General features: G+C 55.8%; 43 protein-coding genes (2 of these 43 running past the window's edge). 30 read left to right on the top strand and 13 right to left on the bottom strand.

The window, feature by feature from the left end; translation table 11 throughout:
* The 6 genes from BCV73_RS23115 to BCV73_RS23090 all read left to right on the top strand — a co-directional run.
* Positions 1 to 436: the 3' portion of a VOC family protein gene (locus BCV73_RS23115; protein ID WP_076175540.1), read on the top strand. It extends 17 nt beyond the left edge of the window; the window shows 436 of its 453 coding nt (coding positions 18-453); its start codon lies beyond the left edge, outside the window; its stop codon occupies positions 434 to 436.
* Between the two features lie 28 nt (positions 437 to 464).
* The gene (locus tag BCV73_RS23110; RefSeq protein ID WP_089548676.1) at positions 465 to 1166 is read left to right on the top strand and encodes an SDR family oxidoreductase; all 702 of its coding nucleotides are present in this window, start codon (positions 465 to 467) and stop codon (positions 1164 to 1166) included.
* A gap of 51 nt (positions 1167 to 1217) precedes the next feature.
* Positions 1218 to 1889 (top strand): ThuA domain-containing protein, encoded by a 672-nt coding sequence (locus BCV73_RS23105; RefSeq protein WP_089548675.1) that lies wholly within the window; start codon positions 1218 to 1220, stop codon positions 1887 to 1889.
* Positions 1890 to 2684: 795 nt separating this feature from the next.
* Positions 2685 to 4745, top strand: a complete 2061-nt coding sequence (locus tag BCV73_RS23100; protein WP_089548674.1) for an alpha-galactosidase — start codon at positions 2685 to 2687, stop codon at positions 4743 to 4745.
* A gap of 31 nt (positions 4746 to 4776) precedes the next feature.
* On the top strand, positions 4777 to 7380 hold the full coding sequence (locus BCV73_RS23095; RefSeq protein ID WP_089550370.1) for a carbohydrate-binding protein: 2604 nt from the start codon (positions 4777 to 4779) through the stop codon (positions 7378 to 7380).
* Between the two features lie 96 nt (positions 7381 to 7476).
* Positions 7477 to 8304 carry an aldo/keto reductase gene (locus BCV73_RS23090; RefSeq protein ID WP_089548673.1) on the top strand — a complete coding sequence of 276 codons (828 nt, stop codon included), beginning with the start codon at positions 7477 to 7479 and terminating at the stop codon, positions 8302 to 8304.
* A gap of 87 nt (positions 8305 to 8391) precedes the next feature.
* Here BCV73_RS23090 and BCV73_RS23085 read toward each other — a convergent pair whose 3' ends face one another.
* Positions 8392 to 9258 (bottom strand): helix-turn-helix domain-containing protein, encoded by an 867-nt coding sequence (locus BCV73_RS23085; protein WP_089548672.1) that lies wholly within the window; start codon positions 9256 to 9258, stop codon positions 8392 to 8394.
* 200 nt (positions 9259 to 9458) lie between these two features.
* Between BCV73_RS23085 and BCV73_RS23080 the strand changes: the two genes are divergently transcribed.
* The 8 genes from BCV73_RS23080 to BCV73_RS23045 all read left to right on the top strand — a co-directional run bounded on the left by BCV73_RS23080 (position 9459) and on the right by BCV73_RS23045 (position 22055).
* The gene (locus BCV73_RS23080) at positions 9459 to 11798 is read left to right on the top strand and encodes a glycoside hydrolase family 95 protein (protein ID WP_089548671.1); all 2340 of its coding nucleotides are present in this window, start codon (positions 9459 to 9461) and stop codon (positions 11796 to 11798) included.
* 275 nt (positions 11799 to 12073) lie between these two features.
* Positions 12074 to 14365 (top strand): helix-turn-helix domain-containing protein, encoded by a 2292-nt coding sequence (locus BCV73_RS23075; RefSeq protein ID WP_089548670.1) that lies wholly within the window; start codon positions 12074 to 12076, stop codon positions 14363 to 14365.
* 266 nt (positions 14366 to 14631) lie between these two features.
* A complete protein-coding gene (locus tag BCV73_RS23070) occupies positions 14632 to 15573 on the top strand; it encodes an ABC transporter permease (protein WP_244169437.1) in 942 nt (313 codons plus the stop codon).
* 15 nt (positions 15574 to 15588) lie between these two features.
* A complete protein-coding gene (locus BCV73_RS23065) occupies positions 15589 to 16497 on the top strand; it encodes a carbohydrate ABC transporter permease (RefSeq protein WP_076175564.1) in 909 nt (302 codons plus the stop codon).
* A gap of 125 nt (positions 16498 to 16622) precedes the next feature.
* Positions 16623 to 18290: an extracellular solute-binding protein gene (locus BCV73_RS23060; RefSeq protein ID WP_256992959.1), complete on the top strand. Its 1668-nt coding sequence runs from the start codon at positions 16623 to 16625 to the stop codon at positions 18288 to 18290.
* 162 nt (positions 18291 to 18452) lie between these two features.
* Positions 18453 to 20228: an alpha-1,3-galactosidase-related protein gene (locus tag BCV73_RS23055; protein WP_089548668.1), complete on the top strand. Its 1776-nt coding sequence runs from the start codon at positions 18453 to 18455 to the stop codon at positions 20226 to 20228.
* A gap of 17 nt (positions 20229 to 20245) precedes the next feature.
* Positions 20246 to 20899, top strand: coding sequence for an HAD family hydrolase (locus BCV73_RS23050; protein ID WP_089548667.1), 654 nt, complete (start codon positions 20246 to 20248; stop codon positions 20897 to 20899).
* On the top strand, positions 20886 to 22055 hold the full coding sequence (locus tag BCV73_RS23045; RefSeq protein ID WP_089548666.1) for an SGNH/GDSL hydrolase family protein: 1170 nt from the start codon (positions 20886 to 20888) through the stop codon (positions 22053 to 22055). Before BCV73_RS23050 ends, BCV73_RS23045 begins: the two co-directional genes overlap by 14 nt.
* Positions 22056 to 22201: 146 nt before the next feature.
* Here BCV73_RS23045 and BCV73_RS23040 read toward each other — a convergent pair whose 3' ends face one another.
* From BCV73_RS23040 to BCV73_RS23025, 4 genes are all read right to left on the bottom strand, one after another.
* A complete protein-coding gene (locus BCV73_RS23040) occupies positions 22202 to 23101 on the bottom strand; it encodes an aminoglycoside 6-adenylyltransferase (RefSeq protein ID WP_089548665.1) in 900 nt (299 codons plus the stop codon).
* Positions 23102 to 23807: 706 nt separating this feature from the next.
* Positions 23808 to 24254, bottom strand: a complete 447-nt coding sequence (locus BCV73_RS23035; protein ID WP_089548664.1) for an ATP-dependent metallopeptidase FtsH/Yme1/Tma family protein — start codon at positions 24252 to 24254, stop codon at positions 23808 to 23810.
* Positions 24255 to 24923: 669 nt separating this feature from the next.
* On the bottom strand, positions 24924 to 25817 hold the full coding sequence (locus BCV73_RS23030) for a carbohydrate ABC transporter permease (RefSeq protein ID WP_076175584.1): 894 nt from the start codon (positions 25815 to 25817) through the stop codon (positions 24924 to 24926).
* 21 nt (positions 25818 to 25838) lie between these two features.
* Positions 25839 to 26810, bottom strand: a complete 972-nt coding sequence (locus BCV73_RS23025; RefSeq protein WP_089548663.1) for an ABC transporter permease — start codon at positions 26808 to 26810, stop codon at positions 25839 to 25841.
* Between the two features lie 266 nt (positions 26811 to 27076).
* On the opposite strand from BCV73_RS23025, the gene BCV73_RS23020 reads away from it, so the two are divergent.
* The 4 genes from BCV73_RS23020 to BCV73_RS23005 all read left to right on the top strand — a co-directional run bounded on the left by BCV73_RS23020 (position 27077) and on the right by BCV73_RS23005 (position 34430).
* Complete coding sequence (locus tag BCV73_RS23020) at positions 27077 to 28624, top strand: response regulator (RefSeq protein ID WP_089548662.1); 1548 nt, start codon at positions 27077 to 27079, stop codon at positions 28622 to 28624.
* Complete coding sequence (locus BCV73_RS23015) at positions 28593 to 30407, top strand: cache domain-containing sensor histidine kinase (protein WP_089548661.1); 1815 nt, start codon at positions 28593 to 28595, stop codon at positions 30405 to 30407. Before BCV73_RS23020 ends, BCV73_RS23015 begins: the two co-directional genes overlap by 32 nt.
* A gap of 139 nt (positions 30408 to 30546) precedes the next feature.
* On the top strand, positions 30547 to 32172 hold the full coding sequence (locus BCV73_RS23010) for an ABC transporter substrate-binding protein (RefSeq protein ID WP_089548660.1): 1626 nt from the start codon (positions 30547 to 30549) through the stop codon (positions 32170 to 32172).
* Between the two features lie 131 nt (positions 32173 to 32303).
* On the top strand, positions 32304 to 34430 hold the full coding sequence (locus BCV73_RS23005) for an alpha-galactosidase (RefSeq protein ID WP_481855799.1): 2127 nt from the start codon (positions 32304 to 32306) through the stop codon (positions 34428 to 34430).
* A gap of 223 nt (positions 34431 to 34653) precedes the next feature.
* Here the strand turns inward: BCV73_RS23005 and BCV73_RS23000 are convergent, their stop codons facing one another.
* Together BCV73_RS23000 and BCV73_RS22990 are read right to left on the bottom strand one after the other, a co-directional pair.
* Complete coding sequence (locus tag BCV73_RS23000) at positions 34654 to 36165, bottom strand: alpha/beta hydrolase family protein (protein ID WP_089548659.1); 1512 nt, start codon at positions 36163 to 36165, stop codon at positions 34654 to 34656.
* Positions 36166 to 36406: 241 nt separating this feature from the next.
* Positions 36407 to 37540, bottom strand: coding sequence for an AraC family transcriptional regulator (locus BCV73_RS22990; protein ID WP_256992958.1), 1134 nt, complete (start codon positions 37538 to 37540; stop codon positions 36407 to 36409).
* Positions 37541 to 37766: 226 nt separating this feature from the next.
* On the opposite strand from BCV73_RS22990, the gene BCV73_RS22985 reads away from it, so the two are divergent.
* Both BCV73_RS22985 and BCV73_RS22980 read left to right on the top strand, forming a co-directional pair.
* Positions 37767 to 41105: a DUF5107 domain-containing protein gene (locus BCV73_RS22985; protein ID WP_089548657.1), complete on the top strand. Its 3339-nt coding sequence runs from the start codon at positions 37767 to 37769 to the stop codon at positions 41103 to 41105.
* A gap of 30 nt (positions 41106 to 41135) precedes the next feature.
* Positions 41136 to 42083 carry an aldose epimerase family protein gene (locus BCV73_RS22980; RefSeq protein ID WP_089548656.1) on the top strand — a complete coding sequence of 316 codons (948 nt, stop codon included), beginning with the start codon at positions 41136 to 41138 and terminating at the stop codon, positions 42081 to 42083.
* Between the two features lie 208 nt (positions 42084 to 42291).
* Here the strand turns inward: BCV73_RS22980 and BCV73_RS22975 are convergent, their stop codons facing one another.
* Positions 42292 to 43416 carry a cytochrome P450 gene (locus BCV73_RS22975; RefSeq protein WP_089548655.1) on the bottom strand — a complete coding sequence of 375 codons (1125 nt, stop codon included), beginning with the start codon at positions 43414 to 43416 and terminating at the stop codon, positions 42292 to 42294.
* A 281-nt stretch (positions 43417 to 43697) separates the two neighbouring features.
* Positions 43698 to 44276 carry a TetR/AcrR family transcriptional regulator gene (locus BCV73_RS22970; protein WP_089548654.1) on the bottom strand — a complete coding sequence of 193 codons (579 nt, stop codon included), beginning with the start codon at positions 44274 to 44276 and terminating at the stop codon, positions 43698 to 43700.
* A gap of 224 nt (positions 44277 to 44500) precedes the next feature.
* On the opposite strand from BCV73_RS22970, the gene BCV73_RS22965 reads away from it, so the two are divergent.
* Complete coding sequence (locus BCV73_RS22965) at positions 44501 to 44794, top strand: hypothetical protein (RefSeq protein ID WP_076175606.1); 294 nt, start codon at positions 44501 to 44503, stop codon at positions 44792 to 44794.
* Between the two features lie 187 nt (positions 44795 to 44981).
* Entirely contained in the window at positions 44982 to 46487 is a 1506-nt protein-coding gene (locus tag BCV73_RS22960) for a serine hydrolase domain-containing protein (protein ID WP_089548653.1), read from the top strand.
* Positions 46488 to 46530: 43 nt separating this feature from the next.
* On the opposite strand, the gene BCV73_RS22955 is transcribed toward BCV73_RS22960, so the two are convergent.
* Complete coding sequence (locus tag BCV73_RS22955; RefSeq protein ID WP_076175611.1) at positions 46531 to 46875, bottom strand: winged helix-turn-helix transcriptional regulator; 345 nt, start codon at positions 46873 to 46875, stop codon at positions 46531 to 46533.
* A gap of 146 nt (positions 46876 to 47021) precedes the next feature.
* Here BCV73_RS22955 and BCV73_RS22950 point away from each other — a divergent pair, with 146 nt between their 5' ends.
* Positions 47022 to 47960 carry an aldo/keto reductase family protein gene (locus tag BCV73_RS22950; RefSeq protein WP_089548652.1) on the top strand — a complete coding sequence of 313 codons (939 nt, stop codon included), beginning with the start codon at positions 47022 to 47024 and terminating at the stop codon, positions 47958 to 47960.
* Positions 47961 to 48017: 57 nt separating this feature from the next.
* Positions 48018 to 48872, top strand: a complete 855-nt coding sequence (locus BCV73_RS22945; RefSeq protein ID WP_089548651.1) for an NAD-dependent epimerase/dehydratase family protein — start codon at positions 48018 to 48020, stop codon at positions 48870 to 48872.
* A gap of 126 nt (positions 48873 to 48998) precedes the next feature.
* On the opposite strand, the gene BCV73_RS22940 is transcribed toward BCV73_RS22945, so the two are convergent.
* From BCV73_RS22940 to BCV73_RS22930, 3 genes are all read right to left on the bottom strand, one after another.
* A complete protein-coding gene (locus BCV73_RS22940) occupies positions 48999 to 49940 on the bottom strand; it encodes a TIGR03943 family putative permease subunit (RefSeq protein ID WP_089548650.1) in 942 nt (313 codons plus the stop codon).
* 108 nt (positions 49941 to 50048) lie between these two features.
* Positions 50049 to 51041: a permease gene (locus BCV73_RS22935; RefSeq protein WP_076175620.1), complete on the bottom strand. Its 993-nt coding sequence runs from the start codon at positions 51039 to 51041 to the stop codon at positions 50049 to 50051.
* Positions 51042 to 51076: 35 nt separating this feature from the next.
* Positions 51077 to 52210 carry a CobW family GTP-binding protein gene (locus BCV73_RS22930; RefSeq protein ID WP_089548649.1) on the bottom strand — a complete coding sequence of 378 codons (1134 nt, stop codon included), beginning with the start codon at positions 52208 to 52210 and terminating at the stop codon, positions 51077 to 51079.
* Positions 52211 to 52514: 304 nt separating this feature from the next.
* Between BCV73_RS22930 and BCV73_RS22925 the strand changes: the two genes are divergently transcribed.
* The 6 genes from BCV73_RS22925 to BCV73_RS22900 form a co-directional block, all read left to right on the top strand.
* Positions 52515 to 53522, top strand: coding sequence for an ROK family protein (locus BCV73_RS22925; RefSeq protein ID WP_089548648.1), 1008 nt, complete (start codon positions 52515 to 52517; stop codon positions 53520 to 53522).
* Complete coding sequence (locus BCV73_RS22920) at positions 53495 to 54169, top strand: hypothetical protein (protein ID WP_089548647.1); 675 nt, start codon at positions 53495 to 53497, stop codon at positions 54167 to 54169. Before BCV73_RS22925 ends, BCV73_RS22920 begins: the two co-directional genes overlap by 28 nt.
* Before the next feature lie 106 nt (positions 54170 to 54275).
* On the top strand, positions 54276 to 55115 hold the full coding sequence (locus tag BCV73_RS22915; RefSeq protein WP_076175630.1) for a metallophosphoesterase family protein: 840 nt from the start codon (positions 54276 to 54278) through the stop codon (positions 55113 to 55115).
* A gap of 44 nt (positions 55116 to 55159) precedes the next feature.
* Positions 55160 to 55756, top strand: a complete 597-nt coding sequence (locus tag BCV73_RS22910; protein WP_084204193.1) for a glycerol-3-phosphate responsive antiterminator — start codon at positions 55160 to 55162, stop codon at positions 55754 to 55756.
* A gap of 219 nt (positions 55757 to 55975) precedes the next feature.
* On the top strand, positions 55976 to 57292 hold the full coding sequence (locus BCV73_RS22905; protein WP_089548646.1) for an ABC transporter substrate-binding protein: 1317 nt from the start codon (positions 55976 to 55978) through the stop codon (positions 57290 to 57292).
* Positions 57293 to 57345: 53 nt separating this feature from the next.
* A protein-coding gene (locus BCV73_RS22900; protein WP_089548645.1) for an ABC transporter ATP-binding protein crosses the window boundary here: on the top strand, positions 57346 to 57671 show its start. The gene runs 757 nt beyond the window's last position; the window shows 326 of its 1083 coding nt (coding positions 1-326); it begins with the start codon at positions 57346 to 57348; its stop codon lies off the right edge, out of view.

The raw sequence follows: 57671 nt of genomic DNA, 5'->3' as shown, positions 1-57671 counted from the left end.
AGGAACTAAGCTGGTTACACAAATCGGGATTGTCGTGAAAGACATCGATACCGTTTCGCAGAGCTATGCGGATTTTCTGGGGGTGGAGCGGCCGAAATGGTCCTGGACCGACACCGTGGATGTCGCCCAGACGGAGTTTAACGGGCAGCCTTCGGAGGCGCGTGCGAAGCTGGCCTTTTTTGACTGCGGGCAGCTGCAGATCGAGCTGATCGAGCCGGATGAGCATCCGTCGACCTGGCGCGAATTTTTGGATGAGCATGGTGAAGGCGTGCATCATATCGCATTTGGGATTCAAGGAATGAAGGACAAGATCGCCGTACTGGAAGGCCGTCACATGCCGCTGATTCAAAAAGGCGAATACACTGGCGGGCGCTACGCATACATCGACAGCAGCAATGAACTGAAAGTTCTGATTGAGCTGCTGGAAAACGATTAATCCGATAACCAGGTGAGGTGCTGAAGCTATGAATATTTTGATTACGGGATCGGCCCGGGGGCTTGGCTTTGAAACGGTCAAAGCGGCGCTTGCGCTTGGGCATACCGTGTTTGCAGGCGTGCGGGATATGGAGCGGCATACCGAGCCGCTTCGTGCGCTGCGTGCAGTCCATCCGGACCGGCTCACGCTGATCGCAATGGATGTCACTGACGAAGAGAGCGTGAAAAACGCTAAATCGGCCGTGCTGGAGCATACGGATGTGCTCGATGCCTTGATTAACAACGCAGGCGTGCTGATCGGCCGCGAGCATAAGCTGGAGGAGCTGGATTTTGCCGATATGGAACGGTCCATGCTGGCGAACCTGTACGGACCGATGAAGGCCGTGAAGCATTTCCTTCCGCTGCTGTGCAGGAGCGCCCAGCCGTGCATCCTCAACATCAGCTCGGAGGCCGGAAGCTTTACCGGGGCCTACGGCGGGGATTATCCTTACGCGATATCCAAAAGCGGGCTGAACTACTTTACCGCCCAGCTCCGCAAGGAGCTGACTCCTCAGAATTTTGCGGTTTATGCGGTGCACCCCGGCTGGATCCGGACTCCAATGGGCGGCGACCAAGCGCCGGGCGACCCGGCGGATACCGCGCAGGGCTTGCTGCGCATCGTGGAACGAACCGTCATTCCTGACCCGAATGCCTGGATGGTGAATCATCGCGGGGAAGCGATGCCCTTTTAATGGTCGCTATTTGGACCACCGTATTGCATTCGACAATAAGGAGGATGCCACATGAAAACGATTTGGGCGGTTGTCGGTGACTTTTATCATGAAGCCGAGCCGGCGAAAAAGTCTCTTGAACAAGTTTTAGAGTCCTTCCTGGCGAATGGACAAATTGGGCTGCTGTACAAGGAAGTTTCCGATCTCGCCGCTGGGCAGCTTGGGCAGAAGCCGGACCTCGTTATTTTATTTGCAGAGAACCGCCTGGAGCCGCAAAGCGACCCGGAGGCAGCCTGGATGACCGAGGACATCGGCCGGCAGATCGAAGCTTACGTAAGTGACGGCGGTGCCTGGCTCGCATGGCATTCCGGGCTGGCGTCGTATCCCGAGGACGGCGCGTATGTGAACATGCTGCGGGGATATTTTTTATCCCATCCGAAGGAGCACAGTGAGGTGACCTATACACCGGTCGGCGGATCGGCCCTGGGTGAGCTTGGCGGTACGTTCCGGTTTAAGGACGAACACTACTTTGTCGCCTGCTCCGAGCAGGAGACCGAGGTGTTCCTGCGGTCCTCTTCGCGGGACGGCGAATCCATTGCCGGCTGGCTGCATCCTTACGGCGAGGGACGAGTGGCCTGCGTGACGCCAGCACATCTGCCTGAGGGATTGCTGAACGAAGGGTTCATCAGGCTGATGCAGCGGGTGATTGCATGGAGCCTGGAGCTCGAGCCGGTGGATGCGTAAGTAAGGAAGTCGCTTATGAGGAGCAGGCTTGGAGCTTGCACGGATAAAGGTTTATAGGGATTGTCATGCTGCCGGACACTGGGGTGTGAAATGCAGAAGAGGCAGGGAATAAGGCGTAAGTTTGGGCCAGTATTGTCAGGGATCAAGGCCGGAAGAGGCATGGATACCTGAGTGGTTGAGGATTCACATGCAAGAGGAATCTGACAAAGATGATGAGGTAAAGCAAGATGGATAAGCAGATGGAATGAATTCAGGAAAGGCAGACGGATGCGTCTGCCTTTTTTGCTTGACAATCGATTGGTATGGCGAGGTTTGCGAGCGATGCAATGCGCTATAGGAGCATGGTTAATAGCTGCTATGTCTGTTGGTGTTTTTGATATCGGATCCAGGTATTTCGATCGTTTAGCCCCGCACCGTATGCCCTCCCAGCACAACGCAGCGGAGGGGACGAAACAATTCCGGAGAAGCGGAGCGGTCGCCTTTGTCCCCGAATTTTATCCTTCTATCTAATCCGCGAAAATTCGGGGGCAACAGCGATCGAAGGAATGTTTCGTACACGGAGCGTCCATCGCAGCACAACGTTCAATATCGGCCACCACCATGCCGCATTTTAACAGCCCTCCCATCATCCAGAAGCGTTAATTCCCGCTATCAATCGGTAGATCGCTCTATAGCAAGCCGATAAAGCGCTTTCTATAATGAAATCATACGGCTTGGGCGGAAGCGGATGCCAAGCATTACTGACTTTTGCCCGTGCAGCCAGAGACTTGCAGAGACAGGAGGAAAATGAGGCGAATGATCACTAACAGCCAAACGGACGCGGTCCAGGTCCGGCAAACCGGCTCCCTGATCCGCGTATCCACGGATCGGATGACGCTGGAGATCGACCTGGAACAGGGCCATTACAGCGCTGCCGGCGGCACGCTGTGGGACTGGAAAGAAATCCGCAGCGCCATCCGGTGGAACGGGCGTGAATACCATACGGGCAGCTACGACCGCCACAGCATGAGTGGAGAGCTGGAGAGCATCGAGGATGCCTTCGGAACCGGCGTTCATTTAACGCTGGTGCATGAATCCGACATGCTCCCGACGCTGGAGCAGCATTTCTGGATTTATGAAGGTGCGCCGTTTTACCTGACGCAGCTGGTGGCCGTCCATAAGACGCGCATCCGGCTGAACCGGATGACGGTGCTCCGGTCCGGACAGCTGTCTTTTGGGCCGGCCGCGGACAAGGAAGACGAGCTTACGGTGCTCCGCGTTCCCTACGACAACGACAAGTGGGTGCGCTATGAGACACAGACGGCGCCGCTGCGCACCGAGAGCTACGAGGTTACGGCCTTGTTCCGGCCGCACAGCCGGCAAGGGATCGTTGCCGGTTCACTGAGTCATGACGTCTGGAAAACCGGCATCAAAATCCAGGGCGAACACCCGGGAACACTGGATGAGCTGGAGCTGTACGCCGGCGCTGCCGGGGAAATGACCCGGGATTTTCAGCCGCACGGTTACGTCCATGGGACGCGCGTGGCGTCGCCGGTCGTATTCGTCGGCGGGTACGACGATTACCGCCGCGGCCTGGAGGCTTACGGACGGGCTAATGCTGCCCTGTCGCCGGCGCTTCCATGGGAAGGCGGGGTCCCCGTTGGCTGGAACAGCTGGTCTGCCGCCATGAGTACGCTGGATTACGATCTGTACACATCGACGAGTGATTTTTTGAAGCGCGAAGTCCAGGCGGATGGTTTTCAAAATAACGACACGCTGTACATCAACTTCGACGCGTTCTGGGACCGTCTGACGGATGAAGAGATGGAGGATGCGCTGAACCGGGTGCGGCAAAACGGCCATAAGCCGGGGACGTACTGGACGCCGTTTGCCTTCTGGGGCAGTCCGTCCCAATTCGACAAGCCCGTGGAGGGAACGGATGGCGAGTTCACGTACAGCGACATTTTGCTGCGGGACGCTGAAGGCGAAATCCTGCCGGACATCGCCGGCGGCCTGGCGATCGATCCGACCCATCCGGGGGCGCTGAAGCGCATCGATTGGTTTACGGACAAAATCATCCGGGAGGGCTTCGAGTACATCAAGCTCGATTTTATGGCGCACGGTGCGCTGGAGGGGCAGCATTACCGCCCTGAAATCACGACAGGTATTGCTGCCTATCATTATGGGCTGTCTTATTTGGCGAAAAAGCTGTCTCCGGAAGCCGCCGGAAAGCCGATCTTCATCAACCTGTCGATCGCGCCGCTGTTCCCGTATGCCTTTGCACACAGCCGGAGAATTTCCTGCGACGTGTTCGGCATGATCGGGGATACCGAGTACCTGCTCAATTCGCTTACTTACGGCTGGTGGATGAACAATACGCTGTACCGGTTCAACGACCCCGACCACTCCGTGCTGTACAAGAGCTTTAACCAGGAGGCCACCACCCGTCATGAAGGGAGGAGCCGGCTGACGGCATCCGTGATCGCGGGGACGGTGCTGCTGCTCGGAGACGATTTCAGACAAGAAGAAGCAGCCTCCCGCGCCAAGGCTTGGCTGCGGAACGGCAGCATCATGGAGCTTGCACGTAAGGGCACAACGTTCGTTCCGGTGGAAAGCGCCCAGGGCGGCCGTGCGGCGGACGTCTTTATGCTGGCTGATCCGGACGAGGAGGGGACGGTCTACCTGGCTGTGTTCAACTTCGACGGCAAACAGGCGGCGGACAAGACAGTCCCTCTGGACCGCTTGGGACTCGACCCGCTCGCAGCTTACCGCGTAACCGACCTGTGGGAAGGGACCGAGAGCGAGGTCAGCGGGGAAGTCCGCTTAAGCCTTGAACCGGCGGAGTCCACCATTTTGAAGTTATGCATCCAACCCTAATTCAAATTTCAAGGAGGATTGAGGATTGCCGATGAGTACACGAACCCGGTTTATCCCGAAAATATTGCTGATGGTATGGGCGGGGCTGCTGGCCCTGTCCTGGCCCGGGGCTTCCTGGGCCGCAACTTCTGAAACGGCTGCCGGAACGGGAGCCAATGCAGCAGCAGCTTCGTACGAGGCGGAAGCTGGCGCCAACACGTTTACGGGTAATGCGGGTCCTGCGGACTGCGGAACCTGCTCGGGCGGCAAAAAAGCCGGCAACCTGTACGGCGGCTCCACCCTGCAGTTTAACGGCGTCACCGCGGACCAGGCCGGCGTCTATACGATGACGGTGCACTACATTTCCGGCGACCCCCGCGCCGCCGTCATTTCGGTCAACGGGGCGGAAGGGGAAAATTTCAACTTTCCCAAAACGGCGGACTGGAATACGGTCGGCACCTACGATATCCAGATCGACTTGAAGCAGGGCAGCAATACAATCCTCTTCGACGACGGCGGCGGATACTCGCCGGATATCGACCTGATTGAGCTGCGGCTGGCATCGGCCGGCGACGGCGTGCCGGACCATGACGGCAGCATTGGCGAACTGGGCAAACAGCTCTATGTCACGAAGTACGGCCCCATTACGCTGACTGAGTATCAGCGCGGATTTAGTGTGGCCAATCCGTCGTATGAACTGCTGTACAACACTTCAACCGGCCTGTCCCAGTACAACTGGAACCATAAGCCAGTGATCAAGGGTGCCTATAGCGAAATCCAGCTCGACAAAACCGTGTCGAGCAAGGATTACGGCAAGCATACGTTTAAAGCCAAGGACGGTGTGACTCCCTTCCGTGACGCCACGGGCGAAGGCATCAAGGTTACGGTCCGCAGCGAGCAAAAAGGACTGCCGGATCTGAGCCAGGTCTTTTACATTTATAACAATGGACCGTATGTGTTGGCGGAAGTGACGGCTTCCCAAGCCGCCGGGCTGACGACGAACCAAATTACGCCGCTGGCTGTGGAGGCCCGGGGCGGAATCGATATCGGCAGCTACGGCGACAACCGGGTGCTCGTGACGCCTTTTGATAACGACAGCTGGTCCCGGTATCAGGCGAAAAGTATCAATACGAGGTTAAATACGGATAACTATGTCAGTTCCGAACTAACAGCCATTTATGACAATACAAGCCGAAAAGGTCTGGTGGTCGGTTCCGTTACGCATGACACATGGAAAACGGGAATCCACTGGAGCGGCACAGACAATAAGCTGAACGAGCTGCGCGTGTACGGGGGCTTTACTTCCCAGGCTTCCACGCATGACAGCCTGCCGCACGGAAGCGTGTCCGGAAAGAGCGTGACTTCGCCGAAGGTGTTCATCGGTTTGTACGACGACTACCGCAAAGGCATGGAGGGTTACGGCCAGGTGAATGCCGCGATTGCGCCGCCGCTTGCTTTTGGCCAAAACATCCCTGAAGGCGTACCGGTCGGCTGGAACAGCTGGGGCGCTTATGCCGATCATCTCAGCTACGACAACGCGGCAGCCGTCTCCAATTATGTGAAGGAGCATCTGCAGAACAACTCTTTCGAGAACAACGGGAACGTGTATATTAACCTCGATTCGTATTGGGACAACATGACCGACCAGCAGCTGACCGATCTCGTGAAGCTGATTCACGGCAACGGCCAGAAGGCAGGCATCTACTACTCCCCGTTCGTTTATTGGGGGGACAACATGGACCAGGTAGTTGAAGGGACCGACGGCAAGTACAAATACGGGGATATCGTGCTGAGGGATGCATCCGGCAACGTTCTGCCGAAGCTGGACGGCGCTTATGCCGTGGACCCGACCCATCCGGCGGTGAAAGCCCGGATCGACTACTATATGAACCGTTTCAAAAAGGAAGGTTTTGAGTATATTAAGGTAGACTTCCTGTCCCATGGCTCTTTGGAAGGCCGGCATTATGATTCGAACGTGCAAACCGGCATTCAGGCGTACAATCAGGGAATGGCGTACCTCGATCAGGCTATCGGCGGTACGATGTTCATCAGCGAATCAATCGCTCCGCTGTTCCCGAGCCAATATGCGCACAGCCGCCGCATTTCCTGCGACGTGGACGGAAGCCTGGGCAGCACGGAATACCAGCTGAACAACTTGACTTACGGCTGGTGGCAGAACGGGACGATTTATCATTACACCGACCCGGACTATATGACGCTGGTGAAGGGCGGCTCGTATGAAGGAGCGCAGACCCGTGTCAATGCGGCGGCCATTTCGGGTACGGTCTTCCTGAACTCCGACGATGTGAACGACCCGGCGGCGCGCCAGTACATGGAGAGCCTGCTCACCAACCCGGAAGTGAACGCGCTGGCGGTGAAGGGCAAAGCCTTTAAGCCGGTGGAAGGAAATACCGGAACGAAAGCAGCGGACCTGTTTGTGCTTGAAGACCAAGGCACGTATTACTTGGCCGTATTCAATTACACGCAAAATCCGGAGCAGCGCCAGATCGACCTGAAGCGTGCCGGCATTCCTGTCCAAGATGGGGCTTCCGTTCAAGTGACCGATTTGTGGACCGGGGAAAAGGTAACGGCAGGTGCAACGCTGGACGTTACGCTGAAAAGCGCCGAATCCAAGCTGTACCAAATTAGTCCTTGAATTTGACTTTGCCCATAGGCTGGTTTATCTTGGGACAGGATGGGTGGTTTTCAGTCATCCACGACATTTACCTGATTCGAAGGAGGCGTCTTACTCATGAACAATCTGCAGTCCACCACAACCTTGTCCAGCGGATATGCCATGCCATGGCTCGGGCTGGGCGTCTACAAGGCACAGGAAGGCAATGAGGTCGTTAGCGCGGTGAAAGCGGCCATTGCGCACGGCTACCGCAGTATTGACACGGCTGCGCTGTACGGTAACGAAGAAGGTGTCGGCAAGGCGGTCCGGGAATCCGGCGTTCCGCGTGAGGAGCTGTTCATTACCACCAAAGTTTGGAATTCGGATCAAGGTTATGACTCTACCCTGAAGGCGTTTGAACAAAGTATAAGCAAGCTAGGCCTGGACTATGTGGATCTGTACTTGATTCACTGGCCGGTCAAAGGCAAATACAAGGATACATGGCGTGCGCTGGAAAAGCTGCAAAAGGACGGCAGGGTCCGTACGATCGGCGTATCCAACTTCCACGTTCATCATTTGGAAGATCTGATGCAGGATGCCGAGGTGAAACCGGCCGTCAATCAGGTGGAACTGCATCCGCTGCTCTCCCAAACGGAACTGCGCAGCTACTGCAAATCGCAGGGCATTCAGATCGAAGCCTGGTCGCCGCTGGCTGCGGGCCAGCTGCTGGACAATGAAGTGCTGGCAGGCATCGGCGCCAAATACGGTAAATCCACCGCGCAGGTCATCATCCGCTGGGATCTTCAGCACGAGATCGTGACGATTCCGAAATCGGTCAAGGAGCACCGGATCATCGAAAATGCCGATGTGTTCGACTTCGAATTGACGGCGGACGAAATGCAGCAGATCGACGGGTTGAACCGGAACCAACGGACCGGCGGGGACCCGGACAATTTTAATTTCTGAGCAGCATCTATCAGAGCAAGTATGACCAACCCAATCGCGTATTCCGGCTGACCAGCGGATGCGCGATTTTTTATTCCTTCCCCGGACTCATATCCGGTGCAGCGGATTCAGCCGGTACTGGCTGGGAGTCGTGCCGTGAAAGCTGCTGAAGTGCCGGGAAAACGGGTGGATGGACGGGTATCCCAGCTTTTCCGCAATCGCCGTAATACTCAGGTCGGTTTCGACGAGCATATGGGCCGCCCGCTTCATCACGAGCTGATGATGGTAGGCCTTCGGGGTCATCCCCGTTTCGCGCAGAAACAGTTCATGGAAATAAGTGCGTTTCAGACCGCAGAACCGGGACCAGGCTTCAACCGACTGTCCATGCTCCGGACGGCTGTTCAAATACTCCAGCAGGCGGACGATGCGGTAATCGCTCGGGTGCTGCACGTTCACGGCGTTGTGCCAGGACAGCATCCAGCCGTACAGAAAGCTGTTCACCGTTTCGCTGCGGTAAAACTTGGATTCGCTGTACATCCTGGCGATCATGGCGATTCCATCATACAAATGGGGATGGGCGCGCAGGGAGAAGACGCTCGGAAGGCGGTCCAGTTCATCGCAAGCCAGTTCGATAGACAATCGTTCAAAGACGAAAGGATCGGGCGCATGGATGAAAGACCGGCTCGGAGAGAGCGGGTTGGCGTCATCCCATAAATCGAAATACAGATTATACGAAGGCAGCGGATGGGACGGGCGGATGTGAAAAGCATGCGGCTGGCCCGGACGCAAAAAAATGAGCGTTCCCCGCTCGATCGGATATTTGACCCCTTCGACCTCCATTTCTCCAGGGCCTTCATTAAACAAGTGAAGGGCATACACGCTGCCTGCGCGCAGATGCTCGTTGCTGCTGCCGTCGTACAGATAACTCATGGAGTCGCCTACGAATGGAGTTATCTCGGATAAGCTTTTGTTCATATCATGTCTCCCCCGCATTTAGAAGGTGTATGTTTGCTGATTCCAAACGATAGAATGGCGGATGAATTGATAAATCAATGGATGCGTTAACAAAGACGGATTATACATCAAAATGATACGATAAAATCAACGGTACCGGAATAGAATTCAATAAGAAAAGCGGATGAATTCGCAAATAAATTTTTGGTGGAGGATATCGGATGAATGACTTGAAGCTCTGGTACGAAGGCCCTGCGGCAGGCTGGGCACAGGGGCTGCCGCTTGGGAACGGCAGAATGGGCGGCGTGATTATATCGGCTCCGCACAAGGAAGTTTGGAGCCTGACCGAGGTCACATATTGGTCGGGACAAGCGGAGCTCTGCCACGGCCGCTCCAATACGAAGCAGGATTTGGAACGGATGCGTGAGCGCTTTTTTGCGGGCGATTATGCCGCTGGCGACAAGCTGGCGAAGGAGCATTTGCAGCCGCCGAAGCGCAACTTCGGCACGAATTTGAGCCTGTGCGACATCATCCTGGAGTGGCCTGCGGCAGCCTCGGAAAGGGGAGCGGAAATGCTCAGGGAGCTGGATTTGCTGCAGGCGGAGGCACGCTCCGCCGGTACAATGAACGGATACCGGTTTGAACGGGAGACGTTCATTTCCCATGCGGACGATCTGATGGCGTCCCGGCTGTGGACCGAGGACCCGGCGGGGCTAACGTTCACGCTCCGGCTCGAGGGCCGCACGGAAGAGTTCAGCAGCGAAGCCCGAGAGCCGGACATGCTGGCCTTCGCTGGCAAAGCGGTCGAAACCGTGCACAGCGACGGAACATGCGGGGTGTCCTGCAGCGGAGCGGTACGTGTCCAGGCCCGCGGCGGCAGCGTGCTGGCCTCGTCCGGAACGATCCGGGTGGAGCAGGCGGAAGAAGTGTGGGTGTACACCGTCGTGCACACGGATTATCGCCAGCAGGACGATGCATGGAGGGAAGCGGGCTTCGGCCAGCTGGAGCAGGCGCTTGGCAAAGGCTATGACCGGCTCAAGGCGGACCATGCCGCCGATTACCGGCCGCTGCTGGAGCGGGTGCGGCTGGATCTCGGCACGTCAGCGGCGGCAAGCCTGCCGACCGATGAGCGGATGCGCCGATTCCGGGCGGGCCAGACGGATGATCCGGCGCTGTTCGCGCTCTTCTTCCAGTACGGCCGCTATCTGATGATTGCCGGATCACGCCAAGACTCACCGCTGCCGCTGCACCTGCAGGGCATCTGGAATGACGGTGAAGCGTGCCGGATGGGCTGGAGCTGCGACTATCATCTGGACATTAACACGCAGATGAACTATTTTCCGGCGGAAATTGCCAATCTTGGCGATTCCCACGAGCCGTTGATGCGCTACGTCCGGGAGCTGGCTCAGGCCGGACGGTCGGCCGCGCGGCATTATTACGGTGCAGAAGGATGGGTGGCCCATGTGTTCTCGAACGTCTGGGGCTTCTGTTCGCCCGGATGGGAGACGTCGTGGGGCCTGAACGTGACGGGCGGCCTCTGGCTCGCGACTCATATGATGGAGCACTACGAATACGGCATAGACGACAAGTTCCTGGCTGAAGAGGCGTACCCGGTGCTCAAAGCAGCCGCAGCCTTTTTCCTGGACTACATGACCGTGCATCCGGAATTCGGCTGGCTGGTGACCGGGCCTTCCAACTCGCCGGAGAACAGCTTCTATCCCGGGTCTCCGGAGGAAGGAGCGCAGCAGCTCTCCATGGGTCCGACGATGGACCAGGTATTGGTGCGGGATCTCTTCACGTTCTGCCTGAATGCAGCCCGAAAACTGGACGTGGACGGCGAGCTGCAGCGGAAGTGGGAGCACGCCATCTCACTGCTGCCTCCATTGCAGGTCGGCCGGCGCGGCCAGCTGCAGGAGTGGCTGAAGGACTACGGCGAAGCGCAGCCGGAGCACCGCCATTTGGCTCATCTGTTTGCCCTGTATCCCGGCAGCCAGATCACGCCGCATCATACGCCGGCATTGGCGGAGGCGGCGCGGGTAACACTGCAAAACCGCATGGAGCGCATCGACCTTGAGGACGTGGAATTTACCGCCGCCTTATTCGGTCTGTTCTTCGCCAGACTGCACGACGCGGACCGGGCTGAGCATCATATCGCCCATTTGATCGGCGAGCTGTGCCTGGACAACATGCTGACCTATTCCAAGTCGGGGATCGCCGGGGCGGAGACGAATATTTTCGTAATCGACGGCAACTTCGGCGGGACGGCTGCGATCGCGGAGATGCTGCTGCAGAGCCATGCTGGGGAAATTCATCTGCTGCCGGCGCTGCCGGACAGCTGGCCGGACGGGGAAGTTCGTGGGCTTCGGGCCAAAGGAAACATGGAAGTGGACTTGACATGGAAGCATGGCAAGCTTGTCCACGCCCGGATACAGGCCTTGTCGGGTGGAACCGTTCAGGTATATTGCGGGGATCGGAGCGTGACGCTGAATTTAACCGCCGGCGAGGTGCATACGCTGGACGGAGCGCTCGCCGCGAATACGGCTGCCGGACGAACAAGCTGAGCCGCGCCGAGCTTCGGTGAACTTTAGGCATAAAGGCAATTGCAGCCGTTCGGGCTGCGGTTGCCTTTTCTGTATCAACAAATCATGATTTACGGCCTCCTCAGTCCCGGTGATGCTGCATTCTAACCGCAAAACAAGGAAAAATGTACCTTTTGGCTGGAGTGTACCTATACAAATTTGCGATCAAGGCTTTATTATGGAATGTACGCTGCATGAGCAGGCAATACATCTTTCAACCCACAAAATGATAGCGCTATCAAAATAAGGGGGATATCATGCTGAAACGTTCCAGCGTTTTTCGAAATTTTCTGATTTCTTATATCGTCATTCTTCTGATCCCCTGTGTGGGCGGTTACATTTCTTACCTCACCTCGATATCCGTTACACAGTCCATCTCGATCGACAACAGCTTGATTCAGCTGGAAAAGAGCCAGGAGCTGCTGGAGCACCGGATGGCGGAGGTGGAAGGCATGACCCGGCAAATCGCCATCAGCCAGGAAGTGAATATGCTGATGAACGACCGCCATCAAGTGCAGGATGTGTATGGTTTGTGGAAGGCGATGCGGAACGTGCTGACCTTTGGACAAACCAACGATTTTCTTCAAAACTATTTCATTTATTTGGCCAATTACGATTTGATCCTGACTTCAGGCTCCACTTTCCGGCCGGAGCATTATTATGAATATTTTCATTATGACGATATGTCGTTTGACGAATGGAAGACCCAAGTGCTGCTAAAGACCCACCGCAGCGAAATCAAGCCGTTGACGGCCTATACGGAGAGGGGAATGGGTACTTCCGTCATTACGTTTATGCAGTCCTTGCCGCTCGACAGCTTCAACGATTCCTCGCCGGCGAGCGTGGTGGTCATGATTGACGAAAAAACTATTACCGGTTTGCTGTCAGGTTTGACCAAAGGATTTGGCGGATGGGTGCATATCTATGACAGTCAAGGAAATACGCTTGCGCTCCAAGGGAGCGTTCCGTCGTATGTGGACAGATTGAAGGATGACCCGGCTTTTGATGCCAATAAAACGAGCCAATTTTATAAGGATGACCTGGTCATCACAACCCGTTCGGACAAGAACGGTTGGGTGTACCAGGCCGGCATTCCGCGGACCACCCTCATGGAGAACGCCAACAAGATCAAGCGCGCAACCTTTATCCTTACCGGAGGGACGATGCTGATCGGTTTGCTGGTCGGGCTGCTGCTGGCGCGTCGTCACAGCGTTCCGATCCAAAGCATGATCGGCATTATCAAAGAACAGTTCGGCCGGGACGAGCTGGAGAAAAGGAATGCGTATGATTTTCTTAGCGGCAATATCGCCAATATGATCAAGACCAACAAACAGCTCGAAGGCGAGCTGACCCTTCAGCTTCCGCTGGTCCGCGACGCTTTCATTAAGCGCCTCATTGCAGGCGAATTCGAATCGCACGATGTCATCGTGGCGGCGGCCAAACAGGCCAACATTTCGCTCGACAAGGAGAGCGGTTATGCAGGCATTCTCTGCATTAACGGATACTCGGGTATGGACAGCGTGGAAATTTTGAATGAGCTCAGTGCCACACGCCTCCTTGTGAAACAAGCGCTGCTGGAAATCGCGGGTCCGCTGCCGGTATCCGACCTTGGATCCGATAAGCTTGTCGTCTTGTTTTTCTCGCACGAGAACCGGGAACCCGGGCAGGACGAGGAGGAGCGGATAACCGCGCTGATGGAAGAGCTGATCCAGCATCTGTTCCAGGAATACAAGGTTTCCATCCAGGCTGGTTTCGGCGAGGGCTTTGAGACGCTGATGGATGTGAGCCAATCGTTCGAGCAGGCCAAGCAGGCGCTGGAATATGCCGTGTTTGTGAACTCCAAGGGCATGCTGTGGAATCATGAAGCCCGCATCGAAAACACGACGTATTATTACCCGCTCGACGCGGAGCAGCGCCTCGCAAGTACGATCCGGGCCGGGGAAGAGGAGGAGGCCGGCAAGATCATCGACGGCATTTTCGAGCAAAATATCGCAAGGCGCGAGTTGTCTGTCGAGATGAGGCATCAGCTCGTCGGCGAGATCAAAGGAACTTTCCTCAAGCTGCTCGATCAGAAGGTTTTCCAGGAGTCGAACATGCTGGAAACTGTGAAGCGGAGGGTCATCGACATCGGCCCCGCCGAGCCGCTGGATTCCGTTCAGGCCGAAATCAAGAGCATTACCGCCACGCTGTGCAGTTATATCGCCAACAAGAAAAAGGACTCCCATGCCAAACTGGTTCAGCGAATGTACCAGTACACGGAGGAGATGTACGCCAATCCCGATTTGACCCTGTACCGGGTGGCCGAATATGTGGAACGTCCCGAAAAATACATTTCCCAGTTATTTAAAGAAGTGACCGGGGTCAATTACTCGGACCATCTGATTAAGGTGCGCATGGAGAAAGCTGCTGAACTGCTCAAAGAAAGCAATCATACGGTCGACGATATCGCCGCCCAGGTGGGGTACAACAGCTCCCATTCGTTCCGCCGGGCGTTCAAGCGATTGATCGGCGTGACGCCGAGCGTTTACAGGCAAACGCTCGACGAATAGCACCAGCTCTTGTAAGCCGCAGGATCCGTTTGAGGACGATGCGGCTTTTGTGCGTGCGGAAGCCGAAGCGGAAATATGTACAGCGCTTAGAGCGATGGACCCCCGAAAAAAGGGAAATTGGATGCAAAACGACCGAAGTGTACCTGTTCAAGCGCCCGTTTGATCCACTATGCTCAAGCAAGAAAGAAAACGCTGTCATTTCATCACGCATCCACGCTGATGGCATAGGGGGGATTATTATTCTGAACAAGCAAGCCGCAATTCCAATGAAGCGCAACAGCAGTACGCGCAAGGTCAGTTACTGGCAAATTGCCGGTAAAAGCATGAAGAAGCATTGGCAGCTCTATCTGCTCGTGATTCCTCCGCTGTTATTTTTCCTTATTTTCAAATACTACCCGATGCTTAACGCAGTCCTTGCATTCAAGGATTATAACGTCATTAAGGGGATTTGGGGCAGTCCATGGGTAGGCTTCAAGCATTTTGAGCTGTTCTTTAAAAATCCGCTGTTTTGGACATTGCTCAAAAACACGCTGCTGCTGAGCGGTTATTTAATCCTTGCCGGATTTCCGATTCCGATTATTCTGGCGCTGATGATTAACGAATTGCGCGGGAAGAGATTTAAGAAATTCGTGCAGATGGTCACTTTCGCTCCTTATTTTATTTCCACGGTGGTCATGGTATCGATCGTCATGCTGTTCCTGTCCCCAAGGCTGGGCTTCGCCAACGTCGTCCTAAATTATTTCGGGCTTGAATCGGTGAATTTTCTGGGCGACCCGGGCATGTTCCGCTCCATCTATGTCTGGTCCGATATTTGGCAGACGGCCGGCTACAGTGCGGTCATCTATTTAGCGGCCCTGGCGGGCATCGACCCGACCTTGTACGAAGCGGCCAAGGTGGACGGGGCTTCGCGGTTCCAGAAAATCTGGCACGTCGATTTGCCGGGCATCGTTCCGACCATCGTCATCATTCTGATTTTGAATGTCGGCAACGTCATGGCGATCGGTTTTGAAAAAGTATATCTTTTGCAAAATCCGCTGAATCAGGTGAATTCGGAAATTATCGCAACCTATGTGTACCGGATCGGATTGCTGAACGCAAACTACAGCTTTGCCACAGCCGTCGGCCTGTTCAATTCCGTCATCAATCTCATCCTGCTGCTGACCGTAAATGGATTGGCGAAGAGGCTGACGAACAACAGCATTTGGTAAGGAGGGAGCAAAGGTATGACCATACAACTCGCAGGAAGAAAAGCAATCAAGGAGTCGAAGGGCGACCGCCTGTTTTTAGGCATCGTCTACACCATTTTGATCTTGGTCGTCCTGGCGGTTCTGTATCCGCTCGTCTACATTTTAAGCAGCTCCATCAGCAGTCCGGCGGCGGTTACCTCCGGAAAGGTATGGCTGTGGCCGGTCGACATTTCGTTTGAGGGCTTCCGCGTGCTTTTCAGCAGGCAGGAAATTATGACGGGCTATTTAAACTCAATTATTTATACGGCGGCTGGCACCCTGATCAGCGTCACGCTGACGGTCATGATTGCCTACCCTTTGTCCCGGAGGTCCCTCTTTGGGCGCAACGTATTCATGATGATCATCACGTTTACGATGATTTTCAGCGGCGGGTTAATTCCCACCTATATGGTGGTGAAAGAGCTGCACTTGATCGACACAAGGTGGGCGCTGCTCATTCCTAACGCCATCTGGGTATGGCAGGTGATTATCGCCCGCTCCTTTTTTCAATCGTCGATTCCGGGGGAACTGCTGGAGGCCAGCGAAATCGACGGCTGCAGCGATATCCGGTTTATCCGCAGCGTCGTGCTGCCGCTGTCCAAGCCGATCATTGCCGTTCTGGTGCTGATGTACGCCGTTGGACAATGGAATGCCTATTTCGATGCGTTGATCTATCTGAGAAGCGCAGACCTGTTCCCGCTGCAGTTAGTCCTCCGGAGCATTATTATCCAGAACAACAGCTCGGGCGGAACGATGGACGCTATGGCGATGGTGCAGAAGCAGCAGCTGGCCGAATTGTTAAAATATGCGCTGATCGTGGTGGCGACCCTTCCGGTGCTTGTCATTTACCCGTTCGTGCAGCGCTATTTCGTGCAGGGGATGCTGGTCGGATCGGTCAAAGGATAACCTTGAGGTGCTGATTTCGGCACGCCATCCTGATAAATTCCATTTCAAATGGAGGTGGTGCCCTTTTTTGAGAAGAGGAAGGCATTACAAGCTTGCTGCAGAACTATTAAAAGGGAGCGATTCGATTGAAAAAGAGCCTAATACGAATGTTTATCCTGCTGATGGCCACCTTCATCGTCATCAGCGGCTGCTCCGGCAAAAAGACAGATAGCCCGGACAGCGCACAGGGAGGCGGTACCGCAGCCGATGGGGGAGCGTCGAAGCCTGTACAGGTCAGCGTGTTCGCTGTCCAGGAATCGGGAATCGACATTCCGACGAACAAGTTTACCAAATTCGTCGAGGACAAATTTAACATTCAGTTTAAATGGCAGATTAACCCTTCCGACGGAGCTAAGGAGAAACGCCAGATTTCGCTGGCAAGCGGCGATTACCCCGATGCTTATCTGCTGACAGCCTACATCGATGAATTTTCACAGGCCGACGTCCTGAAATACGGGCAGCAGGGGGTGCTGATTCCTCTGAACGATCTGATCGACCAGTATGGGCCCAACATCAAGAAGGCGATGGAAGAGAGTCCTGAAATGAAAGCTCTTGTCACGGCCCCTGACGGCAATATCTATGGGCTTGGAGCCTACACCGAATGCTTCCACTGTTCCTATCCGAACAAAATGTGGCTCAATACTGAATGGCTGAAAAAGCTCAATCTTCAAGAGCCGAAGACCACGGAGGAATTCAGAGAGGTTCTGAAGGCTTTTAAAACGAAGGATCCCAACGGCAACGGCAAAGCCGACGAAGTTCCGCTCAGCGGTTCGACAGAGGACTTCGGCGTCCGCATCATTCCTTATCTGATGAACAGCTTTATCTATGACGATGACCGGAACTATTTGACGATGAGCAGCGGCAAAGTGCAGTCCGCCGCCATTACGCCGGAGTGGAAGGAAGGATTGAAATACGTTAAGTCCCTCTATGATGAAGGACTGATCGACCCGGGCGCATTTACGCAAAATGCTGAGGCCTTCAAAAAAGTCGGCGAAAATGCCGGTGCTGAAATTCTTGGCGCAGGAGCAGGCATGCACCCGGCCATCTTTGTCAATATCGACCCGGGCAACACCCGTTCCGCACACTATAACCCGCTGCCGCCATTGACCGGTCCGAACGGCATCTCGTATGCCACGCATGATGCCGGGGGCGTCACTTCGGGAGCCAAATTCGTGATTACGAATAAAGCAAGCAAAGAAGCACAGATCGCATTAATCAAAATGGTGGATTATATGTTCACGCCCGAAGGGCAAACCAATGCCGGAACCGGTATGAAGGGCATCGATTGGACGGATCCGGAGCCGGGAGACAAAGCGCTTGGTGAAGGCGTCAAGCCGATGGTCAAAACGATTCCGACGAAGGAAGGCGAGCAGCCGCACAATGCGGGATGGAGCGGAATGGGGCATTTCTACATGCCGAAAGAATACCGCGACACCTGGGTACAGGGCACCGATATTTACGCTTCGGACGGCTATGAGCGCAGACTGTACAACGCTACGCTTCTGTACCAAGGACATGAGCCTAAAGAAATCTTCCCGATTTGGTCCGTCTGGATCGATCCAACCGAAATCGACGAAGCCAGCATGCTGCAGACCAACCTGAAAAATTACATTGAGCAAAATGAACTGCAGTTCGTGACCGGCAACAAAGACCTGGACAAAGACTGGGATGCTTATGTGAAAGGCTTGAAGGACCTGCAGCTGGACCGTTACCTGGAAATTTTGCAGACGGCTTATGATAAGTTAGCAAAATAATACGATATCACAAGGAACCGGCGGCCGGCAAAGCCTGCTGGTTCCTTTGCGGGATGCTGGTTCTATAACAGACTGGCATCTTCGGCTTTTTCCTTTATTTTTGCAACACGGGCTGCGATTGTAATATTCAAGGATGGAACAACGCATCGAAAGGAGCAAGGCATGACTGATTCTGGAAATCCGGGTCCGGCGCTGTTCAAATTGATATCATTGGCGGACTTTGGCGACGCTGAGGGCTTACAGGCCAATGCAGGGGCGGCCATGCGGCTTGCGCTAGAGGCAGCCGGTTCGCATGATGGCCCTGTCGTATTGGACATCCCACTTGGAACGTATCATTTTTATCCGGAGCATGCCGTCCGGACGGCTTATCATATTACCAATACGGCCAGCGAGGAGGAAAACCCGGACGTTACGAAAACGGTCGCACTGCTGCTGAAGGGCCTTCGCCGGCTGACGCTGGAGGGGAACGGTTCCCTTTTTGTGATCCACGGCAAGCAAACGATGCTGCTGCTGGACGGCTGCGCGGATATCGAAATCCGCAACCTGCGCTTCGACTATGCGGTGCCGACCGTGACCGAGATGACCGTGGAGCGGCGCGGAGAGCATGAGCTCGACGTTTGCGTGCATCCGGATTCACATTATGAACTGGAAGACGGACGTCTCACTTGGGCCGGTGAAGGATGGAGGTTCCGGGAAGGGCCGGTACAGCACTGCGACATGGCCCAAAACGCCACCTGGCGCGTGGAAGATTGGCCGTCACGGGCTGAACGCATTGAGGAAATCGGCAGCCGGCGGCTGCGGTTTCATTTTGGGGAGGAACCCGTTCCGCATGTTTCGCCTGGAATGACCGTACAAATGAGAGACGGTATTCGTGACCAGGTCGGCGTGCTGATCCTGGAATGCGAGAGGATCCGTCTGATCGGCATGGGGCTTCATTTTATGCATGGGCTGGGCATCGTCGGCCAGTTTAGCGCGGATTTGACCTTCGCCGATCTGGATGTGACGCCGCGCCCTGAGACGGGGAGAACGGTGGCGGGCTTCGCCGATTTTATCCATTGTTCAGGGTGCCGGGGCCGTGTCTCGATCACGGACAGCCGGTTTGCTGGAGCCCATGACGATGCGGTCAACGTTCACGGCACGTACCTCCGTATCGTCGGCCAGCCGGCGCCCGATCAAGTGCGGGTTCGATTCATGCATCCGCAAACGTATGGATTCCGCGCTTTCTTTCCGGGGGACGAAATAGCTTTTGTCGATGCCCGCGGTCTTGCGTCCTATGCTTTCGGGCGGATCGCCGCCGTGAAGATGCTCGATCCCCGCGAGCTGCTTCTGACATTGGAGCAGCCGGCCCCAGCATCGATAGGGGATTATGATGTCATCGAGAACGTGACGTGGACACCGGAGGTCGTGATTGCGAGGAACCATTTTGTCAGAATACCGACCCGGGGAATACTGGTGTCTTCGCCGCGGAAGACGGTCATAGAAGGCAACAGGTTTGAACGCATGAACATGAGTGCCGTTCTGGTTGCGGGCGACGCGAATTCCTGGTACGAATCAGGTGCAGTCGCGGATGTGCGCATTGCGGGCAACCAATTTATCGACTGCGGCGGAGAGGAGCATCCCGTGATCCGGATCGCTCCCGAGAATGAGCCTTCCGTGCCGGACGTGCCGGACTTACCAGTCCACCGCAACATCCGGATCGAGGATAACCGGTTCAGAACGGCTCATGCCATGCTGCTATCGGCGCGAAGCACGGAAGGGCTGGCCTTTTGCCGAAACGATATTTTGCTTGCAGTGAAGGCTGGCAGCAAAGATGGCCTGTATTCGGGCGGGGTCTTTCATAGGCAATACTCTGACGGACTTTTTAAGCTGGAACGCTGCAGCGGAGTTACAATGGCCGACAATTCGGTCGGATTCATGGTGGCTCCGACAGACGAATAGAACGAGGAATAAAGGAGATGGACGTCATCGACAAAAAAAGACTGATCGTATTTTTGGACAGCGGGGATACGCTCGTGGACGAGTCTACCGAGGTTCGTGACGAAGACGGAATCGTGGTCAGCGCCGACCTGATTCCGGGGGCCGCGGAGATGGTGAAGACGCTGCATTCGCTTGGCTTTACGCTTGCGCTCGTGGCCGACGGCGAAGCACAATCCTTCAAAAACGTGCTGAGTCAGCACCGCCTGCACGATTATTTCGATGCGCTCATCATTTCCGAGCTGATCAAGGTCACCAAGCCGAGCCCGCGGATGTTTAAGGCAGCGATCGGCGCGCTGAACGGGTCCGAAGCGGATTTTGCCCGCACCGTCATGGTCGGCAACAATTTGAGCAGGGATATTAAAGGCGCGAACGCCCTCGGCATCATCAGCGTTTTTCAATGCTGGACGCCAAGGTACCCCCATACGCCGGCAGACGAGTCCGAGCAGCCCGCTTATACGATCAGCGAACCGATGCAGCTCATTGAACTTGTCAACCGGCTGGAAATGGAGCTTGGGGCAGCGGAAACGGAAGGAGAAAGCTCCGAACCCCGGAAAGTACGGCAAGAGCGGCAGGAGCGGCAGGAGTGGCAGGAACGCCAAGCAAAGGGGGCCGGGGACCATGCCGCATTCTAAGCCGATTCATCCGCATGCGTATCCCCAGCCCATTATCCATACCTGGAGCGGTCTACCCGCATTTCAGGATAAGATACGTAAGGGACTGCCCGTAACCGTTGCCTTCCTTGGCGGGTCCATCACGGAGGGAGCGGGGGCTTCGGACGCAGATAAGACCAGCTGGCGGGGACTGACGCAGGCCTGGCTCGAGGATCGGCACGGCGCCGGCCGGGTTGCCTGCATCAACGCCGGTGTCGGCGGCACCGACTCGACCTTCGGCGCGCACCGGCTGCAGGAGCATGTCCTGGAGCACGGCCCGGTCGATCTTCTGTTCGTCGAATTCAGCGTCAACGACGGGACGGACCGCAGCGAGTCGATCCGCGGCATGGAGGGGATCGTCCGCGGCTGCAAGCGGCGCTCGCCGCAGACGGACCTTTGCTTTGTCTATACCGCAGCGGACAAAAATTTAGGACCGGGCGTCCCGTTCAACATCGCCGTACACGAGGAGGTCGCCGCGTATTATGGTATCCCTTCCGTCAACTACGCCTCCGCCATTCAGCAGGGCATCGATGAGGGGCGCTGGACATGGAGGGAACTCGCCCCGGATAGCGTCCATCCGAACGACGAGGGCCACGCGCTGTATGCCGGCTTTGCCCGGGAATTCCTGGAGCCTTTCTTTGAGACAGGACTGGATGCGATAGCTGAAACCAGTCATGTCACCAGCATGGGAAGGGATGTCCTTTCCCTCCCGCCTTTGGAAGCGGGGAATTACGAGTACGGACGGATGATCCGGGCGGACAGCATTTTAAGCCAAAGAGGATTTGACTACAACGGGCTTCAGCATAGGCCTGTTATGAACTGGCGGTACGATGACGGACACTTGGAGGCGCTGAACGAAGGAGCAAGCCTCAGTTATATCGTGACCGGCCGCGGAACGGGACTCTGCCTGTTCATGGGCCCCGACTCCGGCATTCTGGAATACGCCGTGAACGGAGGCCCTTTTCAAGAGGTGAACCTTTTCGACGATTGGTGCAAGCTGGCTTACAGACCCGTGATCATCATGTTGGCCAGTGGTTCCGAACCGGCCGAAATGCAGGTGGAGGTCAGAAACACCGGACGAAAAGACGTGGAGAGTCTGGGAACGCGACTGCAGGTGCTGCGAATCCTGAGCCATTAAAAGGTGGATAGCATGTCTCGCTCTGGACGGGACACGTACGCCTCAGCCATGCTCTAGAGAAAAACCAGCCAGGCCCCCGTCAGGGTTCCGGCTGGTTTTTGGTGTTATTCACGACCGTTACGGGAAAACGTTAGTATGTGCTGTACCTACGCTTCATTACCTGGCTCACGACCTGGCGGAAATATTTCGGCGGCCCCGGATTCCAGTGTTCGGACACGCTCCAAATATGCCATCACTCGGCGGTCATCTTGATTAGGATAGGCAAAGCCGAATTTCGCCGCCACTTCTTGCGCCGTGCTGCGAAATAGGTCGGTCATCGTAAACAGCGCGTTCCAAGCATCTTCGTATTGGCCTTTTGGATAGGTGGCCAAAAGCTGCTCCCAGCTCGATTCGGGAATGTAGCCCTTTAAGTACTTCCCGTTTTTGCCAGTGCTCACCGAGAACCCGGTAAGGACGCCGGCCTGCCATTCGAGCATCTTGACCAGCATCTCCCGGATGATGTTCAAATGGTCGAGCGCGTACAGGATCTCCTGTCTCCACAAGCCTTTGGCGACGTAAGGCGAGACCCACCAAAACTCGTTGCAGCAGTCGGCAAATAATTTAGCGGTCGGCTGCTGTACCCAATACCCCTGATCCGTAGGCTTTGCCAGCTGCGGCAGGCTCTGGTCTTTGTCCAGCAGCACCACGGCCAAGCGGTCACCGCCGTTCCAGTCATCCTTTTTATCGATCGGGCAAAGGGTCAGGTCAATCCGATTGCCATCCGTGAACAGCATAAGATACGGATAAAATCCCTCCATAGACGGAGGAACGAGCTTCATCTCCTCCGGTTTTTGCATGACGATCCGGTCGCCGAATACGTTAACCCAGTCGGGATCCTGGATAAAAGACCCGACGTCAGTCACGACATACACAATATCGTAATCCTGAAAAACATCCTTCGGCGCATTCGGATTCGTCCGCGAGCCGTTCATCCCAACGGCCCGGATACGCTCGTCGCTTTTGGCTACATTTAATATCAAATCCAACATTTCTCGTTCGCTTCTCATCCCGGGTACAGCCTCCCTGTTTTATATTCATTTGGAGTGGGGTCATGCTTACAAGAGGCGGTCCACGAATTCGGATACTCCAGCGAACGACGAGTTCACGTTACAAGTGGTCAAGCAGCTTCTTCATGATGATTGTCCTCCTTTTTAGTGGTGGGTGCATCATCTGCAGAACGGAATTGTAAGGATCATGACAGGCAGGCGGTATACCGCCCATACATAATTACTGACATCTTACCACAAGTTGGGGAAGGGCGGGAAAGCGTGCTGTTCAACTTAGGTGAATTTTCCTGATCGGTAACATTCCGATTGATGACCGGACCGTCGGGGTGGTCAACGGATGGTTCAAAAACCAATCTGGATTATACAGGGGATAGCTGGTGGTCTGTGATAAAGCGAGTTCACAGTTATTTTAGAGTGTCTACATATGATGAACAAATTCAGATCTTGTCTTTTAAATGGTGGACAGAAGTACATATCTTTTCCAAACTGTTGAGTTCTATATCTAGTAAGAAATGTGGGATTAGCACTAGATACAGGGATTTTGGAGCCGATCCGCCAACAGGACAATGAAGTGTATCGAGTCCTTCTTTTGTAAGACAAAGTTTGAAAATGTCCATTGAGGAAGGACGGATTTTATCCTCACTGAGGTGGCCAAAAGGCAAATGCTTTTCATCACAATAAAAGGGACCGGGCTTGCAAGCAACAGTTATTTAAATACATTTCGAATAGCTGCAGCATCGAAGTCGTTCGTAATTTTGTATGATTTAGATGCATTTTTAGGTGCTGCTGCATCGTATTCAAAGGTATGCATATAGTCGCTATCATAGAGAGTGATTCCGTACGCTCTCCCTTCGTCGTTTGTCTTCACAGTTATCCAGTAGGATTCGGTAAATTGAATGTCTGATGATCCGGACTTTTTTAAATTCGCCGCAGAAAGTGAGTTCAATATTTCATTGATTTCTTCCGAATCCGTTACATTTTTGGTGTGCTCACCTTGCTGATCGCGTTTGATGATTTCAATGGATGCAACATTGTTGGTATCGAGCTTATCCAGTACAGCTTCTTTGAAAGTAAAGTTTTTTGGTGAAAAGTAGAAAATCCCCAAGCCGATCACGATGAGGACGGCGGCCGCAAGGTATATTAGTCGTTTCATCACTTCATCCCCCTTCGTTCTGACCAATCATGTAAAGTATGCTGCGGATTTAAAAATTTACTTTTACTCCCAATTTTATAAATAATGAGAGGCATAAATCAAGCGATAATTTGTTTCTATTAAATCAGGTTGCTTACGGCAACATAAGAAATGACCAATCGAGTCAAGACGACATGATAACTTTCAAACTTTGCTCTATAGATGGATGCAATAAAACAATGGCTTTAAGCAAATCAAAGCAGCCTGGCCAAAGGCCAGGCGCTGATGCCTGAGGCGAGTTCACGGCCAAAGCCGTCCGGAACGAGCCTATTACTTCCCATCAAGAGATGGGGAAGGGCCTCACAAACGTGGAAGTCACCGGAAAAGTGGCACCAAGAGGAGGCGGGAATTGGGGTGGAAAGTCTACGTGCCGCCTTTGAGACCGGGTTCCAACCACCTTATCGATTCCAAGGAACCCGGTCTCAACAGCGGCTGAAACCCCAATCCCGCCCCTCCCACGCGCATACGTCTAGGTTTCCTCCAATCACCCCTCGCACTTACCCCACGCGCCAAACGTCTGGTTTCGCCAGTCATCTAGACAGCTTGGCCATAGCCAAGCCACTCACAAATACACGCTTCGTCGACACACCACATTCCGTTTTGCCATCCCCGCACACACCCAGTCCTTCCTCAGCTCTTGATCGCCCCCATCATGATCCCCTTCACAAAATACCGCTGCACAAAGGGATATACGAGAATGATCGGCAGTGTGGCGACCATGGTCACCGCCATCCGGATGCTCTCGCTCGATACCGGGATGCGCTTGGAGCTTTGGGCCAGCTGCTGGGCGTCGGACATCATGCTGGCCGTCTGGAACTGGTTCAGGATTTTGACCAGCACGGCCTGCAGCGTCTTCAGCTCGGGCTTGTAGGTGTACACGTAGGAATCGTACCACGAGTTCCAGTGGCCGATGGCCAGAAACAGGCCGATGGTGGCCAGCACGGGAACGCAGAGCGGCATGATGATGCGGAAAAAGATTTGCAGGTCGTTCGCACCGTCGATTTTGGAGGATTCCTCGATCTCGCCGGGGATTTGCTCGATAAAGGTCCGGACCAGAATCATGAGAAACACGCCGATCAGGCCGGGGAAAATATACACCCAAAACGAATCGATCAGCCCGACGGATTTGATGACCATATAGGTTGGAATCAGGCCGCCGCCGAAATACATCGTGAACACGAAAAAGAAGGAGAAGTACTTCCAGCCGATCAGGTTCCGTTTGCTGAGCGCGTAGGCCAGCATGGAGATGCAGAAGATGGACACGGCGGTGCCGACGACCGTTCGCAGCACGGTGATTTTAATGGCGCTCCAAATTTCCGGGTTACGGAAGATGGTCATGTAGCTCTCAAAGGTCGGCACGCGCGGCCAGAAATACAGCCCTCCTTTTAACGTGTCCGTCGCGTCGTTCAGGGAAATGACGAAGATGTTCCAGAACGGATAGAACGTCGCCAGGAAGATAATGGCCAAAAAGACGTACAGTGAGGCATCGAACAGATGCTCGGGGACCGTTTTGCTGTTTTTCATATCGTAAACCTCCCGGGTCGATTAGAATAAAGACTGGCCGTTGAGCCGCTTGGCGATGCCGTTGACGATGATGACGATGATAAAAGCGACGACGGAGCTGAACATACCGACGGCCGAGGCGTAAGAGAACATGCCGTTCTGAATACCGTAGCGGAACGAATAGGTCGACAGCACATCGGAGTAGTCGCGCGTCAAATCGTTGCCGAGCAGGAAGTGCTGGTCAAAGCCGGCATTTAGAATCCCGCCGAGGGCAAGGATCAGCAAAATGACGATCGTCGGCTTCAGGTGCGGCAGCGTGATGTAGCGGATCTGCTTGAAGCGGCTGGCACCGTCGACCTTGGCGGCTTCGTACAGCTCCTGGTTAATGGAGGAGATGGCGGCCAGATACATGATCGAATTGTAGCCCATGTCCTTCCACGTGTTGCCGATCGCGACGATCCACCAGAAGTAGGAGCCGTGCTGCAGGAATAAAACGCTCTCACGCGTAATATTCAGAAACTTCAATATACCGTTGATGGCGCCGTCCGAGGACAGCAGCGTCACGATAATATTGGCCGCGATAACCCAGGAAATAAAGTATGGCAGATACGATGCGGTCTGCACCGTCTTTTTAAAGCGAACACTCCGGATTTCGTTGATCGCGATGGCAATGAGGATCGGCATCGGAAACGAGAACAGCAGTGTAATTAAGGTTGACGCCAGCGTATTGCGCATGACGATGAGAAAGTCGCCGTTGTTGAAAAAGTACTGGAACCACTTGAATCCAACAAATTCACTGTGAAACAGCGTATGCCAGAAGCCGCCCAGCGTCGGCTGGTAATTGACAAAGGACATGTACAGCCCCACCATGGGCGTATAAGCGAAGATGAGCGCCCAGACGATCGCGGGCAGCATCATGAGGAACAGATACTTCTGTTGTTTGACGGTCACCCACAGCTTGCGCCGGGGGATCGGGAGCTCCGATCTTTTCTGTAAAGCCAGTTCGGTTTTCATAGGGGGCACCTCGCATCTTAAGTTAACTCAAATTATAAAACCCGCAAAAAATGAGTGTCGATACGCCATTGTAACGAAAGATGCTTGAAAATGACTTACATTTGTGAGGACCCTTAGTTAAGTAACGGGAAACCACTATAATATAGAATGAACTAAAGTTTTCTATCGTTATCGCTTGATTCACGGGGCATTTCCGTGTCAGAAAAGGACTTTCTTTAGTTCATTTCTATATAAACGTTAGCAAAAGGGGACTGGAGGGGTAGACCATGTACAGCATTTTTCTCGTGGACGACGAAGAGCTGGAGCTTGAGATGATGAGGGATTATATTCGCTGGGAAGAGATGGGGCTCTATGTCGCAGGCACGGCCGTCAATGGGCGGGATGCCGTGGAGAAGATCGAGGCGATCCAGCCCGACATCGTGCTGACCGACGTGCAAATGCCGCTTATGAACGGCCTGGACCTGGCGCGGCATATAAGGGAGCGTTATGACTGGATGCAGCTCGTGTTCCTGACGGGGCACGACGAATTTGATTACGTCAAATCGGCCTTGAACGTGGGGGCCGTCGGTTATTTGCTGAAACCGCTCGATCTCAGCGAAATTGTAAGCGTTATCGAAAAAGTAAAGCATCAGTGCGAGGAAGTGCGGATGAAGAACCGCTCGATCCGCGTGACCCGCTCCCATATTTTGAAGGAGCTCGTCCATGAATCCGATGCGGAGCGCACCGGAAATCTGGCCGCCAGCTTTCGCCGGCTGTCGCGCCACCCGGAGGGGCAGAAGTATGCGCTGGCCCTGCTGCAGCTGGACGTGATCAGCGCTGAGGCACAAAGCGTATCCGTGGAAGACGGACGCGACCAGGTGTCCGAGCTGATCGGGGAATGGCTGGCCGAGAAACGGCTAGACGCCGACATCGTCCTGTTCAAGGAAGGCGAGATGGGCCTTTTTATGGACGCTGCGGCCAAGCCGGGTGAATATGGCTGGAACGATCTGCTGGAGCGAATCCGGCAATCGCTGCATTTTACGGTAACGGTCGCCACGGCACCGCAGGAGGAATCGTTGACGGGAATTCAGGCGCTGTACCGGCAAACACGGGTCATATTAGCGGAGCTATTTTACACGGGAAAGGGAAAAGTCATCGGGCCGGAGGACGTTCAGCAGTCCAAGGGTGGTGAGGCGCCGGCGCTTGCGGAGAAGGAATGGATCGAAGCGCTGGACGGGCATGATCTGAAACGGGCGGGTGAGATTTTAAGTGAGCAAATCGCCAAGCTGGTGGCGCTGAGGGTTGCGAAAAACGAGGTGTGCGGCGCGGCCATCGGCTGGATCGAGCACCTGCTGGAGCACATTCACGAGCCGATTGCGGAAAGCCATAAACGTGCCGAGCTGTACCATACCGTGTACGGCTGTCAAACCATTTACGAGATTGAAGCGCTGGTGATGGACTACGCCAAGCAGGCGGCGGATTCGGTCCGGCAGCGGTTTGCGGACAAGAACGCCAAGCTGGTGCATCAGGTGCGGACGATGATCGACCAGAACTTCCATCAGCCGATTACGATTAACAGCCTGTCGGATCAGGTGTACCTGTCGCCGAACTACCTGCGGTCCATTTTTAAAGAGAAAACGGGGATGACGATTCACGACTACCTGACCCAAATCCGCCTCGACAAGGCCAAGGCTTACTTGGCTGACGAATCGCTGAAGGTGCAGGACATCGCCCAGATGGTGGGTTACGAGAGCACGTCCTACTTTATTTCCTTATTCGTGAAAAACCAAGGAGTCACGCCGAATGAATACCGAAAACATCTCCTTCTGGGATAAAATCGCCGCACGCATTCCGTTCACCCGGACAGGCAGGCTTGCCCGCCCGCGCCTGCGGCACAAATTTTTCTTCATCTTTCTGATCGTCATTATTCTGCCGTTCTCCATTCTGATCTACTATTCGTATACGTCGACCCGCAGCACGATTACGAAGCAGACGTATACCGCGCTTAATGTGACATTGGCCCAGATCAACACCAACGTGGAGAAGCGGCTGGATTACTATAACCAGCTGTCGAACATTTTGTACATGGATGCCCAGCTGCGCAATTATTTATCGACGGATTACGAGCAGGCGTTTTATTATTTGGACGCTTTTCAATACATCAACCGCACGCTGCCCTCGCTGATGACGCTGAATTCCAACATTCAGAACATCACGATCTTTACCGGCAACAAAACGCTGTACTCCGACGGCCAGTACGTGAAATATATGGAGGAGCTGCCCGCCGAAATCAAGGGAAAGGCGCTGAAAGCCGCCGGAAGCACCGTCTATACCCATACGGACGACTACACGGCGCCGGATGCGCATTTTACGCTGGCCCGTTCGCTGAGCTATTTCAGCCTCCAGCATCCCTACGGGATTTTAACATTGGATATTAGCGACAACGAGCTGTATTCCCTCATTAAGATGGAAAACAACAACAAAAGCGTCTACATTATCGACGAAAACGGAAGGATCATCAGCACGGGGGATCAGAACCTGGCTTCCAGCCTGCTGTACGACCTCTATCCCATTCAAAAGGAGCTGAGCGGGAAATCGGGTCATTTTGACTTGAAAATGAACGGGCAGGAGCGCTTTTTCACCTATAACAAGCTGAGCAACGGCTGGAGTACGGTCATTACCGTGCCGTATGACGAGCTGCTGTCCAACACGAACAAGGCTACGGGAAAAATCATCTGGTTCTCCGCGATCACGATCAGCATCGCCATTCTGCTGCTGTATTTCACCACCAAGGTGCTGACCAAACGGATCGAGGTGCTGCTGCAGCAGATCCGCAAGGTGGAACGGGGCGACTTCCGCCTCTCCATCAAACCGATGGGGCATGACGAGATCGGCCAGCTGTCTTTTGCCTTCAATAAAATGGCCTCAACGATCCAGAATCTGATTCAGGATGTGTACGTGAAGGAAATCGCCATGAAGGAATCGGAGCTGAATACGCTGCAGGCGCAGATCAATCCGCATTTTCTGTATAACACGCTTTCGTCGATTTCTTCGCTGGCCTTAAAAGAGGGGGCGGGGCAGGTCTACCGCATGGTCAACTATTTGGCCAAGTACTACCGGGTGTCGCTGAACAAAGGAAAGCGGATCATTCTGGTGGAGCAGGAAATCAATCTCGTCAAAAATTACGTGGCGATTCAGGACATCCGCTTCCGGGACAAGCTGCATATGCACTACGACCTCGATGAAGAGCTGTTCCAGCGGACGACGATCAAGCTGATTTTGCAGCCTTTTATCGAGAACTGCATCAACCACGCGATGTGGGACGAGTCGGGCGTTAACATTAACGTCAAGCTGAAGCGGGACGGGCATGACATGCTGCTCCAAGTCATTGACGATGGCGCCGGTATGACGGCGGAGCAGCTGGACCAGGCGATGCAGAAGAGCGACAGTCCTTCCGGAGCTTCCGGATATGGTATCAAAAACGTGGATGACCGCATCAAGCTCACTTATGGCGGGGAATACGGAGTGTCCATGTTCAGCAAACCGGGCATCGGCACCGCCGTCACGATCCGGATACCGCTCGATCCGCCTCCATCTGCCGCAAAAGCACCAGGATGAGGAGCTGCCTTGAAACGATGAAAGACGTTTTCCATTATGAATTGTAATATTGCGTTATAGCTAATTGAACTCCCCGTTTTTACAATTAGACATGTATTCGGGAACAAGAATATGACGACTTCAGAAAGGGGTTCAGGCAATGAAAACGATCAAAGGGATTCTCGCGGCAGCCCTCGTTATGACAGCGCTTACTGGCTGTGGCGGCGGAGGAGGCGGGAAAGCGGCATCCGGCGATGACAAGGGCGCGGCCGCGGACAGCAATGCGCCGATCACGCTGACGTGGTTCGATAAAAATACGGGGGATGCGTTCAACAACCCGGTGGCCAAAGCGATTACGGAAAAGACCGGGGTCACGGTCGAAATTCAGCAGCCGACCGGCAACCCGGTGGAGAAGCTGAACCTGATGCTGGCGAGCGGCGACTTGCCGGACGTCGTCATGCTGGACCGCGGCAGCGACATCATGAACAAATATATTTCATCGGGCGCGATTATCCCGCTGAACGATCTGATCGACAAGTACGGTCCGCATATTAAAGAAATGTACGGCGACACCCTGGCCAAAACGAAAAACGATGACGGCAAAAACTATTATTTTGCCAACTGGTACGGTCTGGAGAAATACCCGGTCTTCGGCTTTATGATGCGCATGGACATTATGAAGGAGCTCGGCGTCGGGGACAAAGTGAACAACGGTGAGCCGTTTACGGCGGAAGAGTTCGAGAACCTCCTGGTGAAGTTCAAGGAGAAGTATCCGACGATCGACGGCAAGGAATCGATCCCGATGACGCTGAACGGTGAAAATATCGGCAGTGTATCCGGCACCTTCAAAGGCATGTTTGGCATGATGCCGTATTATGAAACGAACGGCGAGCTGAAGAAGGACATCCGCGATCCGCGTTACCTGGAGATGGTGAAATTCCTGAACTCCTTGTACCGTAAAGGACTGCTCGACAAGGAATGGGCGACGATGAAAACGAAGCAGTTCGAGCAGAAGCTGGCGGGCGGCAACGTGTTCGCTACAGCCGAAGCGCTGTGGAACGTGGGCAACCCCAACTCGCTGCTGAAATCGGAAGCGCCCGATCCGGCCAAAGCCGACGAGCGCCAGTTCTATCAATATAAAGTGCTGGCTCCGGGCGTGAGCGCCGACCAGACGACGTACGGTCCGAAAAGCTCCCTGGGCTGGGACGGCGTAGCGATCACCCGCTCGAACAAGGATCCGGAGCGTACGATGAAGCTGCTGGACTTCCTGGCCAGCGAGGAGGGACAGTACCTCCTGATGTGGGGCGTGGAAGGCAAGGACTGGGACATGAAGGACGGCAAGCATGTGCCGCGTCCGGAAGTGCTCGATGCGTTCAAGAAAAACTGGGATGAGGCATCCCGGACGACGGGCATCCGCAAATGGACGTGGATGATCAAGAACGGACCGGGCTCCGACGGCACGCCTTACGACCTGATCGGCCGCTTCCAGTCCGATCCGGTGACCGATCTGGCGATTAAAAACCTGGCCGATACCTCTTTTGACACAGCCCCATACGATAATTTGGGACCTGCGGGCGGTACGCCGGAAGCGATCATGGATACGAAGGTCAACGATACGATCAACAAATATTTCCTGAAGATGGCCTTGGCTCCGACCGAAGAACAGGTGACCGAACAGTACAACCAAATGATGAAGGAAGTCGAGGCGGCTGGCCTCTCCAAACTGGAGAAAATCTACACCGAAAACTATAAGAAGCGCCAGCAGCTGTGGACGGAGTCTAAATAACGGAAGCGGGGGAGGAAAAGACGGCCTTTGTCTTTGGCCTCCCTTTTTTGCCGGGGCGCAGGCCGTGATGGCTTGCACGCCCGAAGTTAGCGGGAAACGATCCATTTTCAAACGGTAAAGGATGAGGGACGATGGGGAATGTAGACATGCAGTTTGAGTTTGAGGAAAAAAGCCGGATCTTTGCGATTCATACGCAGCGCAGCTCCTACGTGTTCGGGATCAATGAACGGGACCGGCTGCAGCATCTGTATTGGGGCGAGCCTGTCACGATCGACGACTGCGCGCCGCTGCTGCGAGGGCGGTCGCACAGCTCCTTTGACGCCGAAGTGGATATGGAGGCCGAAGAGTACAGCTTCTGGGGCGGGGTCAACTATGACGAGCCTTCCCTGAAGGTGCGCATGCCGGACGGCGTCCGGGACCTTTTGGCCGGCTATGTGCGTCATGAAATTCGCGAGGAGGACGGCCGGCAGACGCTGGTCATTGTGCTGAAGGACCGGGTTTACCCGCTGGAAGCCCATCTGCTGTATCGGGTCATCCCGGAATATGACCTGATTGAGCGTTCCGCACGCATCGTCAATACCGGCGGGGATGACATCGTCCTCGAGAGCGTCCAGTCGGCCGCCTGGAGCCTGCCGGACCTGCGGGATTACCGGCTGACGCATGTGACCGGCAAATGGTCGGGCGAATTCCAGCTCCGCCGCAACGTGCTGAGCGAGGGGAAAAAGGTGCTGGAGTCGCGCAGAGGCTTTACCGACAGCCACGCCAACCCGTGGTTTGCCGTCGATGAAGGCCAGGCGACGGAAACGGACGGCCGCGTCTGGTTCGGGGCGCTCGCCTGGAGCGGCAACTGGAAGTTTACCGCGGAGAAAACGGTGTTCAATCATGTCCGGGTGACCGGCGGGATCAACGATTTCGACAGCGAGTGGGTGCTGGGAGCCGGCGAGTCGTTCGATGCGCCGTGGTTTGTCGGCGGGTACACGGCCGGCGGCTTCGGAGGCATGAGCCGGAATCTGCATCAGTACCAGCACGCGTACGTGCTGCCAAGCTCTGAGCCGCGCAAGGTGCTGTACAACTCCTGGGAGGCGACATATTTCAACGTGAACGCCGCAGACCAGATGGCTCTGGCCGAGCGGGCGGCGCGGATGGGCGTCGAGCTGTTTGTCGTCGACGACGGCTGGTTCGGCCAGCGGAACAACGACCGGGCCGGACTGGGCGACTGGTACGTGAATAAGGAGAAGTTTCCGAACGGTTTGGGCGAGCTGATCGGCAAGGTTCACGAGCTTGGCATGGAGTTCGGCATCTGGGTCGAGCCGGAGGCGGTCAATCCGGACAGTGACTTGTACCGGGCCCACCCGGATTGGGTGTACCATTTTGAGACGCGGCCGCGTACGGAGCTGCGCAACCAGCTGCTGCTGAACATTTCGAAGCCGGAGGTTAAGGCGTACATCCTTCAGTTCATGACCGAGCTGCTGCAGAACCACCGCATCAAGTTCATCAAGTGGGACATGAACCGCACGGTCACCGAGCCGGGGATGAAGGACCATCCGCTGCACCGGCAGAAGGAGCTGTGGATCCGCCATGTCCACAGCCTGTACGAGATTTGGGCGGAGCTGCGGCGCCGGTTCCCGCATGTAGAATTCGAGACATGCGCGGGCGGCGGCGCGCGGATCGACCTCGGCATCTTCCGGTATGCCGACCAGTCCTGGCCGAGCGACAACACCGACGCGTTCGACCGCTTAAGCATCCAGGAGGGCTTCTCGTACACGTATGCGCCGCGGATGATGACCTGCTGGGTGACAGAATCGCCGACAGGCATGAACAAGCGGAATGTGTCGCTGAAGTACCGGTTCCACAGCGCGATGATGGGCACGCTCGGCATCGGCTCCAACCTGAACGAGTGGAGCGACGAGCTGATCGAGCAGTCCGGCGAATTCATCCGCCAGTACAAGGCGATCCGCCCGCTTGTGCAGTTCGGCCGCCAGTACCGGCTGGCCGATCTCCAGCACAAGGGCGTCACCGCCGTGCAGTACGTCGATGAAGCCGGCACGGACAGCGCCGTGTTCGCCTTCCTGCATTCGCAGCGCCTCGGCGAACCGCTGCCGCGGCTGCGTCTGCAGGGGCTGCAGGCGGACCGGACGTACGCCATCGAAGGGCTGCCCGGCAGCTGGAGCGGACGCGCGCTGATGAACATCGGGATTGAGCTGCCGCTGCGGGGCGATTTTGACAGCCTGCTGTACCGGGTGACGGCGGTGGAGTAAGCGGGTGGTGGCTGGTGGCCGATAGCTGGCCGGCAGGCTGTAGGCCCGCTGATGGATACTATAACGACAACCGTTTCCCGGGCCGGTTAGCAGTCACAAGGCCGCTGGCCATCAGCCGTACAGAATGAAGCGAGTAAACGGAAGGACGCCTCCAGGCCGAAATGGCCGAGGCGTCCTTTACTGTTGGAGGAGGTGTAGTGAGCCGGGGAACGCGTCGCTGCTGTCACATCAGCTTGACCTTATGCAATTTCGGATATTGGCGAAGCACGGACTCGAGCGAATCTCCGGTTTCATGCTTCAAATGCTGGTTGAAAAAAGCCAATGTCACAGATTCCGTGATTGCCAGACATTCTGTCGCTGAAGTGCTGCCTTGAATACCTATGAAGCGGTGGAATCCGGCACCCATAAATAGTCCGATATCCGTAAATTTCATATGGGCGCTGCCTTCGATTGAATATAAGCTGTCCGATGCTTTCAACGTTTCGGCGAGTCCAGCGGCCGCTTGTTCTTGCTTCTTATAAATATCGATATAGGATTCTTTGCTTCCATATGCTGACGCCACGGCTTCCTGCTCTTCAGCAGGCATATCCTCCCATTTTTTCATCGAGGCTTCATGCTTCTGGATCATCTGGACGCCAGTTTCATCATTGGCAAGCATTAAGAAAGGGGCGATGCGATTTTTGTCCTTAGGGACAGTATAAACTGAGCCATCCAGGTTAACAACGGCTTTGATTCTGCTATCGTTCAATGCCAGATCATATGCCGCCGCGCCGCCCAGCGAATGGCCGATGACACCGATTTGATCCAGATTGAGCTTCCCTGCAAAGATTGAATCCGTTGTTCCGGTGTTCATTTCACCCAGCTTATCGATCACGGAACCGACATCGTCAGCCATAATGTTGGCGACAATTTCCCGAGGGTCGCCTTGGTCAAAATTTACGGTCGCGTCCCGGTCCGTGACGATTCCGCCGGGAAGCTCGGTTGCCGATGATACGTAGGTATGGTTAATGGCAACGACGATGTAGCCATGACTGGCCAAATCCTCGCACTGCGAAGTATGCACTTCCATGTTCGTACCGGCGCCATGGGAGAAAAAAATAACGGGATAGCGCGCCTGTTTATCGGATACGGGCAGACCTTCTTGCGTATGGGTTTGAACAAGCCGCAGATGGCTGAACATAAAATCAGGCATTCCGTAGGCTGCGGTGAACGTCTTTATCAATTCAGGTGAATCGTGAAAATAAGCAGCATACGGCTTGGCTTTATCCTTTGCCGCAGGATAATATATTTTAACGGCCAATTCCCGCTTTTTGGCCGATCCCTGTAAAAAGGGCTCGAGACGCTTTTCATCCGTCAAATCAACATATTGAACCCCTACATCATAGCTGCCTGTGGGCTGGGGGAGCGTAAAGACGGGAAGAGCATATGCCAAGAGGCTCGTTATGGCGAGGAATATCAGGGACAAGACTATCGCAAACCCCTTCACAATTTTCAGGATTTTGGACTCCGGGAACTTGAATGCAGCTCTCGCTAGAGCGTAAATCGTAAAAAGAACAACAACAATGTAAGAGAACATCATCTGATAACGGAATCCCTCAATGGCACCGTGAAGGGCAAGCGCGATCAAATTAAGGCCTGTCAGTCCTAACAAAATGGTCTTAGACGATTTATTTCTCGTGCCTAAAATCAAGGCAATCAAATTCACAATAATCAACGCTAATTCACATACTCTCATTTGGCTTCCTCCTTCTGAAGCCCAATATACAGATGAATCCTAACGTACCTTTATCGTAATTCTAACAAAGTTCTTAAATTTCATATGTTATCGATTTCGCTGTCTTTGGCCGACAAAAATAATCACGGGAACGGTTCCCTTCGCTAGAATTTGGCGCAAGACCTCCTGACCCTCGATTTGCGGGAGCATCAGATCCAAAATAACCAGCTGGTATTCATGGTTCAGAAACTCCCTTCCCAACTTACCCCTTCCGCATCCCCCGGTACTCGGAGGGCGACTTGCCCATAATTTTTTTGAACAGGCGCGAGAAGTAATACGGGTCCTGGAACCCGAGCCGGTGGCTGATTTCCTTCACACTTTGCTGGGTGAGGTCCAGGTGCCTGCAGGCCAGCTGGATTTTCAGCCGCAGGTAGTAGTCGATCGGCGAATAGCCGGTCGCCTCCTTGAAGCGCTGGGTAAAATGCGGAACCGACACGCGCGCCTGAGCCGCAATCTGCTTCAGTGTGACGGTGCCCTCCAGGCGGTCCATCATATACCGCACCGTTTGCGTGATATCGTGCTGGCTGTGGCGGAAAATCCCATCCTGCGGCTGCAGCCGGCACAGTCTCAAAATCGCCGCGAGGTGATGCGCCAGCTGCGACACATAAATGATATGGTTCAGCGTATAGCCCTGCTCCAGCAGCGCATATCCTTCCTGGAACAGCTCGGTCAGCTGGCGCGCTTTGTCCGGAGGCAGGGTGACGGGAAGGGATGCGGCGGCGGTTTTAACCGGACGGGAAGGCGGCTCTGTGAGGTCCCCGCTGTCCGAGGCTCCCGGTGCACCCAAACCTAGAGCAGTCTTAACGCCTGATAGACCTCCTGCTGTGCCCGCACCCGCACCGATATTATTCCATTCATCGGACCCGCTAACATCCGTACTGGCTTCCTCGGCCTCTGGCCCGTGCCCTGACTCGTGTCCTGGCTCATGCCCTGACTCGTGCCCTGGACCGGGTCCCAGACCAAATCCCTCAAAAAACGCCTCTGTCTGCTCCCCCTTGAAATGCCACCAGTAAATGCTCCACGGATGCTCCTCTGACGAGCCATAGGCGTGGGGAGTCCGCGCGGGAATCACGATGGCCTGGCCCTGGCCGACCGGCTGCGTCCGGCCGCTTCCCAAGCGGTACCATCCTTCTCCTTCCATGCAAAATATGACGATGACCGCTTCGCTGCCTTCGGGCCGCTCCCGGTAATGATGCAGCGCGCGCGGGAAGTATCCGGTATCGGTCACGTAGAGGGGACGGACCAGCGGATGCGAAGACGCCTCCATCAGAATATGATCCGGCAGGACGATGAGTTTCTCGGATTTGAATCCATCGGGTTTTCGTATCTTTTCCATAGTATTTACTATGGTTTGGGCCGTGTCCTTTGTCAATGGAAACTTCCGTCTCAACAATCCCTATCAACAATAAAAATCATAATATAATCCATCATTCCCATGAGATCGTGAATGGAGGGCGTCGCCGCTTCCTTTTAAGATGAGGATAGAGTTTTGAAAGGTTCCGAATGCAGACATCGCCATTGCCAATGATACAAGCGGCAAGCGAAAGAAAGGATGAGTCAGCATGGCCAAAGCGCCTGAAGAAGTAAAGGTATGGGAGGAGCGGGTGGAAATCCCGACTTACGAGGCAGGCAAGCCCGATCCGAACCCGATGTTTTTGGAGAAGCGCGTGTACCAAGGAAGCTCGGGACGGGTCTATCCGCTGCCGGTCATCGATAAAATTGACGACGAAAAAGTTTCAAAATCGTACCGTATCATCTTTTTGGAAAATGAATACGTGCAAATCCAGGTCATGCCGGAGATCGGCGGACGGATTTACCGGGCGGTCGACAAGACGAACGGGTACGACTTTGTCTACCATAACCAGGTGATCAAGCCGGCGCTGGTAGGCCTGGCCGGACCGTGGATTTCCGGGGGGATCGAGTTCAACTGGCCGCAGCATCACCGCCCGAACACGTTCGGCGAGGTGGAGCATACGCTCGAACATAATCCGGACGGGAGCGCGACGGTATGGGTCGGGGAAATCGACCGCATGTACGGCACCAAGGTGACGACCGGCTTCACCCTGCATCCGGGCAAGGCCTACCTCGAAATTCAGGCCCAGCTGTACAACCGGACAGCAGCGCCGCAGACGTTTCTGTGGTGGGCCAACCCGGCGGTCGCGGTCAACGACCACACACAGTCTGTGTTTCCGCCGGACGTGCATGCGGTGTTCGACCACGGCAAGCGCGACGTGTCCAAGTTTCCGATCGCCACGGGCACGTATTATAAAATGGACTACTCCGCCGGCGTAGACATTTCCAAATACAGCAACATTCCTGTGCCCACCTCCTACATGGCCTATCACTCGGACTATAATTTTGTCGGCGGTTACGACCACGGTGTCGGCGCAGGGCTGCTGCATGTTGCGAACAGGCATGTGTCGCCAGGGAAAAAGCAGTGGACTTGGGGACACGGGGAGTTCGGCCAGGCATGGGACCGCAATCTGACGGACGAGGACGGTCCGTACATCGAGCTTATGACCGGCGTCTACACCGACAACCAGCCGGATTTCAGCTGGCTCGCGCCGTACGAGGAGAAGAGCTTTAAGCAGTATTTTATGCCGTATAAAAAGATCGGTCTGGTGAAGAACGCCTCCATCGACGCGGCCGTAAACCTGGAGACGGCGTACGGGCAGGCATTAATTCAGGTCTACGCCACCTCGGTGTTTGAACAAGCGCGCGTGCTGCTGAAGAGCGCCGGACAGATCGTTCTGGACAAAACGGTGAGGCTGTCGCCGAGCGACGTGTTCCAGGCGGAGGTGAACATTGGCGCCGAAGTCCGGGAAGAGGAGCTGCGGGTCATCGTACTGGACGCGGAGGGAAGGGAGCTGGTCTCCTACCGGCCGATGCCGAAGAAAATCGAGCAGGTTCCCGACCCGGCCAAAGCCATCGAGGCGCCGGAGCTGCTGCCAAACACCGAAGCGCTATATTTGGCGGGACTGCATCTGGAGCAGTACCGGCACGCAACCCGTGAGCCGGAAGCTTATTATTTGGAGGGACTGAAGCGGGATCCCGGCGACATCCGGCTGAACAACGCTTACGGACTGCTGCTGCGGAGGGGATGCTTTGAGGAGAGCGAAGTGTATTTCCGAAAAGCGATCGACACCCTGACGCGCCACAACGCAAGGCCGTATGACAGCGAGCCGTTCTATCATCTCGGCCAAACGCTCAAATGGCAGGGCCGGCTCGAAGAGGCATACGCCGCCTTCTACAAGAGCGTGTGGACGGGAGCGTGGCAGGCGGCGGGATACTTTGCCCTCGCGCAGATCGCCTGCGGGCAGGGGCAGTACGACGAGGCGCTCGAGCTGGTGGACCGTTCCCTGAACGTCCAATACCGCCATTACAAGGCCCGTCACCTCAAAAGCGTCATCCTGCGGAGACTGGGCCGCGCCGCGGAGGCCGAGACGCTCGTACGGGAGACGATCCGCATCGATCCGGTGGAATTCGCGGCCCGTAACGAGCTGATCGCCGTCTACCGCGATACCGGCCGGACGGCTGAGGCGCAGGAGGCGCTGGACAGCCTGGCGGGCCTCATGCGCGGCGATGCGCACAATTACATCGCCTTGGCTCAGGATTACGCCGAAGCCGGCCAATACGCGGACGCGCTGGAGGTCCTGGGCCGCATCGCAGCACCGGAACAGCCGAACGTCTATCCGATGGTCCGCTATTACCAGGCGAGTTGGAGCCGGAAGAACGGACAGGATGAGCAGGCTGCCGCTTATGATAGACTGGCTGCGGCGGCGGACCCGGCGTACTGCTTCCCGAACACGCTGCACGATTACGCCGTGCTCCAAGAAGCGGCGGCGCTGCACCCAGAAGACGCTAAGGCAAGGTACTACTTGGGCAACCTGCTCTATGACAAAAAGCGTCATGCCGAGGCGGCCGCGTGCTGGGAAGCTTCGGTGGCGCTGGACGGCAGCTTTGCGACGCCTTACCGCAACTTGGCGCTCGCCTACTACAACAAGCTGAACCGCCCGGACGACGCGCAAGCGGCGCTGGAGACGGCGTTCCGGTTGAACCCGGCGGACGCACGCGTCTTTTACGAGCTGGACCAGCTGTACAAAAAAACCGGCCGCTCGCCTGAACAACGGCTGCAGGCATTGAAAGCGCACCGTGAGCTGGTAGAGTTTCGGGATGACCTGTACCTCGAATACTTAACGCTGCACAATACATTGAACCGCCATGAGGAGGCGCTCAGCCTTATTCTCGCCCGCAGCTTCCATCCATGGGAAGGCGGGGAAGGCAAAGTGCCGGCACAATACGTGACCGCCCGTGTCGAAATCGCCAAAAGGCTGCTGAACGAAGGCCAGGCGGAGGAGGCCGCCGAGCAGCTGCTGCTCGCGAAGCAGTACCCGCTGAACATCGGCGAGGGCAAGCTGGAAGGCGCCCAGGAGAACAACATTGACTATTACCTCGGCGTTGCGTACGGCCTGCTCGGCCGGCAGGAGGAAGCGCAAAATGCGCTGCTTCAGGCATCGCAAGGGCTGGAGGAGCCGGCCAGCGCCATGTACTACAACGACCAGCCGCCGCACATGATTTTCTACCAGGGCGCGGCCCTGCGCAAGCTGGGGCGGGAAGCGGAAGCGCGGAGCCGCTTCAACAAGCTGGTCGACTACGGGGAAAAGCATCTGTTCGACCGGCCGCAAATCGATTATTTCGCCGTGTCGCTTCCCGACTTCCTTGTGTTTGAGGACGATCTGCACAAGCGCAACGAAATCCACTGCCATTACATGATGGGACTTGGGCAGCTGGGTCTGGGCCGAATCCGGGAAGCTGAGGAGCATTTCCGGCAGGCGCTGGCGCTGGAGCCGCATCATCAGGGGGCCGCGCAGCATCTTGAATTATGCCGGACGGGAATATGATATCTCAGGCCGGGGAGAAGGGGGCGAAAGATGAGCTGGACACCGCACCAAATCAACGGCTTTAACGCCTGGATGGGAAGGACCTCCGCCATGGAGGTCACGTTGCTGCCGGAGCTCGGCAGCAAAATGGTCTCCCTCTGCAACCGTCTGACCGGCCGGGAATGGCTCGCGCCGGCGGACGGACCGCTGGGGAACGGGGGCTACGCCAGTTCCTTCGGGGACAGCGACGGAAGCGGCTGGGATGAAATGTTCCCGACCATCAACGTATGCCGATATCCGGAGCATCCCTGGAGAGGGACGGAGCTTCCGGATCACGGTGAGGTCTGGTCCATTCCCTGGAAGGCCGAGGGTCATGGAGATCGCCTTTCGTGCAGCGTGCACGGCGTGAGGATGCCATACCCGCTCGAGAAGACGTATTCTTTTGCCGCAGAGGACCGGCTCCGGATCGACTATCAGGTGACCAATCTCAGCCCGTTCCCGTTTGCGTTCCTGTGGGCGGCCCATCCGCTGCTGCGGGTCGAGGAAGGGATGCAGATCATCGTGCCGGAAAGGTTGAGCGAGATTGCAATCTCCTATTCGGAACGTGACAGGCTTGGGAAAAGGGGGGATCTGCGGGCGTGGCCGCAGCCCTTTCCTGATCGCCCGGAATGCCGCCTGGACCGCACAGGACGCCGTGAGGAGCGGACGGCTGAGAAATTTTACTTTACGGGTGAGCTGCCGGAAGGAAAGGCTTCCGTTTATGATCCGGTCAAGCAGGAAGGAATCACCTTTACCTTTCCGAAGGAGAAGGTGCCTTACCTGTCGGTGTGGGCGAATTACGGCGGCTACCAGGGGCAGTATCATCTGGCACTGGAGCCGGCCACGGGTTTCCTGGACGACTTGGCGCATGCCATGAACCAGGATGCCGCTGCTGTCGTGGAGGGCTTCCGAACGTATACGTGGCATTTGGAAGTGAGCTGGATGGAAGCCAATCGGTGAGATGAAACGAAACCGGGTGGCTGAACGACAAGCCGATCGAAATCCGGACCATTGCGGCAGGGGGTTCGATTGACGGAAGCCCTGTACCGGAGGGGCAGCAGGAGTTCAGTCGATAGCTGCGAATTCCCGATCCGCGAGTCCATTGCATCATCTGACAAAAATCCTGCACCCTCTCCAGGGATGCAGGATTTTTTTTATGCCCCAAAGTCTATGTCAAAAGTATCGGCAGTTCCTTCAGCGCGAACATCATCATGCTGTCCATTCGCGCCAGCTCAGCGGAACGGTCGCGGCGGTATTCGGGAAAACGGGCAAGCAGCGTTTCGATCGCGATTTTGGACTCAAGGCGGGCAAGCTGGGAGCCGAGGCAGTAATGGATGCCGCTGCCCAGTCCCAGGTGCGGGTTCGGATTGCGGTGGATATTAAATTCCTCCGGACGTTCGAACACCTTCTCGTCATGGTTGGCCGACGCCATCCAGATATGGACGAATTGACCTACTTTCATCTCCTGGCCGCCAAGGACGGTATCCTGCTTCACGCGGCGGAACATGACCTGCACCGGCGAGAAATAGCGGAACACTTCCTCCAGCGCGCCGGGAATGAGGCTGCGGTCGGCAAGCAGCTGCGCACGGACGTCCGGCAGGGTGTCGATGCCGAGCATCGCCGAGGAGATCAGGTTGGTCGTCGTTTCGTTGCCAGCCACGAGGAGCAGGATGCAGAAGCCGATGATCTCGAGGTCCGTCAGATGCTCATTGTCGATTCGAGCCTCGACCAGCTTGGTGACCAGATCGTCCTGCGGATGGCGTCTGCGGTCCTCGGCAATTTCGGAGAAGTATTCGCTCATCTCGCGCTGGCACTGATAGAAATCTTCGCCGCTGTCTCCGACCAGGGCGTCGGACCAGGCTTTGAATTGTTCGCGGTGGTCCAGCGACACGCCCAGCATCTCGGCGATGACGACGATCGGCAGCGGGCTGGCAAAGTCAGCGATGGCGTCCATCCGCCCCTTTTTCTCCGCTTCGTCCAATAGCGAGGTGGTGATCGACTGGATTTTGGGAGCCAGCGACTCGATGACGCGCGGCGTGAACGCCTGGGTCACCAGCCGGCGCAGCTGCCGGTGCTTGGGCGGATCCTGCCGCAGAATGCTGTGCTCGAGCGGGTCCTCGGAGTCAGGGAAGGCCGACGAGGAAAAAATGTCGTGATTCGTAAATACCGTCTTTACATCGTCATATCCGTATACGTCCCAAACTTGCCCGTCGTTGGACTGGACAACGGGGGAGTCCCGGCGCATCTTTTTATACCATTCCAAAGGCAGCAGTCCATTTGCATTCCATTCCATGAAGCAACACCGTCGCTTTCTTTTTTAGATGAGAACAACCTGAATTTTGGGCAAAGCCGGCTTATCGATCATTACGCTGGAGAACTTCCGATCCATGAGGTCTGTCTACAAGTAAACGAGGTTTGTCTGCTAGAGCTGATCTTTTTCTAGATGGGATGAATTTCTGAAAATAGGTTCTGTGTCTAGGTCTCTCTCTGTTTCCTAATAAAGTTCTTCTGTTTAACACGCTGCAATCTTTTGAACTGACTGGTCAGTTTGATGTGGGCAAAAAAAGGTCCTGCTTAATCAAGCGACTTAAACAGACCTTCGGCGACGACCGTGAATACGAAGCTTTCCAAGTCCTCGCGGCTGTACTCCTCCTGGTGGCTCAAATAATAATTGCATGTGCTTTCCAGCATGCCGATCGTACTGGCTGCAGCCAGGTCCGCGTCAACGTCGCGCATAATGCCGCCCTCGCATTGGGCTTCTCTAAGAATGCCGGCCAGAAAGCTTAAATGCTCGCGCCGGAGCTGCTTCAGTTCATCCAGCACATCGGGCTCAATGCCGTTGGAAATTTCGTTGAACACGATATGGGCAAAATGGCGGGAGTCGAGGAACAAGTCCAGATGATGGCGGAGAACCCGCAGAATCTGCTCTTTGATCGGAAGCGCGGAGCTAAGGTCGGTTTTCGTCCGCTCCATGATGTCCTCGAATCCGGCTTTTACCACGGCTTTGAACAGCTGGGATTTTCCCGGAAAGTTGTAGTACAACGTGCCTTTGGCGACCTGCGCCTGCTGGGCGATCTCATCCATGCTGGCCCGGTGGTAGCCGTATTCGGAGAAGACACGGGTGGCTGCGTGCAGAATCTTTTCTTTGCTCACGGTGGTGTATCGGTCCTTTCCATCTCATTCGTCGGTTGGACGGGATTAATCTGACTGGTCAGTTCAAAACCAACATAACATGCTGGGAATATTTAGTCAACCGGACCCGCATCGATGGGTGGGGAAACGCCCGATTTTTAAAGGTATGAGATAGAATGAAACCTGATATGTTATACTGAGCACAAATTCAATTTAGGAGTGATCTTCTGAGAAAGAATAAATCCATGTCCTTTGACGATCTGCTGATGGAATTGAAAGGCCAAAAGTCGGCGCAGGAAGAATCCGGCCGCATTGCCCTCGACAAGCTTTTAAACGGCTCGTTTATGCGCAAGCATTCGTCGTTTGCCAGCTTTCAGGATTTTTTGGAAAATGGCAATTTTCAAGCGGAAACCCAAGAAGAGTTGAATAAAATACCGGATGAGCTGCTGGATCGGCATGTGTCCCGGCAGACCGACTTTAAGGATTGGAAAACCATGCTGGAACAAGCGAATGCGGATTATGCCGCGAATAACGGGTAGCCTATCCTGCGTTCGCGTGGATAGATCAAGAGAGGATCAAGCCTTGCGCTTGCTCCTCTTTTTTGTGGGCATTCCAGCATGCAGCTTCGTCGTGTTCAACTTAACTCTTTCTTAAGGATTGTCTTTAACTTCTCTTTCGTTTTGGCTCCTATACTGGGCTTACGATACAAGAGGAGGAATTCAATTCATGATGAAGAGTAAAGAAAAGCGGAGGTCCATAGCCTCCATATCCCGAAAAATGATACTCGTGCTGCTCCTGGCAGCCGTCTTCTCAGGAGCTTACACCAGCTTGGCGTCAGCGGCTCCCAAGCTTGAGACAGGCCGGGAGGATCAGATCGACCGGTTCATCGAGACCCGCATGCATCAGAACCGGATTCCCGGATTGTCTGTCGCGATTGTCCACGACGGCGAAATTGTATATTCAAAAGGGTACGGGGAAACCGGAAGCGGAGCAGCCGTCACGCCGGACACGCCGCTTCCGGTCGCTTCCCTGAGCAAGTCGATCACGGCGCTGGCCGTCATGCAGCTGGTTGAAGCGGGGAAGATCCGGCTGGAAGACAAGGCGGTGGACCTTCTCCCATCCTTTCGGATGGACGATCCGAGGGGGAAGGAGATCACGGTGCGGCAGCTGCTGAACCAGACTAGCGGTCTGGCCGATACCGTGTTTCCGGAAATGGCGTTTTCGGCGCAGCCCGCTTCGCTCGGCGAGTCGATCGCCCGGTTGAAGGGGGTCAAGCTCGCCAGCGACCCGGGAACGGCGTTTCATTACCATAACACCAATTATCAGCTGCTCGCGCTGATCGTGGAGACGGTGAGCAAGGAGCCTTTTCCGGACTATTTGCAAAAGCACATCTTTGCTCCGCTGCACATGGACCGTACGACGGACGCCGCGTTGACCAGTTCCTTTAAAGAACCGGGCCACATGCTGCTCTATGGCCAGCCGGTCGCTTTGAAGGAACCGGATTGGTTCGTGGAGGGAGCGGCAGGGAATGTCTCGACCGCAAACGATATGGCGCGGTGGCTGATGCTGCAGCTTGGCGGGGGGACTTATGGGGGAACACGCCTGCTCAGCCCGGAGGGTATTGCGGCAATGCGCGAGGTTCCCGCGGGTGTGGAGAGCCGTTACGGTATGGGATGGACAGTGGACGGTGCAAGGTTGAGTCATAACGGTATTTTGTGGACGTATCAGGCGGATCAGCTGCTGATGCCGGAGAGCGGCTACGGGATCGTCATCCTGTTTGGCAGCGGGTTGAATGCGCTGGTTAACTATGGCACCTTTGCTTCAGGCATTGCCGACATTTTGAACGGGGAGGAGCCGCCAAAGTCAGCGATCTCCGTAGGCATGATCGAAGCGGGGATCGCGCTGCTGACGCTGCTGACCGTCCTGCTGTGGGTGCGTGGATTCTTTTTCCGCTGGAATCGGTGGGAACACAAGGCCCGGCAGCGCCGCGTTTGGCTGATTTCGCTGCGGATGCTCGCCACCTTGATCCCGCTTGCGATTTTCATCAGCCTGCCGCAGATCCTGACCTTCGTTGGCGGCGGGAGAGTGCTGAAATGGGAGCAAATTTTCCTGCTGATGCCGAGCGTCGTGATTTGGCTGGCACTTCTGTCGGCGTTTGGCGCGATCAGCTTCGTCCGCAAGGCCCTCTGCATGGTTGCGATATTACGGGAACACCAAAAAGCCCAGGCCTAGTGCCTGAGCTTTTTTTTGATGACATTTCCGGATCGTGAGCTGCTTAAGTCCAGCGGGCCGCCCACAGCTTCATTTCATGGCAGATGACATGCAGGTCCTGTCCCTTAGGCGTGAGCGAGTATTCCACCGTCACCGGTACGGTAGGGAATACTTCCCGCTCCAGCACGCCCTGCTCCTCCAAATGGCGCAGCGTACTGGTCAGGGCACGGGGGCTTACGCTGGGGATACGGCGCTGCAGCTCACCAAAGCGAAGAGTGCCGCAGAACAGCTCGCGGATGACGAGAAAGGCCCATTTTCCGCCCAGCACATCCAGTGTTTTCTCAATGTTGCATTCGATATGCGTCGGGTTTTTCGGAATGTAACTGCTCGCTTTTTTGACTGTTTCCATAGACTCTCCTCCTTATATGTATATAACTATACTCTATATAGTATCTACCCTTGATATAATTAAGTGAAAAACATTTCACTTCTTTAAATCATATATGAACTTTTATAGAATGAAAAGGGTAACAGGACAACAAGGAGGTAGATGGAATGAAATACCGGAGACTGGGAAGAAGCGGGCTTAAAGTCAGCGAAATCAGCTTGGGCAGCTGGCTTACATATGGCGGTTACGTAGAACGCGAAAATGCGGTGAATTCGATCAAAACGGCATACGATTTGGGCATTAACTTTTTCGATACGGCGAATGTCTATGAAAAAGGCGCGGCGGAAGAGCTTGTCGGCAAAGCGCTGAAAGCGTATCCGCGCGAATCCTACGTGCTGGCGACCAAGGCGTTCTGGCCGATGGGCGAAGGCCCGAATGACCGCGGCTTGTCGCGCAAGCATATTACGGAGCAGGCGAATGCCAGCCTGAAGCGGCTAGGACATGACTATGTGGACATTTTCTACTGCCATCGCCATGATCCGGAGACGCCGCTGGAAGAAACGCTGCGTGCGATCGACGACCTGGTTCGCCAGGGCAAAGTGCTGTACGTCGGCGTGAGCGAATGGCAGGCATCGCAGATCGCCGAAGCGATCGGCGTGGCCGACCGTTATCTGCTGGACCGCATTGTGGTCAACCAGCCGATTTACAACATGTTTGAGCGCTACATCGAGAAGGAAGTCATGCCGCTCAGTGAACGCGTAGGGATCGGACAAGTGGTGTTCTCCCCGCTGGCTCAAGGCCTGCTGACAGGCAAATACACGTCGGCTTCCGACATTCCACAGGACAGCCGCGCGGCGAAGCTCGATTGGATGCGTAAAGGCATCACCGAAGAAAAGATCGCCAAAGTGCAGCAGCTTGAAGGTGTCGCCAAAGAGCTCGGCATTTCCGTCGGCAACCTGGCCCTTGCGTGGATTCTGCGCAAAGACAACGTGGCCAGCGCGCTGGTCGGCGCCAGCCGTCCGGAGCAGGTGACGGAGAATGCCAAGGCTTCGGGCATCGTCCTGAGCGAAGACGTGCAGGAGCGGATCGAAGACATTCTGAAATAATCGGACCGGCCAAGGGTTCGGCCAGGTTTGAACCGAAGCGAAGAGGAGGCGTTACTTGTGGCCAAAGTCGTCATTACAGGCGGAAGCGGCATGCTTGGACAGTGGGTCGTGCGTCATTTTATCGAGCAGGGGTATGAGGTGCTGAACGTGGACTTCCGGCGTCCCGACGAGAACCTCTGCCCTACGCTGATTGCGAATCTTGAGGATTTGGGAGAGACCTACGGCGCGCTGGCCGGGGCTGATGCCGTCGTTCATTTGGCGGCGATCCCGGCGGCGCATATCCGCACGCCGGAAGTTACGTTCCGGAACAACGTCATGTCGACGTACAACGTGCTGGAGGCCGCCGCAGGCCTCGGAATCCGCAAAGCAGTGATCGCGTCCAGCGAATCGTCCTACGGCATCGTATTTGCAGTCAGTCCCTTAAGCCCGCAATACGTGCCCGTGGACGAGGCGCATCCGCAGCTGCCCGAGGACAGCTACGGACTGTCCAAGGTGGTCAATGAAATGACCGCCGACATGTTCCACCGGCGCACCGGCATGCAGGTCGTCTCCATTCGCCTCGGGAATGTCATCCCTCCGGAATGGTATGAGCGTTTTCCCTCATTCATCGACAAGCCCGAAGAACGGGACCGCATTCTGTGGAGCTACATCGACACCCGCGACGCTGCTTCGGCCATCCGGCTGGCCGTCGAGGCGGACGGGCTCGGTGCGGTGGCCCTTAACGTGGCCGCCGACGACTCCAGCATGGCGGTTCCGAGCCGCGAACTGCTGGCCGCCAGGTATCCCGGCGTGACGGACATCCGCGCACCGCTGGCGGGGCATGAGACCCTGCTCAGCAACGAGAAGGCGAAGCGCCTTCTCGGCTGGCAGCCGCAGCACCGCTGGCGCGACGAGGTTGCAAAGCTTCGCTGAACGCAGCTGGGAGTACCCGACAAGAAGCATGGACCTTAGAAAGAGATACTCCTATGCAAACTCCAAACCAAGAAGACCCGGGCATCGTTCCGGAGTCTTCTTGGTTTTTTTGTCGGTCATTTCCTGCTATTTTGCCTTGGCGGCGTCCTTCTGCAGCTCTTTCCAGGCGGCGACCGAGTCGGCGCTCGTATAGATGTAAGGGGTCTGGGGCTGGGCAATCGGCGTGATTTGCGAAGCCTCGATCTCGATCAAATTGTTGCCCCCTTGAGACACGATCTTCAGTTTGCCCTGTACCTTGACCCAGGAATCGGCCGGCAGGGCCAGCTTCTGCTGCGGATCGACCATAATGCCGAAAGGGGTGGCGTCCGCCGTGCAGCACTGCACCAGAAAGCGGCTGACCGCGAAAGGGCCGCTCGCTCCGCCCGTCTGATCGCGATAGACGAAGCCGGATACGGCGATTTCCTTGCCTTCAAACTGCTCCTTGAACATCTCGATCGCCCCGAACGTTTCGGAGTAAATCGCCGGGTAGACCGGGATGACAGGCTGGGCGTACAGCAGTTTGGCGAGCTCGGCGAATTCCTTGGCATACGGATCGGAGGTCTTGAAGGTGACGGCGGTATCCGGATCTGAGGGAGCGCGGGTAATTGACTTGTTCGGGACTGTGGATGCGCTGGGAATAGCCTTCTCCGGCTCCATCGCCGAATAGGAGAGGGAAATGCCCTTCTTGGCGGCGGCGATGCTGCCGAGGGCCTTATCCGGAAGGAGGAACCCGAGCAGCAGCGGGAGCACGAACAAGCCGTACAGGCCGGTGCTTTTCAAGAAGCCGGCAGGCAGGCGGTGATCGCAGTTGCACAGCACCTGGCTGCGTCCGAGCAGTGCCTGGATCACCAGGCTGAGCGCCATCAGGCCCAGCGGAACCGGGCACAGCCGGATCCATCTCGCCAGGGCGGGCGCGACGTAATAATGCAGCGCGTCCTGCTGCATCAGGTGCAGAACATAGAGGGCGAAAGCCGCCAGCACGGCCGCCCGGAACAGGTAATGCAGCCGGATGCTGCGGGAGTCGTTCACTTGGCTCTACCTCCAGTCGGATTATGTATTGGGTTCTCGCATCTTGCGCGGGCGTGTTCCTGGCATGGGCGTTCACAGCCAGATCGAATGTTACATCCGCCAAAAAGTTTACAGCCAGACCGAAATCAGAACCGAACCGACAAAGACGCAGGCGGCGATCAGGAAGAACAGATAGAGGGCGAACTTGGTTTTGAACAGCGCCATCAGCATCATGGCGTTTTTGAAATCCAGCATCGGACCCAAGACCATGAACGCGATCAGCGAACCGGCGGGAAAGGTGTGCAGGAAGGTGGATGCGACAAAAGCGTCCGACGTGGAGCACAGGGAGAGCGCAAAGGCGAGCCCCATCATGAACAGATACGAGCCCAGCGGATGGCCGCCGATGGCGGAGAGGCTTTCCCGGACCATAAACGTCTGAATGCCCGCCGTCAGCAGGCAGCCGATGATCAAATATTTGCCCATGTCGAAAAACTCGTCCGACGTATGGACGAATACCGAAGCCAGCCGGCCGCCGCGTGCGGCATGGAGATGAGCATTCCCGCCGGTTTCCCGCTCCATCGACCATCTCACCGGCGATTTTTTTACCGTAACGTAGACGATGAGCCCGATCAGGAAAGCGACGGCGAAGGCCAGTCCCATCCGGGCGTATGCGAGATCGGGATGGCTGCGGAACGCCATGAAGGTGGCTCCGTAGACGACCGGATTGATGATCGGTCCGGACAAAATGAACACGATCGCGACATACACGGGCATGCCCTTATGAATGAGCCGGCGGACGAGCGGGATCATGCCGCACTCGCACACCGGGAAGATCACGCCGAGGAGACAGGCGAACAGGATGGCCGGAACCGGCTTCTTCGGAATCCAGCGCGACAGAACCTCGTCGGGCACAAACACCTGCAGCAGCGATGAGAGCAGCGCCCCGGCCAGCACGAACGGCAGCGCCTCCAGCAGAATGCCGACAAAGCTGGTTTTGAACGTGTCCATATAGACGTTATCCAGCAGCTCGATGCGCTCCGGCAGCCACAGGACGAGCAGGATGATCAGAAAGGCGGCGGGAAGAAGCAGCGGGACGATTTTAAAAGGGGAGAGGGTGGTCATGGCGGGATCAGCTCCTTCCACAGGAATGATGATGCTTAACGAAACAGTTCGGACCAGCGTTCCTTCAGCCGCGCCTCGTTCAAATTCAGGCCGATCATGACGAGGTACGGTGCACCGGGGTAGCGGGAGGTTTCCCAGAACGTGCGTGTCCCGGCATACTGGACGAGCTGGACCGGTTCATGGCGGGAGAGCGCCACATGCCCCTTGGCGCGAAGAAGCGCGTCTCCGCAATCATGGAAGAACGCCTCCAGCCGCTCCCTGGACAGGGAAGCCGGGCTTTGCTCCGCCGGGGGAAAGGTCAGCGTGACGGTGCTGACTTTGGAAAAAGAGACCGCCTCGTCAAGATGTTCATGCCCGCCGTGGCCGCCATGTCCTTCATGCACGTGGGCAGTGGCCGTAGATCCCGCACCGTGACCGTTATGGGCAAGGTGGTGAGCATGCGAAGCGGCTGGGTCAACAGCTCCACCGAACCTGTGCTGCGCCTGGCTGCTCAGCGCCTCCTGCGCCGGGGTCTGTGCACCAGCCCGGACAGCAGCAGCCTTGGACCCTTGGCGGCGGTTAACCCCGTCCAGCAGTCTGGACAGGTCAATCCGGCTATATTCTGTGTATACGATCGCAGCCCCGGGATTATGCTTACGGATCATGCTTTCGATCTTGCCGATCGTGCCCGGGGCGGCCAGATCCTGCTTGTTGATCGCGACCAGATCGGCGCTTTCGATCTGCTTGCGCAGCGTGCGGACCAGCTCTTTGTCGGCGGAGAAGCGGCTGTTGAACTCCAGCACGTTCTCGGCGTCGAGCATCGTCACCGTATAATGGTGCCGTACCCGGCCGGCAAGCCCCGGCTCCTGAAGGGTGCGGCGGATTTCTTCCGGATCGGCGACGCCGGTGAGCTCGATGACGATGACGTCGGGCGACCGCTCCAGAAGGGTGGATAGACCTTGCGGCAGCTCGCTTTTCCGGCTGCAGCAGACGCACCCGTCCAGCAGCTTCTGCACCTGAACCCCCGCTTGTTCCTCCAGAATCGTTCCATCCACATCCCGTTTGCCCAGCTCGTTCATCAGGATGCCGGGGGTCAGCCCCCGGGCCGAGCACTCCTTGAGCACGGACAGCAGCAGCGTCGTTTTTCCGCTTCCCAAAAATCCGCTTAATATGATGACTGGCGTTTTCATACGCGATTCATCTCCTTTATCCTCGTTGTCGAATATAGAGCAGGCCCAGCGATACGGCCTGTACCAAGCGTGAATTTTTCTCCCATTTTATCTATACGTAAAGATTACGATTTAATGCCTATGAATATGGCGGTCCGGAAGGTGCTGATAGATTCAGAACCGCGGCGATTGATGCCATTACCGGGCAGCCTGCTGAGGAGAAATCTGGAAAAGAATGCTACAGATCCATTCATATCCGGAGCGAAGTCGTTTATGATAGGTTTATGTCAGCGACCAAGGATTTCCGGAGGAGGAAAAGGAAGGCATGAGCAAATTTGTCATTGGCATGGACCTCGGCGGAACCCGGATCAAATCGGCGGTATTTGACGCGGATGCCGGTTGGAGGATTGCCGCGGAAAGAATGGACACCACCGAAGCAAACAAGGGACCGGAGCATGTGCTGAACCGGATGAAGCGGATCGTTCATGAACTGATGAAGGAAGCGGGGATCGGGCCGATGGACGTGAGCTGCATGGGGATGGGCATTCCGGGGCTCCTGGATCCGCGGGAAGGGCTGTCGATTCTGTCTCCCAACTTTCCGGAATGGGAAAATATCCACGTCGTAAACCGGATGCGGGAGGAGTTCGCTTTTCCGGTTTTCATCGATAATGATGTGCGCGTCAACATGTACGGAGAGTGGCGGTTTGGCGCCGGCAGGGGCTGCAGGAACCTGATGCTCATTACTCTGGGAACCGGACTGGGCTCGGGAATGATTTATGAGGGGAAGGTTATCTACGGCACGTCTTCGAGCGCAGGCGAGATCGGCCACATGAACATGTACAGGGAAGGGCGGCCGTGCCGCTGCGGCAGCTCGGGCTGCCTCGGCCGCTACGTGTCCGCGGTGGGTATGGTCCGAACATTTTCGGAAAAGCTGGCGGAAGGACGGAGGAGCGTCATTCAGGAGTGGACGGGCAACGACTCCTCGCAAATGACGGCACAGCTCATTTCGGACGCCTATGACCTGCAGGACGCGCTCGCTATTGAAGTCATGCACGAGACGGGAGAGCTTCTCGGGTATGGACTAGCGAACGCGATCAATCTGTTGAATCCCGAGCTGATCATTGTAGGCGGCGGCATGGCCGCGGCCGGGGAGCGGCTCTTGCGCCCGGTGCGCGAGACGGTAGCCCGCCATGCGCTGCAGCTGTCCGCCGGGGTCTGCCGCATCGTACAGGCCGAGCTTGGGGACAGGGCCGGGATGCTGGGCGCCGCTGTGTACGCAGACGCACGCTTGAAAGGAGGGAATTCATGGTCAGACAATGGGCTAACAGGCTGATTATGCTGCTGGTGCTGGCTGCGGTCATCCTGGTCGTTATTTACGCTTTCGAGGGAAAGTTGTTCGGCCTTCAAGATAAGAAAGCGGAAGGGAGCCCGACGGTGGTGGAGGCGATTGAAAAGATCCGGGGCGAGGAGTACGTGTCCTATATGATCGATGAGCGTCCGGTTGCTGACGGGGAGGTGGCATTTTTCCTGCGGAAGACACCCAGCGGTGGGTACACCATCGCTGCAGAATATGTAAGGAAATTCGAAAAAGGCTGGAAGTGGGGCTATGGGGGAAGCTTCGGGGCCTCCAACTATCACCCCGGACTTTCCGACGCCGAAGCTCGGAAGGAGGGCTTCTATGCCGTGTACTTACCCGGGACGGAGGGTACGGAATTCGGCAGCTCTCCCTTTCCCATGTATTATGGCATCGCTCTGCATCCCGACATCAGCCGCATCGTGGTCAAGGACCCTACCGGCTATGAGAAGCAGGCGCAGATCATTCCCATCGAGCAAAACTTCAAATTGTTTTACGTGTTTTTGGATGCGTCACAGGGTACGAAGTTCGAAATTACGGGCTACGACCAGAGCGGAAACATCATCCAGCAGGTGACTCAGGACGAGGCTAACCCCAACAACACGGGGACGACACGAATCGATTAACCGTAATTTTACATAATCAGCCTTCCCAATTAACGGATCGGAAACAATCCATCGATAAGATGAAGGAGGAAAAATCCAATTCGAACAAGCCGGGAGGAGAGAAATAATGAGATTGGCGCTGTTGGGTGATTTGCATTACCACGAAATCGACGAGTCGGTACCGGGGCTGAAGGAAGCACGGCGTGCATTCTATCAAACGGTGCTGGAGCAGTTTTTGGAGCAGGAAGCGGACCTGTATATTTCGCTGGGGGATCTCACCAACTTCGGCACGGCCTCCGAGCTTCGCGAAGTGTACGACCTGCTTCGCCGCCAGGACAAGACGTTTATACACGTGCTGGGCAATCATGACTTGTATGCGCAGCGCAGAGCCGAGGTGCTGGAGATGACGGGCCAGGAGAGGTACCATGCCATCGACACGGATCAAGCGATGCTCGTGTTTCTCGACACGGCCAAGGAAATGGATTTTAAGGACTGGGGCGGCTGGCTCGATCCCGAACAGTTGGGCTGGCTTGAGGAGCAGGTAGGACTGTCAGGCGACAAGCCGCTCCTCGTCTTCGGCCATCACCCCGTGTACAATACGACGGCGGGTTCGGAGAAGGATAAGGGTTCGATTCATCCCATCATCGACATGTGGAGCATTTTGAACCAAAAGCAGGGCATTGGCATCTATTTCAACGGCCATACGCATATGGACTCGATCGCGCACCGGCAGGACTGGTCGTTCGTGCAGCTGTCGGCCTGCCTGGATCAGCCGGGCTTCCGGATCGTCGATATCGCGGAGGACGCGATCCGCATCACACCGGTCGAAGTGATGGACCCGACGCTGCCGGATCACATGGCGCTCCTTCACCAGCATATGAAGCATTTCAGCCCGAATCCGGATGCCAGAGGGATGGAGGACGACCGGGCTCTCCTCGTTCCGCTGCCGATTGCGCCGCAAATCTGAATATAGAGTAATCACGACCTTCGTGAAAGGGAGGCTGTACACGCATGAATGACGTTATGACCCGGGAGCATTTTTTCAAAGGTCTCGCCAAGCATAAACGGATTGCCTCCATCAAAGACCCCCGCCATATTGAAATCGCCTTGAAGCACCGGGATGAGCTGAGCGGCGTCTTTCTCTTGATGGGCCATATCGGTGTCGCCAAAGGCTATGTGAACGTATTCCGGGAGCACGGTCTGCCGGTGTTCATGCATTTGGAAAAAATCGGCGGGCTTAGCACGGACCATTACGGCCTGGATTATTTGGCCAAGAGCATCCGCCCGGTCGGCATCATTTCGACCAAAACCAGCGTCATCAAAACCGCCAAAAAAATGGGGCTGCTCACGGTGCAGCGTTTCTTTCTCGTCGACAGCGAAGGGCTGGAGAACATCGCGAAGAGCCTGTCCCAGGCCGAGCCGGACATCATCGAGCTGATGCCTGCCCGCATTCCGGACATGATCCGCAGGGTGAAGAGTTTTACGGAACTCCCGATCATCACCGGCGGCCTGCTGTATGAGCACAGCCACGCACAGGAGTGCCTGGACCAGGGAGCGACCGCCATTTCCGCTTCCCGTCCTGAGCTGTGGAGAAGAAAGATCATTTGATGTCCCGTTAATATTCCGCATAAACCGCGTTAATAGTTGTCCCTTATGATGAAATCGACAAGTAAATAGAACGGTTGGAGTTATGGAGAAACCTGATCTGTCGAGAGAGCGCTAAGCCAGCGTTCCTGCTCGGCGGTATTCGGGTTTCTTTATTTTTTTGGCTGCAGCCGTCGTTGTACAGCAGACATAAACCAAATTCAAGGGTGGAGGAATCAATCGATGTTCAAGAAAAAGATCGCACTGCTTACACTGTCCGCGGTAATGACGGGCATGCTGGCCGGATGCGGCGGCGGAGCCGAGAAGGCGGCCGGCAGCGAGACAGCGGAGGCGGCAGCGGCCAAGCCGGATAAAAAAATCGTCATCAAGTACTGGTACGCCTTCGGCGACAAGATCGAGGAAGCCAAGCAGCATATGGTCCAAACGTTCAATGAGTCTCAGGACAAGATCGAGGTGGTCGCCGAGCATCAGGGGAATTACGATGATCTTCATGCGAAGGTCCAGGCGGCTTTTGCGGCTGGGGACGCCCCGGCGGTCACGGATCTGGAAATTGCCTCCACGGGCGTGTTCGCCCATTCCGGCATGCTCGAAGACCTGACCTCATACGCCGAGAAGGACAAGGATCAGCTGAAGCTGGACGATTTTATCCCCGGACTGATGGGGAACGCCTACGTGGACGACAAGCTGTACGGGCTGCCTTTTATGCGCAGTACTCCGATTATGTACAAGAACGTGACGATGCTGAAGGATGCCGGGCTGGATCCGTCCGGGCCCAAAACGTGGGATGAGTTCGAGCAGTACTCCAAAGTGCTCAAGGGGAAAGGCAAGCTCGGCATGACCGTGCCGGTCGATATTTGGTTCTACGAGGCGCTGGTGGCCCAAAGCGGCGGCACGATGCTGAGCGAGGACGGCAAAAAGGCAACCTTCAACAACGCGGCCGGCGTGGCGCCGGTGGACTTCTGGAAGCGGCTGGTGAACGAAGGCCTGATCAAAATGCCGGTCGGCGACGAAGCCGGGGATACGGCGGACAAGGATTGGGCGAACCAAATTTCCGCGTTTAAGTTCGCCTCAACCGCCGGCGTATCGCAAAGCCTGGAAATCGCCAAGGGCAACGGCTTTGAGCTGGAGACGGCCTTCATGCCGGCCAACAAGGATTACGGCGTGCCGACAGGCGGATGCCAGCTTGTCATGACGTCGAAGAGCAGCGCCGAGGAGAAGGCGGCGGCCTGGGAATTCATGAAATGGATGACCTCCCAGGAAAACACGATTTACCAGCATAAGCATGTCGGATACCTGCCGACCCGCACGTCGGCGGTGGAAAGCGAAGAGCTCAAGGAGCATTTTACCCAGTATCCGCAGTATAAAGTCGCCGTCGACCAGCTGAAATACGCGAGACCGCGCCCGATGGAGAACGGATATCCGGAAGTCGCCAAGATCGTCCGCGATGCGATCCAGAAGGCGATTATCGATCCGAAGACGACGCCGCAGCAGGCGCTGGACGAAGCCGCGGCCAAGTCGGATAAGCTGCTTGGCAAGTAAGTTTAGCCCTGTCAGGCAATGAAACAGACCCGCCAAACAAGGAGGCATTCGGCATGGCCCAAATCGAGCTGATCGGCATTTGCAAGAAATACAAGGAAGAAACCGTAATTCAGGACCTTAATCTGACGATCCGGGACGGTTCGTTTACCGTCCTGGTCGGGCCGTCCGGCTGCGGCAAATCGACGACGCTGCGCATGGTGGCCGGGCTGGAAAGACAGACCGCAGGAGATATTCTCATCGACGGCCAGCGCGTAAACGACACGCCGCCCGGCCTGCGGGACGTGGCGATGGTGTTCCAGAATTACGCGCTGTACCCGACCATGACGGTCCGGGGCAATATCGAGTTCGGCCTTAAGAACCGCGGCGTTTCCCGCAAGGA

Source organism: Paenibacillus sp. SSG-1 (assembly GCF_002224835.1).
GTDB classification, from domain to species: Bacteria; Bacillota; Bacilli; order Paenibacillales; family Paenibacillaceae; genus Paenibacillus_AQ; species Paenibacillus_AQ favisporus.
The sequence above is the reverse complement of the archived record's forward strand: the minus strand, read 5'-3'. Positions and strand labels throughout refer to the sequence as shown.

Bases quoted from the DNA above. Each gene is read 5' to 3' on its own strand.
- BCV73_RS23110 (WP_089548676.1), top strand. From the start codon at position 465: ATGAATATTTTGATTACGGGATCGGCCCGGGGGCTTGGCTTTGAAACG.
- BCV73_RS23105 (WP_089548675.1), top strand. From the start codon at position 1,218: ATGAAAACGATTTGGGCGGTTGTCGGTGACTTTTATCATGAAGCCGAG.
- BCV73_RS23100 (WP_089548674.1), top strand. From the start codon at position 2,685: ATGATCACTAACAGCCAAACGGACGCGGTCCAGGTCCGGCAAACCGGC.
- BCV73_RS23095 (WP_089550370.1), top strand. From the start codon at position 4,777: ATGAGTACACGAACCCGGTTTATCCCGAAAATATTGCTGATGGTATGG.
- BCV73_RS23090 (WP_089548673.1), top strand. From the start codon at position 7,477: ATGAACAATCTGCAGTCCACCACAACCTTGTCCAGCGGATATGCCATG.
- BCV73_RS23085 (WP_089548672.1), bottom strand. From the start codon at position 9,258: ATGAACAAAAGCTTATCCGAGATAACTCCATTCGTAGGCGACTCCATG.
- BCV73_RS23080 (WP_089548671.1), top strand. From the start codon at position 9,459: ATGAATGACTTGAAGCTCTGGTACGAAGGCCCTGCGGCAGGCTGGGCA.
- BCV73_RS23075 (WP_089548670.1), top strand. From the start codon at position 12,074: ATGCTGAAACGTTCCAGCGTTTTTCGAAATTTTCTGATTTCTTATATC.
- BCV73_RS23070 (WP_244169437.1), top strand. From the start codon at position 14,632: ATGAAGCGCAACAGCAGTACGCGCAAGGTCAGTTACTGGCAAATTGCC.
- BCV73_RS23065 (WP_076175564.1), top strand. From the start codon at position 15,589: ATGACCATACAACTCGCAGGAAGAAAAGCAATCAAGGAGTCGAAGGGC.
- BCV73_RS23055 (WP_089548668.1), top strand. From the start codon at position 18,453: ATGACTGATTCTGGAAATCCGGGTCCGGCGCTGTTCAAATTGATATCA.
- BCV73_RS23050 (WP_089548667.1), top strand. From the start codon at position 20,246: ATGGACGTCATCGACAAAAAAAGACTGATCGTATTTTTGGACAGCGGG.
- BCV73_RS23045 (WP_089548666.1), top strand. From the start codon at position 20,886: ATGCCGCATTCTAAGCCGATTCATCCGCATGCGTATCCCCAGCCCATT.
- BCV73_RS23040 (WP_089548665.1), bottom strand. From the start codon at position 23,101: ATGAGAAGCGAACGAGAAATGTTGGATTTGATATTAAATGTAGCCAAA.
- BCV73_RS23035 (WP_089548664.1), bottom strand. From the start codon at position 24,254: ATGAAACGACTAATATACCTTGCGGCCGCCGTCCTCATCGTGATCGGC.
- BCV73_RS23030 (WP_076175584.1), bottom strand. From the start codon at position 25,817: ATGAAAAACAGCAAAACGGTCCCCGAGCATCTGTTCGATGCCTCACTG.
- BCV73_RS23025 (WP_089548663.1), bottom strand. From the start codon at position 26,810: ATGAAAACCGAACTGGCTTTACAGAAAAGATCGGAGCTCCCGATCCCC.
- BCV73_RS23020 (WP_089548662.1), top strand. From the start codon at position 27,077: ATGTACAGCATTTTTCTCGTGGACGACGAAGAGCTGGAGCTTGAGATG.
- BCV73_RS23015 (WP_089548661.1), top strand. From the start codon at position 28,593: ATGAATACCGAAAACATCTCCTTCTGGGATAAAATCGCCGCACGCATT.
- BCV73_RS23010 (WP_089548660.1), top strand. From the start codon at position 30,547: ATGAAAACGATCAAAGGGATTCTCGCGGCAGCCCTCGTTATGACAGCG.
- BCV73_RS23005 (WP_481855799.1), top strand. From the start codon at position 32,304: ATGGGGAATGTAGACATGCAGTTTGAGTTTGAGGAAAAAAGCCGGATC.
- BCV73_RS23000 (WP_089548659.1), bottom strand. From the start codon at position 36,165: ATGAGAGTATGTGAATTAGCGTTGATTATTGTGAATTTGATTGCCTTG.
- BCV73_RS22990 (WP_256992958.1), bottom strand. From the start codon at position 37,540: ATGGAAAAGATACGAAAACCCGATGGATTCAAATCCGAGAAACTCATC.
- BCV73_RS22985 (WP_089548657.1), top strand. From the start codon at position 37,767: ATGGCCAAAGCGCCTGAAGAAGTAAAGGTATGGGAGGAGCGGGTGGAA.
- BCV73_RS22980 (WP_089548656.1), top strand. From the start codon at position 41,136: ATGAGCTGGACACCGCACCAAATCAACGGCTTTAACGCCTGGATGGGA.
- BCV73_RS22975 (WP_089548655.1), bottom strand. From the start codon at position 43,416: ATGGAATGGAATGCAAATGGACTGCTGCCTTTGGAATGGTATAAAAAG.
- BCV73_RS22965 (WP_076175606.1), top strand. From the start codon at position 44,501: ATGTCCTTTGACGATCTGCTGATGGAATTGAAAGGCCAAAAGTCGGCG.
- BCV73_RS22960 (WP_089548653.1), top strand. From the start codon at position 44,982: ATGATGAAGAGTAAAGAAAAGCGGAGGTCCATAGCCTCCATATCCCGA.
- BCV73_RS22955 (WP_076175611.1), bottom strand. From the start codon at position 46,875: ATGGAAACAGTCAAAAAAGCGAGCAGTTACATTCCGAAAAACCCGACG.
- BCV73_RS22950 (WP_089548652.1), top strand. From the start codon at position 47,022: ATGAAATACCGGAGACTGGGAAGAAGCGGGCTTAAAGTCAGCGAAATC.
- BCV73_RS22935 (WP_076175620.1), bottom strand. From the start codon at position 51,041: ATGACCACCCTCTCCCCTTTTAAAATCGTCCCGCTGCTTCTTCCCGCC.
- BCV73_RS22930 (WP_089548649.1), bottom strand. From the start codon at position 52,210: ATGAAAACGCCAGTCATCATATTAAGCGGATTTTTGGGAAGCGGAAAA.
- BCV73_RS22925 (WP_089548648.1), top strand. From the start codon at position 52,515: ATGAGCAAATTTGTCATTGGCATGGACCTCGGCGGAACCCGGATCAAA.
- BCV73_RS22920 (WP_089548647.1), top strand. From the start codon at position 53,495: ATGGTCAGACAATGGGCTAACAGGCTGATTATGCTGCTGGTGCTGGCT.
- BCV73_RS22915 (WP_076175630.1), top strand. From the start codon at position 54,276: ATGAGATTGGCGCTGTTGGGTGATTTGCATTACCACGAAATCGACGAG.
- BCV73_RS22910 (WP_084204193.1), top strand. From the start codon at position 55,160: ATGAATGACGTTATGACCCGGGAGCATTTTTTCAAAGGTCTCGCCAAG.
- BCV73_RS22905 (WP_089548646.1), top strand. From the start codon at position 55,976: ATGTTCAAGAAAAAGATCGCACTGCTTACACTGTCCGCGGTAATGACG.